The organism is Marinimicrobium agarilyticum DSM 16975, assembly GCF_000423345.1.
Classification (GTDB): Bacteria; Pseudomonadota; Gammaproteobacteria; order Pseudomonadales; family Cellvibrionaceae; genus Marinimicrobium; species Marinimicrobium agarilyticum.
Genome location: NZ_AUHU01000005.1, coordinates 287,711 through 345,381 on the forward strand (window position 1 = coordinate 287,711; position 57,671 = coordinate 345,381).

At 58.2% G+C, this 57,671-nt stretch carries 50 protein-coding genes and 1 pseudogene (2 of these 51 running past the window's edge); 45 read left to right on the forward strand and 6 right to left on the reverse strand.

From position 1 onward, the window contains the following. The 15 genes from rpsP to G547_RS0106565 form a co-directional block, all read left to right on the forward strand. On the forward strand, positions 1-177 hold the 3' portion of the coding sequence (gene rpsP, locus G547_RS0106495; RefSeq protein ID WP_027329149.1) for a 30S ribosomal protein S16. The gene continues 78 nt to the left of window position 1, outside the view; the window shows 177 of its 255 coding nt (coding positions 79-255); the start codon falls outside the window, past its left edge; the stop codon is at positions 175-177. Between the two features lie 19 nt (positions 178-196). Continuing rightward, the gene (rimM, locus tag G547_RS0106500) at positions 197-751 is read left to right on the forward strand and encodes a ribosome maturation factor RimM (RefSeq protein ID WP_036187525.1); all 555 of its coding nucleotides are present in this window, start codon (positions 197-199) and stop codon (positions 749-751) included. 40 nt (positions 752-791) lie between these two features. Beyond that, positions 792-1,598 (forward strand): tRNA (guanosine(37)-N1)-methyltransferase TrmD, encoded by an 807-nt coding sequence (gene trmD / locus G547_RS20420; protein ID WP_036187412.1) that lies wholly within the window; start codon positions 792-794, stop codon positions 1,596-1,598. Further along, positions 1,591-1,944, forward strand: a complete 354-nt coding sequence (gene rplS / locus G547_RS0106510; RefSeq protein WP_027329151.1) for a 50S ribosomal protein L19 — start codon at positions 1,591-1,593, stop codon at positions 1,942-1,944. The genes trmD and rplS overlap by 8 nt, the downstream gene beginning before the upstream one ends. Positions 1,945-2,569: 625 nt before the next feature. After that, entirely contained in the window at positions 2,570-3,478 is a 909-nt protein-coding gene (xerD, locus tag G547_RS0106515) for a site-specific tyrosine recombinase XerD (RefSeq protein WP_051234944.1), read from the forward strand. 63 nt (positions 3,479-3,541) lie between these two features. After that, a complete protein-coding gene (locus tag G547_RS20425) occupies positions 3,542-4,300 on the forward strand; it encodes a DsbC family protein (protein WP_051234946.1) in 759 nt (252 codons plus the stop codon). A 191-nt stretch (positions 4,301-4,491) separates the two neighbouring features. Then, a complete protein-coding gene (locus tag G547_RS0106525) occupies positions 4,492-5,799 on the forward strand; it encodes a homoserine dehydrogenase (RefSeq protein ID WP_027329153.1) in 1,308 nt (435 codons plus the stop codon). Between the two features lie 10 nt (positions 5,800-5,809). Continuing rightward, positions 5,810-7,207 carry a threonine synthase gene (gene thrC, locus G547_RS0106530; protein WP_027329154.1) on the forward strand — a complete coding sequence of 466 codons (1,398 nt, stop codon included), beginning with the start codon at positions 5,810-5,812 and terminating at the stop codon, positions 7,205-7,207. Then, the gene (gene recJ, locus G547_RS0106535) at positions 7,207-8,949 is read left to right on the forward strand and encodes a single-stranded-DNA-specific exonuclease RecJ (RefSeq protein WP_051234948.1); all 1,743 of its coding nucleotides are present in this window, start codon (positions 7,207-7,209) and stop codon (positions 8,947-8,949) included. The genes thrC and recJ overlap by 1 nt, the downstream gene beginning before the upstream one ends. Positions 8,950-9,135: 186 nt before the next feature. After that, a complete protein-coding gene (locus G547_RS0106540; protein ID WP_027329156.1) occupies positions 9,136-9,681 on the forward strand; it encodes a sigma-70 family RNA polymerase sigma factor in 546 nt (181 codons plus the stop codon). Beyond that, the gene (locus G547_RS0106545) at positions 9,678-10,409 is read left to right on the forward strand and encodes an anti-sigma factor (RefSeq protein WP_027329157.1); all 732 of its coding nucleotides are present in this window, start codon (positions 9,678-9,680) and stop codon (positions 10,407-10,409) included. Before G547_RS0106540 ends, G547_RS0106545 begins: the two co-directional genes overlap by 4 nt. A 224-nt stretch (positions 10,410-10,633) precedes the next feature. Beyond that, positions 10,634-12,223: a DUF4331 domain-containing protein gene (locus tag G547_RS0106550; protein WP_027329158.1), complete on the forward strand. Its 1,590-nt coding sequence runs from the start codon at positions 10,634-10,636 to the stop codon at positions 12,221-12,223. A gap of 10 nt (positions 12,224-12,233) precedes the next feature. Beyond that, on the forward strand, positions 12,234-12,740 hold the full coding sequence (locus G547_RS0106555; RefSeq protein ID WP_036187416.1) for an Ig-like domain-containing protein: 507 nt from the start codon (positions 12,234-12,236) through the stop codon (positions 12,738-12,740). Positions 12,741-12,929: 189 nt separating this feature from the next. Next, on the forward strand, positions 12,930-13,886 hold the full coding sequence (locus tag G547_RS0106560; RefSeq protein ID WP_157209806.1) for a tetratricopeptide repeat protein: 957 nt from the start codon (positions 12,930-12,932) through the stop codon (positions 13,884-13,886). After that, positions 13,883-14,998 carry a HupE/UreJ family protein gene (locus tag G547_RS0106565; RefSeq protein ID WP_027329161.1) on the forward strand — a complete coding sequence of 372 codons (1,116 nt, stop codon included), beginning with the start codon at positions 13,883-13,885 and terminating at the stop codon, positions 14,996-14,998. The genes G547_RS0106560 and G547_RS0106565 overlap by 4 nt, the downstream gene beginning before the upstream one ends. A gap of 5 nt (positions 14,999-15,003) precedes the next feature. On the opposite strand, the gene G547_RS0106570 is transcribed toward G547_RS0106565, so the two are convergent. Then, entirely contained in the window at positions 15,004-15,636 is a 633-nt protein-coding gene (locus G547_RS0106570; RefSeq protein WP_036187419.1) for an arylesterase, read from the reverse strand. A 166-nt stretch (positions 15,637-15,802) separates the two neighbouring features. Between G547_RS0106570 and G547_RS0106575 the strand changes: the two genes are divergently transcribed. The 4 genes from G547_RS0106575 (at position 15,803) to G547_RS20435 (ending at position 20,960) form a co-directional block, all read left to right on the forward strand. Then, complete coding sequence (locus tag G547_RS0106575) at positions 15,803-16,498, forward strand: ABC transporter ATP-binding protein (RefSeq protein ID WP_027329163.1); 696 nt, start codon at positions 15,803-15,805, stop codon at positions 16,496-16,498. A 3-nt stretch (positions 16,499-16,501) separates the two neighbouring features. Then, positions 16,502-18,967 (forward strand): ABC transporter permease, encoded by a 2,466-nt coding sequence (locus G547_RS0106580; RefSeq protein ID WP_027329164.1) that lies wholly within the window; start codon positions 16,502-16,504, stop codon positions 18,965-18,967. A 99-nt stretch (positions 18,968-19,066) separates the two neighbouring features. Next, positions 19,067-20,461, forward strand: a complete 1,395-nt coding sequence (locus G547_RS20430) for an MATE family efflux transporter (RefSeq protein ID WP_245573386.1) — start codon at positions 19,067-19,069, stop codon at positions 20,459-20,461. Positions 20,462-20,702: 241 nt separating this feature from the next. After that, positions 20,703-20,960, forward strand: coding sequence for a DUF4404 family protein (locus tag G547_RS20435; RefSeq protein WP_036187422.1), 258 nt, complete (start codon positions 20,703-20,705; stop codon positions 20,958-20,960). Positions 20,961-21,043: 83 nt separating this feature from the next. Here G547_RS20435 and G547_RS0106595 read toward each other — a convergent pair whose 3' ends face one another. After that, the gene (locus G547_RS0106595; protein WP_027329165.1) at positions 21,044-21,274 is read right to left on the reverse strand and encodes a hypothetical protein; all 231 of its coding nucleotides are present in this window, start codon (positions 21,272-21,274) and stop codon (positions 21,044-21,046) included. Between the two features lie 247 nt (positions 21,275-21,521). Between G547_RS0106595 and cueR the strand changes: the two genes are divergently transcribed. Then, positions 21,522-21,926, forward strand: a complete 405-nt coding sequence (gene cueR / locus G547_RS0106600; protein WP_027329166.1) for a Cu(I)-responsive transcriptional regulator — start codon at positions 21,522-21,524, stop codon at positions 21,924-21,926. Positions 21,927-22,263: 337 nt separating this feature from the next. Here the strand turns inward: cueR and G547_RS0106605 are convergent, their stop codons facing one another. Both G547_RS0106605 and G547_RS0106610 read right to left on the reverse strand, forming a co-directional pair. Beyond that, positions 22,264-22,638: a GtrA family protein gene (locus tag G547_RS0106605; RefSeq protein WP_036187425.1), complete on the reverse strand. Its 375-nt coding sequence runs from the start codon at positions 22,636-22,638 to the stop codon at positions 22,264-22,266. Further along, positions 22,628-23,581: a glycosyltransferase family 2 protein gene (locus G547_RS0106610; RefSeq protein ID WP_027329168.1), complete on the reverse strand. Its 954-nt coding sequence runs from the start codon at positions 23,579-23,581 to the stop codon at positions 22,628-22,630. The genes G547_RS0106605 and G547_RS0106610 overlap by 11 nt, the downstream gene beginning before the upstream one ends. A 290-nt stretch (positions 23,582-23,871) precedes the next feature. Here G547_RS0106610 and prfB point away from each other — a divergent pair. The 4 genes from prfB to G547_RS0106630 all read left to right on the forward strand — a co-directional run bounded on the left by prfB (position 23,872) and on the right by G547_RS0106630 (position 28,777). Beyond that, positions 23,872-24,967, forward strand: a protein-coding gene (prfB, locus tag G547_RS0106615; protein WP_157209807.1) for a peptide chain release factor 2 whose coding sequence is annotated in 2 segments (ribosomal slippage) — positions 23,872-23,943 and positions 23,945-24,967 — 1,095 coding nt in all. Because the reading frame shifts where the segments join, the coding sequence is not laid out codon by codon here. A gap of 40 nt (positions 24,968-25,007) precedes the next feature. Continuing rightward, a complete protein-coding gene (gene lysS, locus G547_RS0106620; RefSeq protein WP_027329170.1) occupies positions 25,008-26,495 on the forward strand; it encodes a lysine--tRNA ligase in 1,488 nt (495 codons plus the stop codon). 21 nt (positions 26,496-26,516) lie between these two features. Then, entirely contained in the window at positions 26,517-27,371 is an 855-nt protein-coding gene (trxA, locus tag G547_RS0106625) for a thioredoxin (protein WP_281167758.1), read from the forward strand. Positions 27,372-27,760: 389 nt separating this feature from the next. Beyond that, the gene (locus G547_RS0106630; protein WP_036187428.1) at positions 27,761-28,777 is read left to right on the forward strand and encodes a LacI family DNA-binding transcriptional regulator; all 1,017 of its coding nucleotides are present in this window, start codon (positions 27,761-27,763) and stop codon (positions 28,775-28,777) included. Here the strand turns inward: G547_RS0106630 and glk are convergent. Then, positions 28,754-29,770, reverse strand: a pseudogene (gene glk / locus G547_RS0106635) (glucokinase); the annotation flags it as partial. The gene G547_RS0106630 and the pseudogene glk overlap by 24 nt on opposite strands. A gap of 939 nt (positions 29,771-30,709) precedes the next feature. Here glk and G547_RS0106640 point away from each other — a divergent pair. The 21 genes from G547_RS0106640 to G547_RS0106740 all read left to right on the forward strand — a co-directional run bounded on the left by G547_RS0106640 (position 30,710) and on the right by G547_RS0106740 (position 57,161). Next, positions 30,710-31,822: a phosphoserine transaminase gene (locus G547_RS0106640; RefSeq protein WP_027329174.1), complete on the forward strand. Its 1,113-nt coding sequence runs from the start codon at positions 30,710-30,712 to the stop codon at positions 31,820-31,822. A gap of 71 nt (positions 31,823-31,893) precedes the next feature. Further along, entirely contained in the window at positions 31,894-33,069 is a 1,176-nt protein-coding gene (locus G547_RS0106645; RefSeq protein ID WP_027329175.1) for a phosphoglycerate dehydrogenase, read from the forward strand. Positions 33,070-33,329: 260 nt separating this feature from the next. Continuing rightward, positions 33,330-33,734, forward strand: coding sequence for a flagellar basal body rod protein FlgB (gene flgB, locus G547_RS0106650; RefSeq protein ID WP_027329176.1), 405 nt, complete (start codon positions 33,330-33,332; stop codon positions 33,732-33,734). A 54-nt stretch (positions 33,735-33,788) separates the two neighbouring features. Next, positions 33,789-34,241, forward strand: a complete 453-nt coding sequence (gene flgC, locus G547_RS0106655; protein ID WP_027329177.1) for a flagellar basal body rod protein FlgC — start codon at positions 33,789-33,791, stop codon at positions 34,239-34,241. A 26-nt stretch (positions 34,242-34,267) separates the two neighbouring features. Beyond that, positions 34,268-34,987 (forward strand): flagellar hook assembly protein FlgD, encoded by a 720-nt coding sequence (locus G547_RS0106660; RefSeq protein ID WP_027329178.1) that lies wholly within the window; start codon positions 34,268-34,270, stop codon positions 34,985-34,987. A gap of 32 nt (positions 34,988-35,019) precedes the next feature. Continuing rightward, complete coding sequence (locus tag G547_RS0106665) at positions 35,020-37,368, forward strand: flagellar hook-basal body complex protein (protein ID WP_027329179.1); 2,349 nt, start codon at positions 35,020-35,022, stop codon at positions 37,366-37,368. A gap of 270 nt (positions 37,369-37,638) precedes the next feature. Then, complete coding sequence (flgF, locus tag G547_RS0106670) at positions 37,639-38,382, forward strand: flagellar basal-body rod protein FlgF (protein ID WP_027329180.1); 744 nt, start codon at positions 37,639-37,641, stop codon at positions 38,380-38,382. A 108-nt stretch (positions 38,383-38,490) separates the two neighbouring features. Then, positions 38,491-39,276, forward strand: coding sequence for a flagellar basal-body rod protein FlgG (gene flgG / locus G547_RS0106675; RefSeq protein WP_027329181.1), 786 nt, complete (start codon positions 38,491-38,493; stop codon positions 39,274-39,276). 22 nt (positions 39,277-39,298) lie between these two features. Next, complete coding sequence (flgH, locus tag G547_RS0106680; protein WP_245573390.1) at positions 39,299-40,009, forward strand: flagellar basal body L-ring protein FlgH; 711 nt, start codon at positions 39,299-39,301, stop codon at positions 40,007-40,009. A gap of 23 nt (positions 40,010-40,032) precedes the next feature. Continuing rightward, positions 40,033-41,133: a flagellar basal body P-ring protein FlgI gene (locus G547_RS0106685; protein ID WP_027329183.1), complete on the forward strand. Its 1,101-nt coding sequence runs from the start codon at positions 40,033-40,035 to the stop codon at positions 41,131-41,133. Continuing rightward, the gene (gene flgJ, locus G547_RS20440) at positions 41,133-42,077 is read left to right on the forward strand and encodes a flagellar assembly peptidoglycan hydrolase FlgJ (protein WP_051234953.1); all 945 of its coding nucleotides are present in this window, start codon (positions 41,133-41,135) and stop codon (positions 42,075-42,077) included. Before G547_RS0106685 ends, flgJ begins: the two co-directional genes overlap by 1 nt. A gap of 13 nt (positions 42,078-42,090) precedes the next feature. Next, the gene (gene flgK / locus G547_RS0106695; protein ID WP_027329184.1) at positions 42,091-44,838 is read left to right on the forward strand and encodes a flagellar hook-associated protein FlgK; all 2,748 of its coding nucleotides are present in this window, start codon (positions 42,091-42,093) and stop codon (positions 44,836-44,838) included. A gap of 29 nt (positions 44,839-44,867) precedes the next feature. Continuing rightward, positions 44,868-46,481 (forward strand): flagellar hook-associated protein FlgL, encoded by a 1,614-nt coding sequence (flgL, locus tag G547_RS0106700; RefSeq protein WP_027329185.1) that lies wholly within the window; start codon positions 44,868-44,870, stop codon positions 46,479-46,481. Positions 46,482-46,568: 87 nt separating this feature from the next. Then, positions 46,569-46,901 carry a flagellar protein FliT gene (locus tag G547_RS0106705; protein WP_027329186.1) on the forward strand — a complete coding sequence of 111 codons (333 nt, stop codon included), beginning with the start codon at positions 46,569-46,571 and terminating at the stop codon, positions 46,899-46,901. Positions 46,902-47,181: 280 nt separating this feature from the next. Then, positions 47,182-48,918 carry a flagellin N-terminal helical domain-containing protein gene (locus G547_RS0106710; RefSeq protein ID WP_027329187.1) on the forward strand — a complete coding sequence of 579 codons (1,737 nt, stop codon included), beginning with the start codon at positions 47,182-47,184 and terminating at the stop codon, positions 48,916-48,918. Between the two features lie 50 nt (positions 48,919-48,968). Next, positions 48,969-49,382 (forward strand): flagellar protein FlaG, encoded by a 414-nt coding sequence (locus G547_RS22550; RefSeq protein ID WP_051234954.1) that lies wholly within the window; start codon positions 48,969-48,971, stop codon positions 49,380-49,382. Positions 49,383-49,571: 189 nt separating this feature from the next. After that, positions 49,572-51,602, forward strand: coding sequence for a flagellar filament capping protein FliD (gene fliD, locus G547_RS0106720; protein ID WP_027329188.1), 2,031 nt, complete (start codon positions 49,572-49,574; stop codon positions 51,600-51,602). A gap of 63 nt (positions 51,603-51,665) precedes the next feature. Next, positions 51,666-52,109, forward strand: a complete 444-nt coding sequence (gene fliS, locus G547_RS0106725) for a flagellar export chaperone FliS (RefSeq protein ID WP_245573396.1) — start codon at positions 51,666-51,668, stop codon at positions 52,107-52,109. A 2-nt stretch (positions 52,110-52,111) separates the two neighbouring features. Then, complete coding sequence (locus tag G547_RS20450) at positions 52,112-52,387, forward strand: hypothetical protein (protein WP_245573398.1); 276 nt, start codon at positions 52,112-52,114, stop codon at positions 52,385-52,387. A gap of 331 nt (positions 52,388-52,718) precedes the next feature. Continuing rightward, positions 52,719-54,170, forward strand: a complete 1,452-nt coding sequence (locus G547_RS0106735) for a sigma-54 dependent transcriptional regulator (RefSeq protein ID WP_027329190.1) — start codon at positions 52,719-52,721, stop codon at positions 54,168-54,170. Between the two features lie 264 nt (positions 54,171-54,434). Continuing rightward, a complete protein-coding gene (locus G547_RS0106740) occupies positions 54,435-57,161 on the forward strand; it encodes a di-heme oxidoredictase family protein (RefSeq protein WP_051234956.1) in 2,727 nt (908 codons plus the stop codon). Between the two features lie 68 nt (positions 57,162-57,229). On the opposite strand, the gene G547_RS20455 is transcribed toward G547_RS0106740, so the two are convergent. Further along, on the reverse strand, positions 57,230-57,671 hold the 3' end of the coding sequence (locus G547_RS20455) for a DEAD/DEAH box helicase (protein WP_036187431.1). 848 nt of this gene lie beyond the right edge of the window; 442 of the gene's 1,290 nt are visible here — the last part of the coding sequence; its start codon lies beyond the right edge, outside the window; the stop codon is at positions 57,230-57,232.

The window sequence follows — 57,671 nt, forward strand, 5'->3', positions numbered from 1 at the left end:
GCACGTAACGGTCATTACATCGAGCGTGTTGGCTTCTTCAACCCGATTGCCCGGGGTCAGGAAGAGCGTCTGCGCATCGACAATGAGCGCATCGAATACTGGGTAAGCCAGGGTGCTCAGATGAGCGATCGCGTTGCCGGCCTGCTGAAAGAGCAGAAGAAGCAAGCGGCGGCCTAAGCCGAGCCCTTTGCAGCATATGGCCGAGTCCGAGCCCCGCAATAAAGGGTCGAACCTGATTGATGTCGGGCGGATAACGGCCGTATTCGGAATTCAGGGGTGGGTGAAAATTCACTCCTTCACCGAACCGGCGTCGAATTTGTTCGACTACGGTCCCTGGTGGCTGAAAACAGCCCGCGGGGTGAAAACGGTGGAAATTGACGCGAGTCGTCCGCACGGCAAAGGGTTTGTCGCCCATATCAAGGGCGTCGACGACCGCGATCTGGCGGCCCATTACACGGGCATCACCATCGCGGTCGAAAAGCAGCAGTTGCCCGACCTGGAAGGGGACGACGTTTACTGGTTTCAGTTGCAGGGCCTGAGGGTCATCAGTCACTGGGACGGTAAGGCGTTGGATCTGGGGCGCGTGACGCGCCTGATGGAAACCGGGGCGAACGATGTTCTGGTGGTGCTGGGCGATGCCGACAGTATTGACCAGAATGAGCGCCTGATTCCCTATGTGCCGGAGCACTTTGTCCGGACGGTCGATCTCGAGGCAGGGCGCATCGAGGTGGAATGGGACCCGGAGTTCTAGTGGGATCCAACCCCATGGCACCGAAAGGTTCGGGGGCTCGATGAGCGACAGCCCGATCAAGTTGGCGGTCGTCAGCCTGTTTCCCGAAATGCTGGAAGCGGTGACTGCTTACGGTGTTACCGGCCGCGCGGTGAAGCAGGGGCTGATTGAGGTGCAGTGCTGGAATCCCCGGGATTTCGCCAAGGACAAGCACCGTACGGTAGACGACCGACCCTACGGGGGCGGGCCCGGCATGGTGATGATGGTGGAGCCGCTGCGTGACGCCATTGAAACCGCAAAGGGTTGGGTGGGTGCACAGGCTCCCGTTATTTATCTGTCGCCCCAGGGGCAACCCCTGAACCAGAAGGGCGTAGAGACACTGGCGGAGATGGGCCCCATGGTACTGGTGGCCGGCCGGTATGAAGGACTTGATGAGCGGTTGTTGGACACCGTGATTGACCAGGAGTGGTCCATTGGTGATTACGTATTGAGCGGCGGCGAGTTGCCGGCGATGGTGTTGATCGACGCGATCACACGATTGATTCCGGGTGCTCTCGGGCACGCTCAGTCAGCGGAGCAGGATTCCTTCGCCGAAGGGTTGCTGGACTGCCCGCACTACACCCGCCCGGAAGTGTTCGAGGGTCGGGAGGTTCCGGAGGTGTTGAAGTCCGGTGACCACGAAAGAATTCGGCGCTGGCGCCTGAAACAGGCGCTGGGGCGGACCTGGCAGAAACGGCCAGATTTACTGCAAGCAATAGACTTGAACGAGGAACAGCAATCGCTGTTGACGGACTTTCGTCGGGACCTTGAATCGAAACACTCTAGCTGTGAAGCTACAGAGTCTCATCAGGAGAAAAGGCATGACTAACAAGATCATTCAGGAGCTCGAAGCCGAGCAAATGAAAAAAGACGTACCCGACTTCGCCCCGGGCGATACCGTTGTGGTACAGGTTAAGGTCACCGAAGGCAACCGCGAGCGTCTGCAGGCCTTCGAGGGTGTGGTAATCGGTAAGCGCAACCGCGGCGTGAACTCGGCGTTCACCGTTCGTAAGGTTTCCCACGGTGTGGGCGTTGAGCGTACTTTCCAGACTCACAGTCGCCAGGTTGACAGCATTCAGGTCAAGCGTAAGGGTGATGTGCGTCAGGCCAAGCTGTACTACTTGCGCGACCTCACTGGTAAGGCGGCTCGTATTAAGGAAAAGCTGTCCTCCTAAGGGACACGCGAGTTCGTTGCGAAAAACCGGAGCCTTTGTGCTCCGGTTTTTTTATGTCTGTTTTAAAGTGGTGTTTTTTTTCAGAAGGGGCTTCGTAGTTGAGTGCTCCGGGTGGGTATACCACCGTGAGACACGCCGTAAATACATCCCTGTAGGCTCGAATCGCGGGTCCCCCGCTCCACGGTCTCGCAGTGGTATACCCTCCCTCCGCAGCAGTAGCGTAACCTCTGTGGAGATGGCGCCCTAAAAATACTCTCACGTAGGGTTGGTAAGGCGGTAGCCGCCACCTACCATTCCCCCGCAATCGGTTCTCCTTCACCTTTTTCCGTAGGTGGCGGCTACCGCCTTACCTACGCTACGCAAGAATGGAGTTACGAGGGAGTGTGACGATTGGCACTGAGGCGATGTGTGAGGTATACCCCTTCGAGACTCTCTGACGCCTACATGGATGTAGGTGCTAGTGCGACGCAGGAGCCAAAGCCGCGGTATGGATGCCGATGAGAAGCCTACACGGATGTATTCACGGCGGGTCTCGGAGGGGTATACCTCACACACCGCCGGACGAGATACAGCCCCGAAATAGATCTGTGCTATCCTCGTGCTCATTAAAGAGCGACAGCCCCTGATGCCCGTGACCTTACCCGCCCAAGAAATCCAGACCCTCGAACAATACCTCGACGCCATCTGGATGGAAAAAGGCCTGAGTGAAAACACCCTCAGCTCCTACCGGCGCGACCTCGAAACCTTTGCGCTGTGGCTGCACGAGAAAGCCGGGAAAAGCCTGCTCTCGGCCGACGCCATCTCCGTCTACGACTACCTGGCCCATCGTCACAAAAGCCATTCGAGTCGCTCCACCGCCCGGTTTCTCTCCTGCGCTCGTGGCTTCTACCAATACCAGGTCAGGGAAGGGCGCCTCAAAGAAAACCCCCTGGCCCTGGTCGACAACCCCAAGCTGCCCAAACCCCTGCCCAAATCCCTCACCGAAAGCGATGTCGAACGCCTGCTGGCCGCGCCGGACCTGGAAGACCCCGTGGGCTTTCGGGATCGAACCATGCTTGAGGTGCTCTACGCCTGCGGGCTTCGGGTCAGTGAGCTGGTGGGGTTGACCGTTAGCCAGATCAACCTGCGCCAGGGCGTGGTCAGAGTCACCGGCAAAGGCAGTAAGGAGCGGCTGGTGCCCCTGGGAGAGGAAGCCGTGGACTGGGTGAGCCGTTATCTGCGCGAAGCGAGACCTGTGCTCTTGCATAATGCGCCCATTGAAGTACTCTTCCCCAGTACGCGCGCCCGGGAGATGACGCGCCAGACGTTTTGGCACAGAATCAAACATTGGGCGCAGGTGGCGGGCATCGAAAAGCCGCTGTCTCCACACACTTTACGACACGCTTTCGCGACCCACCTATTGAACCATGGGGCCGATTTGCGGGTCGTACAGTTGTTGCTGGGGCATAGTGACTTGTCCACCACCCAGATTTACACCCACGTGGCCCGGGCACGTATGCAGGAGCAGCACGCGTTGCACCATCCCCGTGGCTAGCTGGGTGAGCCCGAGGCCATTGGCATACAATATCGAATAAACCAGAACGACAGGATTGATCCCATGTTGAAACAACTTGCAATCGGCATTTGCGCGCTTCTCGGCGCCGCGACGGTCAGTGCCCAGGAAATGAGCACCGAAGATAATATCATCAAGGCGCTTTCGGAGGCCCGCCCCGACTTTGAATTTACCGATGTGCGCCCATCGCCCATCGAAGGGCTGTACCAGGCACGCGTGGTGGGTGGTCCGGTGCTGTACGTCACACCGGAGGCGGATCTGATGATCGCCGGAGAGATTTTCTCCATCGAGCAGGGTGGCTTCGCCCGCTATGAAGACCCCGCCATGGTGGAGCAGCGCAAGCAGCTTGCCGCTTCCCTGGATGAGAAAGACAGCATTGCCTTCGCCCCCGAGGGTGAGACCAAGGCTGTCGTGTATGTCTTCACCGACGTCGATTGCGGCTTCTGCCGCCGTCTGCACAGTCAGATGACGGAATACCAGGACGGGGGCACCACCAAGCCCGGCTATAATGACCTGGGTATCGAAATTCGCTACCTGGCATATCCGCGCGCTGGCGTGGGCAGCCCTTCCGCCCAGAAGCTCGAAACCGCCTGGTGCTCCAAGGACCAGCAGAAAGCGCTGGATCGCCTGAAAAACCTCCAACCCGTGGACACCAAGTCCTGTGAGAACAACCCGGTGGCGGAGCACTACCGCCTGGGTGGTGAGTTTGGCGTCAACGGTACCCCCGCGCTGGTTCTGCCGGGCGGCAAGATGCAGGCTGGCTACGTTCCGCCGGAGCAGCTGGCCCAGATCCTCGGAATTTGATCCGGGGCGTCTATGACGCCAATTGACACCTCGCAAGCGGCCCAGTAAGGTTGCTTCCCCGCGCCTCGCTCCGGGGCGCGCGATCCAGTAGAATAGCCATTTTCGCCCGCCAGTGCCCCGCACTGGCGGGCGTCACGTTACTAGCAGGGCCCATTTCCAGCAGGGCTCATTCAAGGTAAGGGGAGAGAAGCTTGAAACCGGTCAAAATAGGCATCTGTGGCCTGGGCACCGTGGGTAGTGGCACGGTCAACGTCCTCCAGCGCAATACGAAAGTGATCAACGCCCGTGCCGGTTGCGATATCGTGATCGGGCAGGTGGCCACTCGGCGCGACGACGTCAACTGCGATATCGACGGCCTCAAAGTCACCCGCGATATCTTCGACGTCGCCACCAACCCGGACATCGACATTCTCGTCGAGCTGATTGGCGGTATCGACACGGCCCGCGAGCTGATCCTCAAGGCCATTGAAAACGGCAAACACGTGGTCACGGCCAACAAGGCCCTGATTGCGGAGCACGGTAACGAAATTTTCGAAGCGGCGAACAAGAAGGGCGTCACCGTGGCCTTCGAAGCCGCCGTGGCCGGTGGTATCCCCATCATCAAAGCCATCCGTGAAGGTCTGGCGGCCAACAAAATCGAGTGGCTGGCCGGCATCATCAACGGCACCGGCAACTTTATCCTGACTGAAATGCGCGATAAGGGTCGCGGCTTCTCGGAAGTGCTGGAAGAAGCTCAGGAGCTGGGTTACGCCGAAGCCGACCCGACTTTCGACGTGGAAGGTATCGATGCCGCGCATAAACTGGTGATCCTTGCCTCCATTGCGTTCGGTATCCCTCTGCAGTTCGATAAAGTCTTTACCGAGGGTATCAGCCGCATCGCTCCTCAGGACGTGCAGTACGCGCAGGAACTGGGCTACCGCATCAAGCATCTGGGTATCGCCCAGCGCGGTGCCAAAGGCATCGAGCTACGCGTGCATCCGACGCTGATTCCGCAGAAACGCCTGATCGCCAACGTCGACGGTGTCATGAACGCGGTCCTGGTCAAAGGTGATGCGGTCGGTCCGACCTTGTACTACGGCGCGGGCGCTGGTGCCGAACCCACAGCCTCCGCCGTGCTGGCGGACATCGTGGATGTCGCCCGTACCCTGACCGCCAACCCGGAACACCGCGTACCCTATCTGGGCTTCCAGCAGGAAAAGCTGCGGAGCGAACTGGAAATCGTCCCGATTGAAGAAATCGAGACGGCCTACTACCTGCGTATGTCTGCTTTGGACAAGCCGGGCGTATTGTCCCAGGTGGCCCAGATCCTGAGCGATTCGGGAATCAGTATCGAAGCGTTGATTCAGAAAGAAGCGGCGGATGAAGAGGAAATCGTTCCGCTGATTCTGCTGACCAACCGCGCGGTGGAAAAACAGTTGGTGGAGGCGATCATCAAGATCGAGTCCCTGAGTTCCATCACTGGTCCGATTACCCGGATTCGGGTCGAGCCGTTGAAGTAGGAATAATGTCGTGAAATACATTAGTACGCGGGGCCAGGCCCCGGCTCTCAACTTTGAAGAAGTGGTACTGACTGGCCTGGCGCCGGACGGTGGTTTGTACGTACCGGAAACCCTGCCCGAATTCAGTCAGGAAGAAATCGCCTCCTGGGCAGGTCTGAGCTACGAAGAGCTGGCCTTCAAAATCATGGCCCCGTTTGTCTCGGGCGCCGTGTCCGATGAAGAGCTCAAACAGATCATCACCGAAGCCTACAGCACCTTTCGTCACGACGCGATTGCACCGCTGGTGCAGACCGGTCACAACGAGTGGATTCTGGAACTGTTCCAGGGGCCGACGCTCGCCTTCAAGGATTTCGCGCTGCAGTTTCTGGGGCACCTGCTCGACCACCTGCTGAAAAAGCGCAACCAGAAAGTCGTCGTCATGGGCGCCACCTCCGGGGATACCGGTTCCGCCGCCATCGAAGGCTGTCGCCGTTGCGACAATATCGATATTTATATTCTGCATCCCTACCAGCGCGTGTCCGAAGTCCAGCGCCGGCAGATGACCACGGTGCTGGAAGATAATGTCCATAACATCGCTTTGAAGGGAAATTTCGACGATTGCCAGAACATGGTGAAAACCAGCTTTGGTGACCAGTCGTTCCTGCCCGAAGACCGGCAGTTGGTGGCGGTGAATTCGATCAACTGGGCGCGCATCATGGCCCAGATCGTTTACTACTTCTACGCCGGTTTGGCCCTGGGCGCTCCGGGACGGCCGGTCTCGTTTTCCGTGCCCACCGGTAATTTCGGGGATATTTTTGCGGGCTATCTGGCCAAGCGTATGGGGCTGCCCATCGACCAGCTGGTGATTGCCACCAACAGCAATGACATCCTGCACCGCTGCCTGAGTGACAACGATCACAGTAAACAGTCGTTGCAGCACACGCTCTCACCCAGTATGGACATCATGGTCTCCAGCAATTTCGAGCGCATGCTGTTCGATCTGTATGACCGTGACGGTGACAAGATTCGCGGCTTGATGGAAGACTTCAAGTCCGGTGCCATGCATCTGGACGAGTCGGCGCTGAGCAAAGCCAAAGAATTGTTCAGCAGCCACAAAGTCGACGACGAGACGATGTTGGATGTCATTCGAGATGTGTTTGCTCACACCGAGTACCTGCTCGACCCGCACACCGCGATCGGTCTGAAAGCCGCGCGCGAAACGCGCCGTCGGCAGGACATCCCCATGGTCTGCCTCGCCACCGCCCATCCGGCCAAGTTCCCCGAAGCGGTACGCAAGGCCGGACAGGAAAGCGACCCGGCATTGCCGACGCACATGGCGGACCTGTTTCAGCGTGAAGAACGCTACGATGTGTTGGACAATGACATCGGTACGGTGCAGTCCTTTATCGCGAAAAATCTGAAAGCCTGATGCACAAAACCATCCTCCGCCGCACGCCGCCCGAACACACTCCGGAGACGCCGCTGGCGGGGGATTTGCCCCCGCTGTTGGATCGCCTTTATCGCCTTCGGGGCGTGTCCCGTTCCGAGGAGTTGCAACACAAGCTTCAGCTTCTGCATAAACCCACGTTCAAAGGGCTTGATGAGGCAGTCGCCCTCTTGGCGGATGCTGTGGAAGCGCAAGCCAATGTGTTGATCGTGGGCGACTTTGATGCCGACGGTGCCACCAGTTCGGCGCTGGCGGTGTTGGCGTTGCAGGCCATGGGCCTGTCCTCCGTGGACTTTCTCGTTCCCAACCGTTTTGAATATGGTTACGGCCTGACCCCGGAAATTGTCGAGGTCGCGGCGGCCATGGCGCCGGATGTGATTGTGACGGTGGACAACGGGATATCCAGTGTCGAAGGCGTGAAGGCGGCGCAGGAGCTGGGCATTGCGGTGGTGGTCACCGACCATCACTTGCCGGGCAGCGAACTGCCTCCGGCGGAAGCCATCGTCAACCCCAATCAGCCCGGTTGCACCTTCCCCAGCAAAAACCTCGCGGGCGTGGGCGTGATTTTTTACGTCATGAACGCGCTCCGAACCGAGCTGCGCCAACGCAACTGGTTCCGGGAAGGCCGGGTCGAGCCCAATATGGCCAGCTACCTCGATCTGGTGGCGCTGGGCACAGTGGCCGATGTGGTGCCTCTGGATCACAACAATCGGATCCTGGTGTCTCAGGGGCTGCAGCGTATTCGCGCCGGGGTGGCGCGTCCCGGCATCATCGCTTTGTTGGACGTGGCCGGTCGGCAAATGCACCGGCTGGTGGCGAGCGACCTGGGGTTTGCCATTGGCCCGCGCCTGAATGCGGCGGGCCGCCTGGATGATATTTCCCTGGGCATTCAGTGCCTGATGTGCGATAGCGACTCCCTGGCCCGGGAAATGGCGCTGGCGCTCGATGAGCTCAACCGCGATCGCAAGGCGATTGAGAGCGGCATGCAGAAAGAGGCCCTGACGATGCTGGGCCGGCTGCAATTGCGGGAAGAGGAAGAAGAACTCCCTTGGGGCCTTTGCCTGTATGACGGCAATTGGCACCAGGGGGTGATCGGTATCCTCGCCTCGCGCATCAAAGATCGTCTGCACCGGCCGGTCATCGTCTTTGCCGACTCTGGCGAAGGCGAAATCAAAGGGTCGGCGCGCTCTATCCCCGGGCTGCATATTCGCGACGCGCTGGACGCGGTGGCAGCGCGTCACCCTCACTTGCTGAACAAATTCGGTGGCCATGCCATGGCGGCCGGAATGACCCTGGCCCGGGAAAATTTCGACGATTTCCAGAAGGCGTTTGATCAGGAGGTCCGGCGCCAGCTGCAGCCTGAAGACCTTCAGCCGGTATTGATCAGCGACGGCCATCTTAGCCCGCAAGACGTCAACCTTGAGCTCGCCGCGCTGCTGCGCCAGGCGGGCCCCTGGGGCCAGCATTTCCCCGAGCCATTGTTCGATGGTGAATTTGGCCTGGTTCAGCAGCGGTTGGTGGGTGAAAAGCACCTGAAGATGACATTGGCACTGGACGCTCAGGGCCAACACCTGGTGGATGCCATCGCCTTCAATATCGACCCGGAGCTCTGGCCCAACGACAGCGCACAGCGCGCCCGATTGGCCTACCGGCTCGACGTCAATGAGTTTCGAGGGCGGCAATCGGTCCAATTGATCGTCGAATATCTAGAGGCGATTACCTAGCAGAAAAAGGGTTGGCATAAGTGCTAACCCTTTTTTTCAACCTTCCGGGGCGAGCCCACAGTAGGCCAAGCTCGCCCTTTCTCGTATGTGTTCAAAATTCTGTGGTTACGCTGCATCCAAAGTGGGACTTCAACCGTTAGGTGTATAGTTGTCCCATCAATCCAATAACGAAAGAGATCAAATATTATGGATGAGCCTTCCAACCCTTATTTGCCCCTGCTGAGCCGAACCGCACAGGGCGATGAAGGCGCGTTTGCGCAGCTCTACAGAGCGACCTCCGGCAAGCTCTATGCCGTCAGCCTGCAAATGCTCCATCGTCAGGACTGGGCGGAAGACGTCGTTCAGGAGGCGTTTGTGCGCATTTGGCACAATGCCGGGGAATACCAGTCCGAAAAGGGCACGGTCCTTTCCTGGATGATCAGTATTGCTCGCTATCGTGCTCTGGACATGTTGCGCGCCGCGAAAAGCCGGCGGGAGACCAGCGAGGAGGAGGGCCCCACTCAAGAGGACCCTCACTCCCCGGAGGTGGCGCTCTATCAAAAGCGCGAAAGGGCGGACATTGACGATTGTATGGACCTCCTGGAGGGCTCTCAGCGCCATGCCATTCATTTGGCGTACTTCCTGGGATTGACGCACTTTGAGGTGTGTAATCGGTTGGCCTCGCCCCTGGGGTCGGTGAAGAGCTGGATTCGCCGAGGCCTGGAACGTTTGAAAAGGTGCCTTGAACCATGAATTATCTGACACAAGAGCGTCGCAATGCGCTGGCAGCCGAATACGCGCTCGGGACCCTTCAGGGGCCGGCGAGGGTACGTTTTCAACAACTGATGATGGAACACAGAGCACTACGCAAAACCGTCTGGCACTGGGAGCGCGGACTCAACGGTTTGGGGGAAGCTCTGCCGGAACAGTCGCTTCGCCCCGAAGTGTGGGAGCGTATCAAGTCCCGCTTGGGGATGGAGGGCCGGAACGATGGTTCAGGCAACACTTCTGATAATATCGTGCCGATATCCAGCGGGGCGTCGCGACAACCAAGCCGTTCCTGGCAGTGGCTTGCGGGCCTTTCCACGGCGGCGGCGATTATTCTCGCCGTACTGTTGGTCTGGCAACCCGGCGGCATTACAGAACCCGAAAGTGCGCAACAGTTGGCCGTGGTCCAAAATGAAGAGGCGGAGCCGCTGTGGTTTATTGAGGTGGTCGAATCGGCGATTCGAGTTCGAGCGACAAGCCAGTTGGATCCGCGCGCCAATCGCGATTACGAGCTTTGGTTGGTGGCTGCCGACGGCCGCGACCCGGTGTCTCTGGGGCTGTTGCCCAAGCGGGGGACCGGTGAGCTCCCTCGCAGTGATCTGTTAGATCAGGTTGAGGTGGCCGCGTTGGCCGTTAGTCTGGAACCGTTGGGTGGCTCCCCCACGGGGCAACCGACAACGGTGCTCTATACGGCGAAACCTGTGACGCTGTAGTCGTTACGTTGTTGATCAAAGCCCGCCTCGGCGGGCTTTTTTTATGGCTTTAAAAATCCCTTATTTCAAAACGGGATAGAAAGTCGCGATCGGCGTGCAAAGAATTATCAAAAAAACACATTTTTTTGAATCCAAAAGCTCATTCGAGCCGTTTGCTTCAGTGAATATGAGCCTTTTTCGGCTTGTGTGCTTATTCATACCACCAAAACAGGAAGCGAACGGTTATGAAGATCAACACTCTATCCATTGTTATCGGCACGCTATGCACTGGCATGGTAGCCGCTAATGCGCTGGCCTCCAGCCATCGGGAAGCGCCGAACATTACCCGCATGCCCGCCGTCGACTCTACGGACTTTTACGCCTTCAACAGCTATGAAGAAGGGCGCGGTGATTACGTAACATTGATCGCCAACTACCTACCCTTGCAAGATGCCTACGGCGGTCCCAACTACTTTGCGCTGGACCCGTCTGCTGTATACAGCATCCATATCGACAACGATGGCGATGCCGTAGAAGACATCACCTACCAATTTCGTTTCAATCAGTCTCTGCCTGGAGAAACCGGTGTTGCGCTGACGATTGGCCCGGAAGGCAATACCCGCGAGGTGGCTATACCTCTGAAAAACGTGGGCGGAATTTCCGCTGCTGACCAAGCGAATGCCAATTTCATAGAAACCTATGAGCTGACCGTTGTGGAGGGTGACCGACGCACCGGTACGGCAATGAATGTTCAGAATGCGCAGATGGGCGGCACGACCTTTGAAAAGCCGCTGGACTTCATCGGCACCAAGACCTTCAGCTCCCGCGAGGGCTATGCCGAGTACGCCAATAGCTTCATTCATGAAGTGGCGTTGCCCAACTGTGAAACGAATGGTCGAGTGTTTGTGGGCCAGCGTAAAGATCCCTTTGCCGTCAACCTGGGCAATACCTTCGATCTGGTGAACTATGTGCCCATTGAAGGCGACAGCGCTCGTGGTGCGGGCGATGGAGAAGGCTTCCCGGGTGGTATTACGCAGAACATGAATAATGACGATCTGCGTCATAAAAACGTGACTGCTTTGTCTCTGGAAATCCCGAAAAGCTGTGTGACTGGCGATGGCAATGGCACCATCGGCGCCTGGACCACCGCGAGTCTACCGCAAGCTCGTATTCTCAATCCGGATGCCAGTTTCAACAACACCGAAGTGAATGGTGGTGCGCTGACTCAGGTGTCCCGTCTCGGGAACCCGTTGGTCAATGAGTTGGTGATCGGCCTGAAAGACAAAGACCGCTTCTCCAGCGCTGAGCCCAAAGACGACATTCAGTTCGCGGATTACGTGACTCATCCGAGTCTGCCCGAGCTGCTGAATATCCTCTTCAAGGATGCCGTCAATCAGACTCTGGGCACCAATATGGACACCCTCGCGCCCACCAACTTCCCGCGCAATGACCTGTTGACTGCGTTCCTGACCGGCTTTGAAGGTGTCAACCAACTGGCCGCAGTGACCCCCTCGGAAATGCTGCGTCTGAACACCGGTATTGCGGCGAAACCGGCGGCCGAGCAGTCTGCCTTCGGTGTGGCCGGTGATGACCTGGCCGGGTTTCCGAACGGGCGCCGTCCCGGTGACGACGTGGTCGACATCGCGCTGCGCGTTGTGATGGGACGTCTGTGCTACCCGATTCCGGTCAATGGAGAAGCAACGGATCTGGGTCTGTGTCAGCCGGAAGACGCCAATGTGGGCGAGGTGGCCTTTACCGACGGCGCCCCGGTGGATGCCGGAATGATGAACGTGGCCTTCCCCTACCTGGCTGAGCCGGTCCCCGGTTCTGAATAAGGAGAGCATCATGAAATCGATGAATCTTTTGATAACGGCAACGTGTGGGTTGCTGGTGATTGGTTGCGGAAGCGATGACAACTATCCGGACATAAAAGATCCGGGTGGTAATGCGGCTCCCACGGCCAGTGACGCCAGCTTTACCACTCAGACAGACACCGAGCTGACGGGCGAGTTGATGGCAATGGACGACGATGGCGATGATTTGACCTTCGCCCTGGTCGATCAGGCAACCAACGGTACCGTGACAGTGGAAGATGGCGGTATGTTCTTCTATCAGCCCAATGCCACGGTGACAGGGAGTGACAGCTTTACCTTTGAAGTGTCTGACGGAGAAGCCACGTCCAGTGTCGCCGTGGTCGATATTACGGTCGAGGCGTTGGAAGTGTCGTTCAGCACCTACAGTCGGCAGGCATTCGAACAGCAGCCGACGGATGAGCCGTTGCCGGTCAATGGTCGGGCGTTTGAGCAGGATGTGACGCAGCCGGATGCTTACGACGACCTGCTGATGCAGTAAAGATGCGCGCGCGGTAGGCCAGGGAGGCCTATCGCGCTTTTCGGTTCTGGTGAATGGGTAATGTGAATGAAAGTCAGCATTATAGTGAGTGTATTGGTCACACTGAGCTGTTCCGTCAATGCGAGCCCTGAAACTCCTCAGTCGCGAGACGATGTGGTGGCCCGTTGGGAGCCTCGCCAAGATCAAACAATGAGCGTGCTCCAAAGCCGGTGGGCGGAGCAGCCCGGGGCAATGCTGGAGCAGGTTCAGAGAATGCTCGACCGGGCATCGCGTCCCGGCTATGCCCACTTGTATGGACAGGCAGAGAAGCAGTTATCCGTCCCGGTACATAATGACAGTGAGCGCATGCTCGTATGGTTGCTCTGGGCGGAGGTTGAGCAACATCAACACAATTTTGATTCGGCTCTGTCGGCATTGGGTCGGGTGTTTGAGAGCGACTCCACCCATGTGGAGGCCAGACTGATGGCGGCCCGTATTCGTTTGATACAGGGTGAGTACGAACAGGCGCGTCAGCATTGCCTGGCTCTGATCGGGAACACCGATCTGTTGACGGCCAGTATCTGCGCGTTGGAGGTGGCCAGCTACCGGGGCTCGCTCAAGAGCAGCTATCAACAGCTCACGGCGCTGGTGGCGCGCCAAGGGGTTCCCGAAGACGCGCGCGGCGCCTGGGTGGTTCAGATGCTGGCGGATATGGCCCTTCGCCTGGAGCAAGCTGAAGAGGCGGCGCACTGGCTGGATCAGCGCTTTTCCAATGCCAATGTCAGCTACTTGCTACAGTGGGCCGATGCGCAACTCGCACTGGCTCAATTCGAGGTCGTCATGCGGCGGTTGGAACCTATTGTGGACGCAGCACCGGCTGTGGATGACAGTTTGGCACTGCGGCTGGCGCTAGCGGAAAAGGCGCTGGAGGGGCGTAAGTGGCAGGATTACATTGCCTCCAGAATGACGTTGCGGGTGCAGCGTGAAGATACCGAACACGCCGCGGATTTGGCCCGATACTATCTTCATTTGGAGCCAAACCCCGAAAAAGCGTTGCACTGGGCGGAGGTTAACTGGGAGTCCGCGCGCGAGCATGCAGATCGCCAATTGTTATTGCAAGCACGAAATGGGGTAAAGAAACCATCCCCGGACGGGGAGAGTGAATGATGCGCTACCTCTGTTTGCTTGTTCTTGTCAGTTTGGCCAGCACCGCGCAAGCGCATCAACTCAGTACCGCATATCTGGATGCGACGGTGGATTCCACCGGTCAGGTTGAGTTGCAGTGGCAAGCGCGCTTTTACGATTGGGAGCGAGCGGTGGGGCTCGACCAGGATCGTAATGGTGAACTCCAGTGGGGAGAAGTGCTCAATGGTGCCGAGCGCTTGGAGCAATACGCCCAACAGAACCTGATAGTGGCGCGAGGCGACCACAAGTGCCAACTGGCGTTTAGCGGTCCCTGGAAAACGGAACAACACTTTCGTGAGGGTTACCTGGTTTTACCGATGCGGGCGCAGTGCCCACTGGCCGGTGAGCTCACGCTTCGCTACCATGCCTTTTTTGAACAGCAACGGGATCACAAACTGATCGTGACGGTTGATCATGAGGGCGCTGAAAGGCCAGGCTCAGCCCACACCCGGCTGATACATGAAGACCAACCGTTGATCGCCGTGTCCGACGCCGGTGGCAGTTTACTAAAAACGGTCGTGGAGTTTGTGAAAGAAGGCGTCATTCACATATGGATTGGCCTCGATCATATTCTTTTTTTGCTGTCGTTATTGTTGACCTGCGTTCTGGTTCGTCGCCGTGGAGCGTGGCAATCCGAAAGCAATACACGACGTGTGGTCTCTAACACATTCTGGGTGGTAACGGCTTTTACCCTGGCGCACTCGGTGACTTTGACTGCCACGGCGCTGGGATGGGTAACCCCGAGTAGTCAATGGGTTGAAGTTGTGATCGCGGTCTCTGTCGCGCTTGCCGCGTTGAATAACCTTTATCCGATCATTCGGCGGCTCTCTTGGATGACTTTCGTGTTCGGACTGATTCACGGTTTCGGGTTTGCCGGTGTGCTCGGTGAGCTTGGCGTGCCGGCGGATCAGGCTGTGCCTTCAGTTCTGGCCTTCAACCTCGGCGTGGAAATCGGGCAACTGTCCATTGTGTTGTTGATTCTGCCTCTGCTGATGGCCGCACGAAACTATCGGTGGTATTCCAAAGTGGTAATGCCGGCACTGTCTTTGATAGTTGCGCTAGTGGCCATCCTGTGGGTGATTGAGCGAGTGTAAACCCCTTAAGGCGATGGCCTGAGCAATGGTTTTAGCACGGGCCAGACGTTATCCAGAATGAGCGGTTGCGCGTCCGCGTTGGGGTGAATGCCGTCTCGCTGCATCAGGCTCTGTCTGGTGGCGATGCCCTCCAGCATAAAGGGAACCAAGGGCAGAGCCTTTTCCTCGGCCAAGGCGGGATAGACGGCGGTGAACTGGTCCGTATAGCGGCGTCCATAATTCGGTGGAATCTGTATTCCGAGTACCAGCACTTTGGCACCTGCCTCCCGACTGAGAGCGACGGCGTCCTCAAGGTTGCTGCGCATCTCATCAACGGGGTAACCGCGCAGGCCGTCGTTGCCGCCCAGCTCCAGAATCACCCACTCCGGCTGGTGCGCCTCCAGTAGTCGGGGCAGGCGCTTCAGTCCGCCCTCGGTGGTTTCCCCGCTGACACTGGCATTGACCACCTGGTGAGGAAAACCCTCGCGCTCCAGGCGACGCTCCAGCAGCTCGACCCAACCGTCTTCAACATCGATGCCGTAGCCGGCGCTGAGGCTGTCTCCCAATACCAGGATTTTCGGCGCTGTCTGGGCCGACGCGAAAGCGCTGGCGCTCAAAAGAAGCCACAGACAAAACCATCCCAAAAGCCGTTGCCGCATAATCAGTTACCTTTTCAGTCAGCGTTCAATGATAAAGTGCCGCTGATCGCGCGGACAGGGTATACCGTAAAGAATTGTGAACCGTTTTGACAGCCTCGGCCGTTGAAGGTGCAATAGCAGGCTTGATTCCTATTACTTGACTCGTATGAGTGGGCCGGAGATCCCGATGGATGCAAAATTGTTGGTAGAAGCGAGCGATGTTGGCAAGGTGGTTCCCACAGCAGAGGGCGATCTGACCATCCTGCAGCGCATTTCTCTGGCGGTGGCGGCGGGGGAGAGCCTGGCGATTACCGGCCCGTCCGGCTCGGGAAAATCCACCTTGCTGGGGATCCTGGCCGGATTGGACCTGCCCAGCTCTGGTGAGGTACGCCTCTGTGGGCAGACCTTGACGCGCCTGGACGAAGAGGGGCGGGCAAAGGTCAGGGCCGCCTCGGTCGGTTTTGTCTTTCAGTCCTTTCAATTGCTGCCGGGGCTTTCCGCCCTGGAAAACGTGATGTTGCCCCTGGAGCTTCACGGCAACCGCAACGCCCGCGCCGCCGCCAAGGAGTACCTCACCCGGGTCGGTCTGGCTGAACGCCTCAATCATTACCCTCAGCAGCTCTCCGGGGGCGAGCAGCAGCGAGTGGCCATCGCCCGCGCTTTTGCCAGCCAGCCAGAGGTGTTGTTTGCCGACGAACCTACCGGCAACCTCGATATCCACACCGGCGCCACCATTATTGATCTGCTCTTTGACCTCAATCGGGAGCAGGGTACCACGCTTATCCTGATTACCCACGAAGAGCGTCTGGCCCAGCGCTGCGGCCGGCGCATCCATCTGGTGGCGGGTGCCCTGGAAGACCAGCCGATGCCGGAAGAGGTCTGATTCATGCTCTCAGCACGATTATTGTGGCGCAACTGGCGCAGTGGAGAAGTGCGGCTTCTGAGTGTCGCGTTGGTGATGGCGGTCATGGTGGTGAGTGCCATCGCCATCTTCACCGACCGACTCGATGCCACTCTGGTGCAGCAGAGCAACAACCTGCTGGGCGCCGATCGGGTGGTTCGGGGCTCCGACCCTCATGACCCGGCCTGGGAGCAAGAGGCCGCTGATCAGGACTTGCGACAGAGCCGCCTGGTCGAGTTCTCCTCCATGGTCTACAAGGGTGATGCCATGCACCTGGCATCCATCAAGGCGGTCGATGAGGGGTATCCGCTTCGGGGCGTGGTGGAAACGACAGACAGGCCCTGGACGGCGGAGCCCCCTCAGGTCGCTCAGGGCATTCCCGCACCCGGGGAGGCCTGGGTCGATGCCCGGTTGTTGCCGCTGCTTGATATCGAGCTGGGGGATACCTTCGGTGTCGGCGATTATCAGTTGACCGCTTCCCGCGTGATGGTGCGCCAGCCTGACGGTGCCAGCTCCATTTTTATGACCGGTGGCCGTGTTCTGATGAACCTCTCCGACCTGGAGAAAACCGGTGTGGTGCAGCCGGGCAGCCGGGTAAGTTATCAATGGTTGCTGGCGGCAGACCGTCCCGCGCAGCTTGACGATTTTATGGCCTGGCTCGAGCCCAAGATGAGCGAGCACTACCGGGTCGTGGACATTGAATCCTCTCAGCGCCGGCTGGCTCAGACACTCGATCGAGGCAAACAGTTTCTGTTGCTGGCCGCCGTGGTGGGCGTGCTGCTCTCCGGTGTTGCGATAGGGCTGGCGGCGCGGCAGTTTGCCGACCGCCATGTGGATCAGGTCGCCCTGATGAAAAGTCTGGGCGCCGGTGCCGGGCGCATTCGCCGGTTATATTTCGGGCAGTTGATCATTCTCTCCGCCGTGGCGTCGGTTATCGGAATTGTGCTGGGGGAGGGCTTTCAGCGACTGGTGGCTTACGGTTTGTCTTCTTTTTTCGATTTGACTCTGGCGCCGCCCGGGTGGCTGGCCTATGTGCTGAGTCTGTTCAGCGGCCTGGTGTGCCTGATGTTTTTCGCGCTACCGGCGCTGTGGTTTCTGCCGGGCGTACCGCCTCTGAAAATTCTGCGGCGAGAGTTGACGGTCGATCGCGTGCAGGTCTGGACCCAGGTGGTACTGGCGCTATCGGCCGTAACCTTGCTGGTGGTGCTGTTCAGCCGGGACTGGGAGCTGGCCCTCAGCGTCGTGGCGGCGCTTCTGGTCGTCGTGGTACTGACTGCGGTACTCGGCCTGGCATTACTGCTGTTGAGCCGTCGACTGACCACCGGTGCGAGCAGTGTCTGGCGGTTGGCGGTGGCCAACCTGCAGCGCCGCCGTGGCCACAGCCTGGTGCAGATGGTGATTTTCTCGATCGCCATCATGTTGCTGATTACCCTGACGGTCGTGCGGACCTCGTTGGTGGAAGACTGGCGTCTGCAACTGCCGGAAGAAGCGCCCAACCACTTTCTGGTAAACGTCGCACCGGATGAGGTGGAAGACGTGCAGACCTTGCTCGATAGCAATCAGGTGGATCGACAGCCCCTGTATCCGATGGTGCGCGGTCGTCTGACCCACATTAACGATGAAGAGAAAAGCCGGGACCGGCTCAACCGGGAGGCCAACCTGACCTGGAGTGAGGCGCTGGGCGAGGATAACGAGATCGTCGCCGGCCAGTGGTGGGACCAGTGGCAGGGCAATGAGTTGCCCGGTGTATCCGTGGAGGCGGAATTGGCAGGCGAATTGGGCATCGAGCTTGGTGACCGTCTGCGGTTCTCGATCGGCGGTTTGACCGAGGAGGCCGTGGTGGCGAGCCTGCGTTCGCTGGACTGGCAATCGATGAACCCCAACTTCTTTTTTATCTTTGAGCCCGGAACGCTGGAGGATTACGCCGCCACTTACATTACCAGTGCCTATATTCCGGCGGAGCAGAAATCCCTGGTGAACGAGCTGATGCGCGAGCACCCGACCATTTTATTGATTGAGCTGGACCGGGTGTTTGACCAGATCCGCAGCGTCGTCACCCAGGTGACCAAGGGGATTCAGTTGGTCCTGGTGTTGACGGTCATCGGTGGGGCGCTGGTGCTTCTGGCGGCAGTCACCACCAGCCTGGACTCCCGTAAACAGGAAGCCGGTCTGTTGCGCGCTCTGGGCAGCCCCCGCCGATTGGTGGTGGGGAGTGTCTGGGCAGAGTTCTCCATCTTGGGTGGCTTGTCAGGGGTCATTGCCGTTATCGGTTCCGAAGCACTGCTGCTCAGCCTTCAACACTTTGTGCTCGAAATACCGATTCGCCCGCATTATCTGTTTTGGGTGTTGGGGCCCGTGCTCGGGGCGATTTTTGTCGGACTGCTCGGGGCTATTAGTTGCCGAAGTGCCGTCACCACGCCGCCGGCCGTGGTCTTGCGCGAAGCCACATAGAACCGAGCCTCTGTGCTCAGCTGGTCTATCAGACTATAATATAGTGATTGATCGTGCGGAGAGCCCAGGCTCTCCGTTTTTTATGGGATGGAGAAGCGTTTGAGTAATCAGCCAAAAAGCCGGGTGCTGGATAAGGGCCTCTGGGGGATGAGTGCCCCCATGCTGATAGACCAGGCGGTCACCTTCACCATCCCCTTGACCGATATGTTTTTCCTCAGCCGCATATCCGACAGTGCGGCGGCGGCCGTGGGCGCGGTGTCGCCGTTGGTGTTTGCTGGCAACACGCTGCTGATGGTGACCGCTTTTGCCGGTTCCAGCATCGCCAGCCAGCGCATTGGCGCCAACAGATACGATACCGCCAACGCCACCATCATGGCCTACGTGCTGCTGATCATCGGCCTGGCGGTGTTGACGGCACTGGCGATCAATACCGGCGGTGCTTTTGTCGCCGGTTGGATGCCTCTGTCCGACGCTATCGAAACCCATGCGGTGACCTACCTGGGAATCATCGGGTGGATGGTCGCCATCTGGGGCCTGCGGGCCTCTTACCAGACCATTCTGAACGTCTATGGTGACCCCAAGTGGAACACTGTCAGCAACTTCATCTTCTTCGGTGCGAACATTCTGGGAAACAGCATCGTGGTGTTCGGCCTGTTCGGGATCGAACCCATGGGCGTCGACGGCGTGGCCATGGCCAGCGTCGCCGCCATCGCCTGCAGCTTCCTGTTTACGGCGACCATCGTGCACTGGAAACTCAAGTTGCGGCTGCCGCTGAAGCAGGGCATCCGCGAATTCCGATCGCTGATCAAGCCCGTGCTTCGTATCGCCGCCCCGGCCAGCCTTGAGCCGGTTTCCTTCAACATGTACATGATCGTGCTCAACTGGATTGTGGCTGGAGTCGGGGACCTGGCGCTGAAGGTCAAAGTCTACGCGTTCAACACCTTCCTGTTCTGCCTGATGATCTCGGTGGCGCTGAGCATGGCCACGGAAGTGATCATCGCTCAGCGGGTCGGCCGCAACGAGTTTGATGAGGCCGACCGGCAAATGCGCCGAAGCGTCAAGATCGCTATCTGGGGCACCGGGTTGCTGGCACTGTTCTGGGTGATGTTTAACCAGCCGGTGTTGGGTATCTATACGGACGACCCGGCGATTCTGGCCTTTGGTTTCTGGGTCTTTGTGTTGGCATTCCTCTCGGAGCCGGCCCGTACGGTGAATATCGTGATGGGCGGCGCGTTGCGCTCCACCGGTGATGCGGCTTTTATTTCTTACACGACGATTGGGGTTATCTGGCTGTTCTCGGTTCCCCTGGCTTACATTCTGACGATTACGCTGGGGTGGGGAATCTATGGTGTAATGGTAGCGGCGATTGTGGATGAGTCGGTAAGAGCGGCCATCAAGTGGTGGCGCTGGCGTCAGGGCCACTGGAAGGAGTACGGTGTAGCGGCGCGGGAGGCCCGGGAGGTAAAAAGGCGCGCGATGAAGCAAACGTCCTAGCGCCTTTATTGTCTATACTGACAGAAGCAAAGTGGAATGAAGAATTTTAAGTGTTGGCACTGAGGGGCTCTGCACGGTGTAGCCTTCCGGGACCGTGGAGCGGGGGACCCGCGATTCGAGCCCCCAGGGACGGGTTTACGGCGTGTCCCGGAAGGCTACACCGTGCAGAGCCCCGGACCTCACTAATGCTCCAAACGCTACGTCAAGACACTAGCGATTTAACCAAACCAAAGAGGTGACTATGCCCCAGGAAAAAGTACGGAATCTGATTACCCAGATGCATGAGATGTATGGGAGTGAAGAGCCCAGTGAGCCGCAGAAGCGCCTCATGGAGCAGCTGGAGCTGCATACTCACCCCAAGGGGACCAAAGATCAGTATGGAGAGCCAGTGCCGCTGGATACGCTGGAGATGCTGGTGGAGGAGATGGCCGCCGAGCATCCCCGTACGGCTGGGGTGATGAGAGAGATTCTGGAAACACTGAAGAATATCGGGGTGTAGCTAGCCCGGTTGAAAGCGGATTGGAAAAGGCCCGCTACGGCGGGCCTTTTTTATTGTATAGGTGTTTGTGGCGGTTAGGCGGGCTAGCCGACCCAGGCGAAAGCGACGCCCGCCCGCTCTATGTAGAGGTATTCGACCTTCTCTGTCGCCGGGTGACAGGCGTGGCGGAAGTGGTGATGGTTCTGAGTAGACCCCATGTATTCCCAGGCCTGACCGGAAAATTCACAGATCGGGTCGCCGCTGTTCAAGCGCTCGTCGGCGAGTTGATCCCACATGGTTTCCCACTCGGGATCGGTCATGCTGAGGTATTCCATGGCTGACACTCCGGTCATTTCGTTAATGACACTTTAATATCCTCACCTTTAATGTCAAATGTTATTTGTAAGTATTTGATATACCTATCAAAAAACAGACTTTGTTGTGCGGTCTATCACACTAATACCGGGGGCAGATTTTGCCGCTTTTGGTTAAGTGTTGGTCTTTATGCCAGAACAACGTTATAGTGATTGGAATGTTTGGGTGTGTGTTTTGAGGTGCTGAGCACGGGAGGCTAGAAAGCGTATGAACATTGGAGAGGCGGCTGAGCGTAGTGGTCTGAACAGTAAGACGATTCGTTATTATGAGAGTCTCGGTCTGGTGGAGCCGGATCGGGCGGAGAATGGTTATCGGGATTACAGTGAGCGGGATGTGGTTCAGCTTCGGTTCCTTCAGCATTGCCGGGCAGTGGGTTTTAATCTGGATGAGTGTCGGGAGTTGTTGGCGCTTTATCGGGATCCGAACCGTCGCAGTGCGGAGGTGAAGGCGTTGGTGTTGTCGCATGTGGCGCAGGTAGAGGCTCAGTTGGAGCAGCTTGAGACGATGCGTAGCACGTTGCTTTCCATGGCGGAGCAGTGCCCCGGGGATGATCACGCCGATTGCGCGATTATCGATAATCTGGCTCAGCCGATGCCTTTTAAGTTGGTCTAGGGGTTTCGGGGTTTCGGTGGAGGGTCAGTGGTGGGGTATACCGGTTGGAGACCCGCCGTGAATACATCCCTGTAGGCTTCTCATCGGCATCCATGCCTCAGAGAGTCTCCAACCGGTATACCCCACCACTGACCGGCACGTGTAGAGGTGCCTGCAAGCTTTACTAAAACACTTGGCGAAGGTGGTAGTCGAAACCACTGAGGCCGTAGGCGGGAGAACCTTCATACAAGACCGTTAATCGCGGGACACGTATTATCGAGCTACAGGGGTGTGCTTGCAGCGTGTCTTGTATGAAGGTTCTCCCGCCTACGGCCGGTCTCGATGCCACTAAAAACTTCTAACGAATCTGATAAACCCAGAATTTATTGAGTACGAAGGAGAATACCGGGACGGAAACCACCACGATGGAAAGCGTCACTCGAGAAGAAAGGGTTGTCCCACTTTCCAGTGCCCATAGCAGTGCCTCGCTGAATAGAAATGTCGATACTGATGCGACCACGAAGCGTTGCAGGGTCGCGCGGGTCAGCGTTACCCGGAAGGTCAATAGGCCGTGGCCGAAGTAGGAGACCGCCATCGCCGTTACGTAACCCATCAGGTTTGAGATATACACACTGATGCCCGCCACCTCGTGGGCCGACAGGGCGATCAGGTAATGGGTCAGCGTGGCGGCAGCGCCCACCACGCCGAAACAGAAGAGCTGTCTAAGAAGCATCCGATTCCTCAAAGCCCCACTTGGACGCTACCAGATAGATCGGGCGGTTTTTCACTTCTTTGTAGATCCGGCCCACATACTCTCCGAGCAAGCCCAGGAAAAACAACTGAATGCCGCCGAGGAACAGGATCACCACCATCGTCGAGGCGTAACCCGGAACGTCCACGCCCGTGGTCAAGGTTTTGATCACCACGATCACCGCATAAATGAAAGCGAAGAACGAGACCGTAATCCCCAGGTAGGTGCCGATTCGGATCGGGAAAGTGCTGAACGACGTGATGCCGCTCAAGGCGAAGTTCCACAGCTTCCAGTAGTTGAACTTGGTCTCCCCCTGGGCCCGTTCCTGACGGTCGAATTCGATTACCGTGTGGCGGAAGCCCGGCCAGCAGAACAGGCCTTTCATAAAGCGGTCTTTTTCCGGCAGCTGTTTGATCGCCTCCACGGCCCGACGATCCATCAGGCGGAAGTCGCCCACGTTTTCCGGGATGTGGATTTCGCTCATCTTGTTAAACAGCCGGTAGAACCAATGGGCGGTTTTGCGCTTCATCAGGCTGTCTGTGTCGCGAGAGGCGCGCTTGGCATAGACGACTTCGTACTCGCCGGTGCGCCACTTCTCCACCATCTCACCGATCAGCTCCGGCGGGTCCTGCAGGTCGGCGTCGATGGGCAACACCGCGTCGCCCCGGGCGTGGTCCAGGGCCGCGGTCATGGCCGCTTCCTTGCCGAAATTGCGGGTGAGGGAAATGACCCGGATTCGCGGGTTGCGTTCGGCGTGCCGCCTCAGGCGCTCGAGGGTGTCATCGGCAGAACCGTCGTTGACACAGATGATTTCATAGTCAATCGGCACCGCCTGCATGCAGTGCTCCAGAGTGTCGAAGAAGTGGTCGACCCCGTCGGATTCGTTGTACATCGGTGTCAGGATCGATAACAACTGAGTGTGCATACCATTGCTCCGGGTTGGGCGTTATTCGTTATTGGTGTCTCTGTCCGTGGCGGCTTTTTTATCCCTGAGGGAAAAGCCGCCCGCATTTTCCACCGTTTGGTGCCGATTTTACAGGGCCAGTTTGCCAGTTTGTGCAGTAGATCGCCATTTCCGGCTTCGTCGCAAGCCGCGTCGGCGCTGGCGGGAACGCCGGTATCTGCGTTAGAATGCGCGCCCTTGACCGAATTCATTTCATCGCCGGGACGGGCCCGGAACGGGCGCCGGACCTGGCGGAGCATTAGTGAGACTTTATGGAAATCAATCCGCTGCTGAATCAATTGAAAGACCTGGCTGAGCGCACCGATGTGCTTAGGGGGTATCTTTGACTACGCTCAGAAGAAAGAGCGTTTAACCGAAGTCGAACTGGAACTGGGCGAGCCCCAGGTCTGGGAAGATCCGGAGCGAGCACAGGCCCTGGGGAAAGAGCGCTCCTCTCTGGAGCTGGTGGTCAGTACCATCGAAGACCTGGACGTCGGTGTCAGTGACTGCCGCGAGCTGCTCGATATGGCGGCCGAGGAGGAGGACGACGATGCGGCCGGGGATGTCGCACGCGAAATCGACCGACTCGACGAGCAGCTCCAGGTGCTGGAATTCCGCCGCATGTTCTCTGGCGAAATGGATGAAAACAACGCCTACCTGGATATCCAGTCGGGCTCCGGCGGTACCGAAGCCCAGGACTGGGCGGAAATGGTGCTGCGCATGTACCTGCGCTGGGGCGAACACAAGGGCTTCAAGACCACGCTGGAAGAAGTGTCCGCGGGCGAAGTCGCGGGCATCAAAAGTGCCACCATCCGGTTTGAAGGCGAATACGCCTTCGGTTGGCTGAGAACCGAAACCGGCGTCCACCGGCTGGTGCGGAAGTCGCCGTTTGACTCGGGCAACCGCCGGCACACCTCTTTCTGCTCAGTGTTTGTCTCGCCGGAAATCGATGAAAACATCGAGATTGATATCAACCCGTCCGACCTGCGCACCGATACCTATCGCGCCAGCGGGGCCGGTGGTCAGCACGTGAACAAAACCGACTCGGCGGTGCGCATCACCCACGTGCCCACCGGCATCGTGGTGAGCTGCCAGAGCGAGCGCTCCCAGCACCAGAACCGGGACCGGGCCATGAATATGCTCCGGGCCAAGATGTACGAGCAGGAAATCCTCAAGCGCAGTGCCGAAAAGCAGGCCATGGAAGATAACAAGGCCGACATCGGCTGGGGCAGCCAGATTCGCTCCTATGTGCTTGATGACCAACGCATCAAGGACCTGCGCACCAGCGTGCAGACCAGCAACTGTCAGAACGTGCTGGACGGTTCGCTGGACCAGTTCATCGTCGCCAGTTTGAAAGCGGGCCTGTGATCCAGGCCCTTTCCAATCACCCGCAACCGTTAGAGATGCCATGAGCAAGCCCAACGCCCCCCAGGACGAAAACAGCCTGATTGCCGAGCGCCGCGCCAAACTGTCGGCCATTCGCGAGAAAGGTAATCCCTTTCCCAACGATTTCCGCCGGGAAAACACCTGCGCCGCGCTGCAGGCCGAACACCGCGACCAGTCCAAAGAGGACCTGGAAACCGCCGGTTTTGTCGCCAGCGTGGCCGGCCGCATCATGGCCAAACGCGGGCCCTTCATGGTACTGCAGGACGCCTCCGGCACCGTGCAGCTTTATGCGGACAAGGATACCCAGAAAACCATCAAGGAGACCTGGGGCCAGTGGGATATCGGCGATATCGTCGGCGCCCGTGGCACTCTGCATCGCTCCGGTCGGGGTGATCTCTACGTGAAAATGGAGCAGTACAAGCTGCTGACCAAATCCTTGCGGCCGTTGCCGGAGAAATACCACGGCCTGCACGATCAGGAACAGCGCTATCGCCAGCGCTATGTGGACCTGATCGTGAACCCCGAGGTGCGCGACACTTTCCGTCTGCGCTCCCAGTGCATCGACTATATCCGGCGCTACCTCAATGGCCGGGAGTTCATGGAAGTCGAAACGCCCATGTTGCAGGTCATTCCCGGTGGCGCCACGGCCCGGCCCTTCATTACCCATCACAATGCGCTGGATATTGATATGTACCTGCGCATCGCGCCGGAACTGTACCTCAAGCGGCTGGTGGTGGGCGGTTTTGAGCGGGTTTACGAGATCAACCGCAACTTCCGCAACGAAGGGCTCTCCACCCGGCACAACCCCGAATTCACCATGCTCGAGTTCTACCAGGCCTACGCCGACTTCAACGACCTGATGGATTTGACTGAAGACATGTTGCGCGGCCTTTGTCAGCAGGTCATGGGCTCTACCATGGTCCCGTATCAGGACAGCGAATACGACTTCGGCAAACCGTTTCGTCGCGTGACGGTCTTCGACAGTATTCTCGAATACAACCCGGCCCTGAAGGCCGAGCAGATCAGTACTCTGGAAGAGGCCCGCCGGGTCGCCGAAGGGCTCAAGATTCCGCTGAAGGATTCCTGGGGCCTGGGCAAAGTCCAGATCGAGATTTTTGAGGAAACGGTGGAGCACAAGCTGGATCAGCCCACCTTCATCACTGAATACCCCACGGAAGTCTCACCGCTGGCACGTCGTCTTGACGCCAAGCCGGACGTGACCGAACGGTTTGAATTCTTTGTCGGCGGGCGTGAGCTGGCCAACGGTTTCTCGGAGTTGAATGATGCCGAGGACCAGGCCGAACGTTTCCTTGAGCAGGTGCGCGAGAAGGACGCTGGCGACAACGAAGCCATGCACTACGATGCCGACTACATCCGGGCACTGGAATACGGCCTGCCGCCCACGGCCGGGGAGGGCATAGGTATCGATCGGCTGGTCATGCTGTTCGCCAACGCCGCCTCCATTCGCGATGTGCTGTTGTTCCCGCACATGCGCCCGGAACATTCGTAATCACCAGGCCCTGAGAGAGCGATCGCTATGAATACCATTGACGTCACGATGGATAACGCCCAGCAGTACGTTATCGACGAATCTTTCAAGCGCCCCGTGCTGGTGGACTTCTGGGCCGACTGGTGTGGCCCCTGCAAGACCCTGATGCCCATTCTTGAGAAACTGGCTGAAGAGTACAACGGCCAGATCCTCCTGGCGCGTATTAATGCCGATGACCAGCAGATGCTTGCGAGTCAGTTCGGCGTGCGCAGCCTGCCCACGGTGATGCTGATCAAGGACGGCCAGCCGCTCGATGGTTTCACCGGCGCCCAATCGGAAGTGCAGGTACGCCAGATGCTGGAGCAGCATCTGCCCAAAGCGTGGGAGCAGGAACTGAGCCAGGCCCAGGCACTGCTGGAGTCCGGGGACTACAGCGCCGCTCTGCCGTTGCTGCAACGCGTCTATGAAGAGTCCGGACGACAGCCCCAGGTCGCCTGCCTGGTCGCCAGCGCCCAACTGGAGCTCAATCGGGTGGATGACGCCCAGGCGATGCTCGATACCGTGAAGTTGGCGGATCAGGACACTCTATATCAGCAGGTCAAAGCCAAACTGGAGCTGAAGCAGCAGGCGGCGAAAACGCCTGAAATCGAATCCCTCGAGCGGGAGCTGGAAGGCCAGCCCGACAGCCTGGAGCTGAGTTACAAGCTCGCGGTTCAGTATAACCAGGAAGGGTATCAGGGGCAGGCGTTGGAGCTGTTGATCAAAATTCTGCAGAAAGACCTGGGTTACGCCGAGGGCGCCGCCCGTAAAACCCTGACTGATATTCTTGCCGCCCTGGGCAAAGGGGACCCGCTCGCCATTGAGTATCAGCGCAAGCTGTTTACGTTGTTGTATTGAGTGAGGTGAGGGGCGCGGAAAGGGACTTAGCTTGCCCACCCAGCCGACCCGACTGGGTGGGCACAAGCCGTACTGCTTTTGTGTGTACTGCCTTGTGTCTCTATGAACTGCCTTGTGTTGGTATCTTTTGTTGTTTTAACTTCTCAATAGACCGAAAAATTGCCGATTTTTCAGGCCCCGGGGCGTGGGATTCGCCCTCAAGGTTCAATTACTATAGAATAAATTGACAGCGCTGTCACCCGGTTTGAGCGAAAATTTTGGCGGTTTTTTCCAGATCCGCGCCACGCAAGGGCTGGAAGCAGGAAGGGGCGTCTCTGACGGCCTCCGGCTTGCGTTTCCGGCCGCTTTTTCGGATAGTGCGCACACCAATAACAGCAGCGGAGCACGCCGTGACCAAAGCCACCATCGATAATGTCGCCGCTCTGGCTGGCGTCTCCATCAAAACCGTATCCCGGGTGGTCAACAAGGAACCGAACGTTCGCCAAAGCACGCGCGACAAGGTCCTCAAGGCCATTACCGAGCTTGATTACCGCCCCAATCTTTCCGCCCGTAGCCTGGCGGGGAATCGTTCGTTCGTCATTGGGTTGCTGTATGACAACCCCAGCGCCAACTACGTGATCGATGTTCAGGATGGCGTGCTGTCGACCTGCCGCTCTCAGGGCTACGATGTGCTGATTCACCCCTGCAACCACCAGGACCCGGATGTGGCCCGCGAAGTCTGGGATTTGATCCGCCAGACCCGTATCGACGGGGTGATTCTGACGCCGCCGCTCTCGGATGTTGAGCCCATACTGGATATTCTGATGGAGCGCCAATTGCCGTTCGTGCGGATCGCCCCCACCGTCAGAAAAGGGTTGTCTCCCTATGTGGAAACCAACGATGCCGAGGCGGCGTATGACATGACCTGTGAGCTTATCGCCCTTGGTCACCAGCGGATCGGGTTTATCGCCGGCCACCCGGACCACAAGGCGGTGACGCACCGGTTCGAGGGGTACCGGGCGGCACTGGTGGAGAATGATATTGCGTTGGATGAGTCGCTGCTGGTACAGGGGTACAACTCGTTTGAATCGGGGGAGGAGGCGGCTCGGGCATTGTTGGCCCTGGAGTCGAAACCCTCTGCCATTTTTGCGGCCAACGATGACATGGCTGCCGGCGTCATGATGGTGGCCCACCAGGCGGGTCTGGAAATTCCCGGAGACCTTTCCGTGGCTGGGTTTGACGACACGCCCGTCGCCCACCAGATCTGGCCCTCCCTGACCACCGTCCGCCAGCCCATTCAGGCCATGGCTCAAAAGGCGACTGACCTGCTGCTTAAGCAGTTGAAGGGCAAAGACGTACAGCTGCCAGCGAGTATGCTCAGCTCAAGCCTGATTCGTCGGGATTCAACCGGCCCGGCGCTCCGCTGACAGAGAAGGGGTGTTATCCATCAGCCAGGCGGCGGTGCCGATCAGGGCGGCCTTGTCGTGCATAATGATATTCAGGGGGATGCGGCCGACGTAGTCGGACATCGGGCCCTTGTCGCGGTAGCGGTTCACCAGCTCGGTGCCTTCGATGTAGTCGGCAATTTTGGGGGCGATGCCACCACCCAGGAACACGCCACCCTGGGCTCCCAGGCACAACGTCCGGTCTCCGACCGCGCTGCCGAGCATGGCACAGAACATGTCCAGACTTTCCTTGCAGAGCGGGTCCGCGCCACTTTGCCCCTTTTCGTTGATATCCGCTGGTTCGTAGTCCTCCGGTGCGACGCCGTCGATCTCCGCCAGGGCCCGATAGATTCTTACCAGGCCCTTGCCACAGATCAGTGTTTCCACTGAGACATGCGCCTGCTGTTTCAGCAGGGACTGAAGAACGGCGATTTCACGCTCGTTACCGGGGGCGAAATTGGTGTGGCCGCCCTCGGTGGCGAGAATCTTCCAGCGGCCGTTGCAGGGCACCAGGGCCGCCATACCGAAGCCGGTTCCCGGGCCGAGAATCAGCATGGCGGCGTCCGGGTTGACCGTTCCCTTGACGAGGGGACGCAGCATCTCCGGCTTCAGGTGCGGCGTTGCGTAGGCGAGGGCGGCAAAATCGTTGATCACATCCAGGGCCTTCATGCCCAGCGTCTCGCGCAACTCCTCAATGCCGAACTCCCAGGCGAGGTTGGTCATGCGAACGCGCCCGTCGTGAATCGGACCGGCAATGGCCAGGCAAGCGTAGTCGGGGAGGGGGATCCCGGCTTTGTCAGCGTAGGCTCGGATCATTTGATCAATGCCGGGGTAATCGGCGCACCGTAAGCTGTGCTGTTCCGTGGCGGTAAAGTCGGGCGGCGTTGTGCGAGCCGAGTCAATGCCCACCAGACCGAAGCGGGCGTTGGTACCACCGATATCCGCAACCAGAATAAAGCTCATAGAGTTCCCCGCTTGTTTTGCTGTGTTCTGTTGTACGCCAGACCGGCTTTATCAGTATCGCACCGGTTCTTCAGAGTAAAAAGTCGGGTGAGTCTACGGTCGGTTGACAGCGCTGTCAATGTGGCTGGCGTGAATGTCAACAGTGGTGGCGGTTAAATAAGCGGTTTGGTGGATAAATAGGCATTTTCTGAGGGTAAGCGTCTCGGCGATAACCCCCTTGGTGTGGGCCTCTGAAGAGGTGTAACCGGTAACATTTTGTTTTTTTGAAAAGTGTGCTATTGTTTGTTTTAAGACGTAATACAAGGAGCGGAAAAGATCTGTAAGTGCCGGTAGCACCCGCCTCCGAGAAGAGGTGTTCAGGAATAATGGGGTGTAAACGGTTACATCGTCTTTTCAGGAAGAATGCATTTGGCCCGGAGGGCAAATGTCGCGCCGGGGTGTTGACAGCGCTGTCACCAATTAGTAAAGTTTACGCACATTGCGAAAACAAAAATCAGTAGTAGGCAAAGCCGGTCACCAGCAGTGCTTTAGGTGGCGGTAGACGCAAAATCAGTTTGGTAGAGCGGGCAGGGTGGTCCGCTCAGGGGCAAGTCGGCAGGCTGGATAATCGATCCGCTCTGCGACCTCTGTTCCACGATCTCTCACCCTCGATGTCTGGTTGATGCATCGAGGTCTCCCTCTTGCCCTTTACGTCTGTAAAGGGCTTTTTTTTGTCCGTAATTTCTCCAGCTCCAGCGTTTCAGGTGCCCCTGCGGCAGTCGAGACCGTTTTTGCGCCCTTCGCTAGTGCCGTGCCGGATTAACTGGCATAATCGGCGGCTTTCTGAAATGACACCGCCGTAGCGTCCATGCGGGCCGACCCTTTCGTGCGGCCTGATCGGCAGAATCGTCGGTCGCCGCCGATGCATCCGCGGCGCCGGTCCTGTTTACCGTCAACCGTTTGAGGAATCTCATGCAACCACAGGTTAAGCCCAGCAACCCCAATTTTTCTTCTGGCCCCTGCAGCAAACGTCCGGGTTACGACGTGGGGCAACTGGATCTCTCCACCCTGGGCCGTTCTCACCGCTCCGGGCTGGGTAAGGCGGCGCTAAAGCGCGCCTGCGAGGACACTGCTCGCCTGTTGGGACTTCCCGAAGGCTACCGCGTGGGCGTGGTACCGGCCTCGGATACCGGGGCGGTGGAAATGGCGATGTGGTCAATGCTGGGACAGCGTCCCGTCGATGTGATGCAATGGGAATCTTTCGGTAAAGGCTGGCTGACCGATGTGATCAAGCAGCTGAAACTCAAGGATGTCACGCCGCTGGAGGCGGACTACGGTTTCCTGCCAGATCTGAACAAGGTCAATTTTGATCACGACGTGATTTTCACCTGGAACGGTACTACCTCGGGCGTCAAGGTGCCCAACGGTGACTGGATTCCGGACGACCGTGCCGGTCTGACGATCTGTGACGCCACCTCCGCCGTTTTCGCCATGGAGCTGCCCTGGGAAAAGTTGGACGTGGTGACCTTTAGCTGGCAGAAAGTCCTGGGGGGTGAAGGCGCCCACGGTATGCTGATTCTGGGGCCGCGGGCCGTAGAGCGGCTTGAAACCTACACGCCGGAATGGCCTCTGCCCAAGATCTTCCGGATGACCAAAGATGGCAAGTTGATTGAGGGTATTTTCCGCGGCGAGACCATCAACACCCCCTCCATGCTGTGTGTGGCGGATTACCTGGATGCTCTGGACTGGATTGATCGTATCGGGGGGCTGCCGGAAGCGATTCGCCGCTCGGAAGCCAATCTGGCGGTACTCAGTCAATTCGTCAAAGACAACGATTGGATCGAGTTTCTGGCCAAGGAACCCGGTACGGTTTCCAACACCAGCGTGTGTTTCACCCTGGACGCGGAGCCGGACCGGGTCAAAGCGATGGTGAAACTGTTGGAGCAGGAAGGCGTCGCCTATGACATCGGCGCCTACCGCGATGCGCCGCCGGGGCTGCGTATCTGGTGTGGTGCGACCGTCGAAACGGCGGACATCGAGGCTCTGCTGCCCTGGTTGAGCTGGGCCTTTCAGAAAACGGCGTGAGTGGGCCGGGTGCCTTCATGGGCGCTCTCCATTTGACCCATCGACCCAGACAAGCACTGAATGGATGACTTATGTATAAAATCAAAACCTACAACAAAATTTCCGTAAAAGGACTGGACCGTTTCGGGCGGGATCAGTATGAAGTGGCCAGCGACATCAATGAGCCCGATGCCTTTATTCTGCGCAGCCATAAGCTGCACGAAGAAACTCTGCCGGAAAGCGTGAAAGCCGTCGCTCGCGCCGGGGCCGGCGTCAACAACGTGCCGGTGGAGGAGTACACCAGGCAGGGCGTGGTGGTGTTCAATACCCCTGGGGCCAACGCCAACGCCGTCAAGGAGCTGGTACTCGCCGGTATGCTGCTTGCCTCGCGCGGCATTCTTCCCGGTATGGAATACGTGCAGACCCTGACTGACATGACCGACGCCGATGCCATGAGCAAACTGTTGGAAAAGCAGAAATCCAACTTTGCCGGCTCGGAACTCAAAGGGAAAACCCTCGGTGTGGTCGGCCTGGGAGCCATCGGCTCCATGGTGGCGGAAACCGCTCTGGCGCTCGGAATGGACGTGGTGGGCTATGACCCGGCGTTGTCGGTGGAAGCGGCGTGGCGCCTGCCCAGTCAGGTGGGCCGTATGGGCAACCTGCAATCGCTGCTCGGGCGGGCGGACTACATCAGCCTTCACGTGCCGGCGATCGAGGCCACCAAGCACCTGATTAACGATGAGTCGCTAAAATCGGTCAAGAAGGGGGCGGTGTTGCTCAACTTTGCCCGGGATGCCATTGTGGACCCCGAGGCGATCGTTCGCAGTCTGGATAAGGAGCAGCTCGGCCGTTACGTCTGCGACTTCCCGGAGCCCTGTCTGCTGTCCCGTCCGGACGTCTATGCCATGCCGCACATTGGCGCCAGCACCCTGGAGGCGGAAGAGAACTGTGCGGTCATGGCGGCCGACCAGCTCAAGGCCTACCTGGAGCACGGCAATATTCGCAATTCCGTGAACTTTCCGGCCGTGGGTATGGAGCGCAACGGGGACCTGGGCGCCCGCATCACCTTCTGCAACGATAACGTCTCAGGAGTGTTGGGTCATGTGCTCTCGGTATTGGCCGAGCACGATATCAACGTGATTGACATGGTCAACAAGAGCCGGGGCGATATCGCCTATAACATCATTGACCTGGAACAGCCGCCCACCGAAGCGGTGATTGCGGCGGTGGCGCATGTCGACCACGTGATTTCCGTTCGGGTCGTCTAACCGGTCCGTCGACACGCTCGATTGCTCTGCGGCTTGCCGCGGAGCGGCCGGCAGAAGCGGTAAACCCTTGCCGCTTTTGGCCGGCCAGCTTTCCTCCTTTCCTTTCCGGTCTTTGCCGCTGCCGCCCTCCGGCGGTTCTTCAAACACTCTTCTCCCCTGAAAAGTCTTTTTAAATCAGTTGCTTGAGTTGGTTTTCAACGGTTGGCACAGCGATTGCTGTATACATTTCAGATTATGTGTTGCCGCTTTGGAGTTTACCGATGGCTATTTCATTTGAATCCGCTCTGGGAATCCACGAGTCCGCCTTCAAGATGCGCGCCCAGCGTGCCGAGCTGCTGGCCGACAATATGGCGAATGTGGATACCCCCGGGTACAAGGCGAAAGATCTGGACTTCCGCCAGGCTCTGGCCCGCCAGTCCGGTGAAACCTCGGGCGTGAACCTGGCGGCAACCAACGCCCGGCACATGCAGGGGGGTAACAGCAGTGAGCTGGGCAACCCGGATGTCATGTACCGCGTGCCACAGCAGCCTTCCATTGATGGCAATACCGTGGAAGAGCACATTGAGCATGCCGAGTACATGAAGAATGCTCTGGATTTTCAGGCCAGCTTCCAATTTCTGAACGGCAAATTCAAAGGCCTCACCAGCGCCTTGCGCGGTGAATAGGTCAAGCCCCACTCAAACTGATTGATGTAAACGCCACGGCGCGGGAGTAAGAAAATGTCACTGGTCAATATTTTTGATGTCGCCGGCTCCGGTATGAATGCCCAGACCGTTCGGCTGAATACCACAGCAAGTAACCTGGCGAATGCCCAGACCGCCAGCTCTAGTGCGGATCAGGTCTATCGCAACCGCCAGCCGGTGTTCGCCGAGATGCAGCGCGACGCCATGCTCGGAATGCAGGGTAGCGACGGCATGAGTTTTGGTGGCGAAGCCCCGGCGGGACGCGGTGTGCAGGTCATGGGTATTGTGGAAAGCGATGCACCACTGCAGCGCCGATACGAGCCACACCACCCGCAGGCGGACGAAGAGGGTTACGTGTTCTACCCCAACGTCAACCCGGTGGAGGAGATGACCAATATGATTTCCGCCTCGCGCTCGTTTCAGATGAATGTGGAAGTCATGAATTCGGCCAAACAGATGGTCCAGCGCGCCCTGACCCTGGGCCAATAAGCGCGAGCCGTATAGGAGATTGAGCAATGAGCCAGGTGAACAACGATACGGCCAACAGTATTCTGAGCAATTTGAATATTGCCAACAAAAACAAAGAAAGCGAAGAAGCAAAGAGCAATGAGTTGGGGCAATCGGCCTTTCTGGAACTGATGATCACCCAGATGAACAATCAGGACCCGCTCTCGCCCCAGGACAACACCGAATTCATTGCACAGTTGGCCCAGTTCAGTTCGGTCGAAGGACTGGAGCGCCTGAACAGCAACTTTGAAGATTTCAGCGGCTCGTTCATGTCCAATCAGGCACTGCAGGCTTCGTCTCTGGTCGGGCGCTCCGTGACGGTTCCGTCAGAGACCAGCCAGCTGTTGGAAGGCGGCATCATCAATGGCAGCGTTGACCTCGAAGAGTCGGCCTCGGACATGAAACTCAATGTCTACAACGAAGCGGGGGAGTTGGTCTCGAATATTCCTCTGGGTTCCCGGCCCGCCGGGCAACTGGCGTTCCGTTGGGATGGCCAGAATATGGAAGTCAATGGTGAATTGCTGGACTGGCAGGGCGGGGAAGAGCCTCTGCCGGCCGGAGAATACCGCTTTGAAGCCCTGGCCAAACAGGGGGGTGAAAGCGTTCAGCTCGACACCGCACTCAGCGCTAACGTCAATAGCGTAACACTGGGGGATGATGGGCAGTTGACCCTGAACCTGGCGGGCATGGGCGCCGTGAACATCGGCGACATCAAACAATTTAATTAATCGCTCCACCGCGTTGAAACGAGGAGACTCACATGCCTTTTAATACTGCTCTTAGCGGCATTCGCGCCGCCAGCGCTGACCTGGACGTGACCGGTAACAATATCGCCAACGCCAGCACCACCGGTTTCAAATCGTCCCGGGTGGAGTTTGGTGATATTTACGCCGGCAGCATTCTGGGGACCACCGCCAACACCCCGGGTAGCGGTGTCAACCTGCAGAACATCCGCCAACAGTTCAGTCAGGGCAACCGGAACTTCACCGACAACTCCCTGGATCTGGCCATCAATGGCGCCGGCTTTTTTGTGACCAGCAATGGCGGTGATCGTCAGTACACTCGAGCCGGGGCGTTTGGTCTGAGTGACGAAGGTTTTATCGTCGCCAATACCGGCGCTCGTCTACAGGGCTTTGCCGCCGATGAAAACGGCAATATCAACGGCAGTCTGGGTGACTTGCAGGTAGATGTCAGTGTGCAGGCGCCCCGGCAGACCACGCTGGTGGAAGGGCGTTTTAACCTGGACTCCAACCAGCCGGTTCTGGAAACCGTGGGCACTGAGTTCGAAACCGATGGCGCGGCCGTGGGCGTTGCCCAGCAAGGTTTGAAGGACGCGACCTCCACCACCATGGACCTGGGGGCCATCGCCACCCCGATCAACTTTGCGGCCAACCCCACCACCTTTGATATTCAGCTGACCGGCTCAAACCCGGCCTCGGGCAACGGCACCGTGTCGGTCACCCTTGACGGTTCTACGGCAAACTCCGTGCAGGACATTGCCAACCTGATCAACAGTGAAATTTTTGGTGCGCCGTCTCCCATTAACGTACAGGCGGTCGCCAGCGGTGGTCAGTTGCGTTTTCAGGATTTGACCGAAGGCGTCAGCTCCACCATCACACTGGGCGCCGTTACTGGCGGTAACGCCTTGTCCACCGCTCTGAATGGGGCTCCGGCCTCGGTGGCGGGGATTCCCGCCGTCGACAATGGTTATGTGGCTCAGAATCTGGAATTTCAGGGCCCCGATGGCAACGTGTTCAACTTCACCAGTGAAAGCGGTGCGTCTGCTGCAAAAACTGCCTCTGAACTCAACGCGTTGGCGGGAGTAACGGCCTCCGCCACCACAAACGCTCGTATTCTCGCGGGCAGCTTTGACAACAGTAACAACAACATGACGTTGAACGGTGTTCAACTGAATGCAACGACACTGGATGGCCTGGAAGATGAGATCAACAGTCTCAGCTCCTCGCAGCTCGCGGGTATTCGTGCGGAAATCAACAATACCGGGGATCTGGAAATTACCTCCGCTGTGGGGGCCGACCTTCGCTTCGGTTTTGGGGGCGCACAACCGCCGGGGACGTTTGACATGATCGGACGCACCGGCACTGGTGTGCAAACCGTGAACACCAATACCCAGGACACTGTTGTCGGTGGCGGCCTGACGATTCTGATGGAGGAGGGGTATAGCCTGCAGACGGCCACCCCGAGCGTTGGCAACCTGTTTTCCCCGTTGACCGAGGATAGCTTCGCGGAAGTTTCCATCAACGCTTTTGATCCCGATGATCAGGGCACCTTCAACCACTCCACGACGTCTGTGGTGTATGACAGCCTGGGGAATCCCCATACGCTGGAGCAGTACTTTGTACGCGAGCCCTATGACCCGAACAACCCTTCGACGTCTCCTAACCACTGGATGATGCACGTCCAGGTGGATGGGCAGAATGTGGGGGACCCGGATCCGACCCTGCCGCCCCCCCAGAATACCGAACCGACCATGGCCTCGTTCAACGTGCATTTCAACAGCGATGGCTCGCTGAACGAGGAGTTGACCGATGAAATGCTGATTTCCAACTGGACGCCGCGCAATGATGACGGTTCCGTCGCTGGTGCCCTGCCACCCTTGAATGTCCTGCAGGGCGGACAGTTGCCGGTGACTGATCCACCCACCAGCTCGAACTTCGAAATTGACCTGGATGGTACGACTCAGTTCGGCGCGAATTTCGGGGTAGAGAGTCAGGATCAGAACGGTTTTACAACGGGTCGGCTCTCTGGCGTGGACATCGGTGATGACGGGACCATTTTTGCCCGGTTCACTAATGGTGAAGCACAGGTATTGGGGCAGGTCGCACTGGCCGACTTCAATAATGTGGAAGGGCTGAAGCCGGTGGGGGACACCGCGTGGGTTCAGTCGTCGGACTCCGGGGAGCCGGTGATCGGTGCGCCTGGTTCGGCGTCTCTTGGGGCGATCAATGCCGGTGCCCTGGAAGAGTCCAACGTGGATTTGTCCACGCAGTTGGTGAATCTGATTATTGCCCAGCGCAATTTCCAGGCGAGCTCAAAGACCATTGAGACTGCCAACCAGATTACCCAGACCATCATCAACCTCCGTTAATTGAGAAGGGCGGCTCGAACGGACGTAATGAGTTAGAGTTACGCTCGGGCCGTAGTGGGGTAAACCATTGCAAGACCGTGGAGCGGGGGACCCGCGATTCGAGCCCCCAGGGATGGGTTCACGGCGTGTCTTGCAATGGTTTACCCCACTACGGCCCCCTTACTAGAATGCACATCACTCCCACCTTATTTTTGCACCACGTCCCCATCTTGGCACCACTCTTGCAATACCTCTCCAAAGCGACATTTTTCCGTTCTTTCGGGAGGCACCATGGACAAAGCGCTCTACATTGCCATGACCGGCGCCAAGCACAATATGCTGGCTCAGGCCAATCATTCCAACAATATGGCCAACCTCAACACCACGGGGTTTCGGGCGGACTTTGCCCAGGCGCGCAGCATGCCGGTGTACTACGGAGACGGCCACCCCACACGGGCCTACGCTCTCACGGAAAGTCCGGCCTCCGATTTCGAATCCGGTCCAATGAACGAAACCGGGCGGGATCTGGACATCGCGATCGAGGGGGAGGGCTTCATAGCAGTCCAGGCGCCCGATGGCACTGAAGCTTATACCCGGGCGGGCGACCTCCATATTGATCCGCTGGGTATCTTGCGCAATGGCAGCGGCTTGCCGGTTATCGGCAACGAAGGGCCTATTGCCTTGCCGCCGCTGGATAAGCTTGAGATAGGCGCTGACGGCACGCTCTCTATTGTCGCTCAGGGCCTCGGTCCAGAGGCGATGGTGGAGGTTGACCGGATCAAGCTGGTCAACCCGGACCTGCAACAGGTCAGTAAAGGCGAGGACGGCCTGTTTCGTCTGGACGGCGGTGTGCCCGCCGAGGCCGATGCGAATGTCTCGGTCGTCACCGGTTTTCTGGAGGGCAGCAACGTGAACGCGGTGAATGAGTTTACCCAGATATTGAGCCTTTCCCGTCAGTACGAGATGCAGCTCAAGCTGATGCAGACCGCGAAGCAGAATTCCGAAACCTCGGCACGGCTATTGCAAAACTCCTGATAACGAACGGCTCCCGCTCAAGGCAGTGGGGTAAGCGGTAAAAGCTTGCCGCAAAGCGGCAAGCATCGACACCGACGATTCAGCAGCGATCATTAAGAGAGAACGACCATGCACGCAGCACTCTATATCAGCAAGACCGGTCTGGGGGCTCAGGACAAGCAGCTGGCCACCATTTCCAACAACCTGGCTAACGTCAGTACCGTGGGTTTCAAACGCGATCGTGCGGTGTTTGAGGATCTGCTGTATCAAACCCAACGCCAGCCCGGCGGCCTGGCGAACCAGAATAACGAACTGCCTTCCGGTCTGCAGATCGGCACTGGGGTGCGCATTGTCGCGACCCAGAAGGAGTTCACGACCGGCAGTCTGGAGGTGACCGACCAGGCATTGGATGTGGCTATCGATGGCCGCGGCTTTCTTCAGGTGCTTCAACCCGACGGCAACCTGGCCTATACCCGCAACGGTCAGCTGCAAGTCAATGGGGAAGGGGAGCTGGTTACCAATGATGGCTTATTGATTGAGCCTGGAATCGTGATCCCCGAAAACACCAGCCAGATCAATATCAGTGAAGACGGCATTATCAGTGCGCACTTCGATGGAGACCCGCAACCGCAGGAAATTGGACAGATTCAGCTGGCGGATTTTATTAACCCCTCCGGTCTGCAGTCCGTTGGCGGCAACCTGTATGTCGAAACCGTCGCCAGCGGTAACCCGGTGGTGGGCGCGCCCTCACAGCAGGGTATGGGCAGTCTGGAGCAGGGCATGCTGGAAAGTTCCAACGTGGACATCGTGCAGGAAATGGTGGACATGATCTCCACCCAGCGCGCCTACGAGCTGAACTCCAAAGTGGTGTCCAGCGCCGACCAGATGCTGCAGTACATCAACCAGACGTTGTAAGAGAATGAGTGAGGCCGTGGCCATGATGATTCAAACCGGATTCGCCAACACAGTGGGTCGACTCGCCCGGTTATTGCCGGTGCTGGGCGCCGTGGCGCTGTCCGCCTGCGTCACCTATGAGCGCCCGGTCCCTGGCGACCCCTATTACGCGCCTACTGTGTCTCCGGCGGCCAGCCTGCCACAGCGCACCGAAGGCTCCCTGTACCAGGGCAATTACGGCATGGCGTTGTATACCGACCGCAAGGCGTTGAACGTGGGCGACATTATCACTGTAACGCTGGCAGAACGGACCGTATCGAGCAAAAGCTCCGGGGTTTCCGTGGAAAAAGAGAGCGAGTTGGAATTCAACGCCGGTCCGCTACTGGGCACCGTTCCCAGTTTCCGGGGCAATACCCTGGAAACCAATCTGGAACAGAACCGTGGCTTCAATGGCGATGCCGGCGCGGATCAGAGCAATAGCCTCCAGGGCAATATTACCGTAACCGTGGCCGAGGTATTGCCCAATGGCGCCCTGGTCGTGCGCGGCGAAAAGTGGATCACCATCAACCGCGGCGATGAATTTATCCGCATCAGTGGCATCGTCCGTCCCGACGATGTATCGCCGAACAATACGGTACCGTCCACACGCCTGGCCAATGCCCAGATCTCCTACAGTGGCACCGGTACCCTGGCGGACTCCCAAACCATGGGGTGGATGTCCCGTTTCTTTAACAGTGGTTACTGGCCGTTTTAATGCGCCCTATTGAGGTACACCCGATGAGCTTTCGACTTTTTCTGGCTTTGACCCTTTTGCTGAGCAGCACTTTTGTCGCGGCGGAGCGCATCAAAGATATTACGTCGGTGGGCGGCGTTCGCTCCAACAAGCTGGTGGGTTATGGCCTGGTAGTCGGCCTGGACGGTACTGGTGACCAGACCAACCAGTCGCCATTTACCGTGCAGTCATTCAACAATATGCTGCAACAGTTCGGCATCACCGTGCCGCCGGGTACCCGCGTCCAGACAAAAAACGTGGCGGCGGTTATGGTCCAAGCGGAATTGCCCGCTTTTGCCAAGCCGGGACAGACGTTGGATGTCACCGTTTCTTCAGTGAGCAACGCCACCAGCCTGCGCGGGGGCAGCCTGCTGATGACCCAGTTGAAGGGGCCCGATGGCCAGGTCTACGCGCTGGCGCAGGGTAACCTGGTCGTGGGTGGTTTCGGTGCCGAGGGTCGCGATGGTTCAAGCATTACCGTCAACATTCCCAGCGTGGGGCGCATACCCGACGGCGGGAGCGTCGAGCGCGAAGTCAAAACCAATTTCGCCTCGGGCCAGCCGATCATGCTCAATCTGAATCGTGCTGACTTCACCACGGCCAATCGCGTGGCCGAAAGTATCAACAAAATGCTCGGCCCTCAGGTCGCCCAGGCTCAGGATGCGGTGACGGTGGCCGTCAGTGCCCCGCAGGACCCATCCCAGCGGGTGGATTTTATTTCTTTGCTGGAGAACATCGAAGTCGAACCCGGTGAAGCGGCCGCGAAAGTGGTGATCAACTCCCGTACCGGCACCATCGTGGTGGGCCAACACGTGCGGGTCTCTCCGGTGGCGGTTACCCACGGCAATCTTACCGTGTCGATTTCGGAAGATTATACCGCCGTGCAACCCAACCCGTTGGGCGAGGGACAGACTGTGGTGGTGCCGGGCAGCGATGTGGAAATCACCGAAGAAACCAACCCGATGTTCAAGTTCGCCCCCGGCAATACGCTGGAGGACCTCGTCCGGTCCGTGAACAACGTGGGAGCGTCTCCCGGTGACCTGATGGCTATTCTGGAAGCACTGAAACAGTCCGGTGCGCTCAATGCGCAGATAATGGTGATCTGATGATTCCTGTCGATACGTCAATGGCCCGCCAACAGATTCAGGACAGCCACCTGAACAATGACGGCTTGCAGCAGCTGCGTGAGCAGGGCCGCAACGGTGACCCTCAAGCCCTGCGGGAAGTGGCCCGTCAGTTTGAGTCGATGTTTGTGCATCAGATGCTCAAACAGATGCGCTCGACGAACGAGGTGTTCGGTAAAGACAATATGTTCAGTAGCGAGCAAACCAAATTCCATCAGGAAATGCTGGACCAGCAGATGTCCCTTGAGCTGACGCAGGGTCGCGGTCTGGGCCTGGCGGAAATGATGTACCAACAAATGCAGAAAGCTTACGGGGACCACCTGAAACCGGAAGCAGGGCAGGCCCTCGACGCGACGAGCGTTGAGCGTACTTCTGGCGCATCGACCGCTGAACCGATTCAGACACTGGGTGGCAAGGCGGCAATGACCACCAATCCGGCCGCGTTTGTGGCGCAGATTCAGGACCAGGCACAGCGGGCCGCCGAAGCGCTGGGGGTATCGCCCCAGGCCCTGGTGGCTCAGGCCGCGCTGGAAACCGGTTGGGGCCAGCACGTGATCCATACCCGCGAAGGGCAGAACAGCCACAACCTCTTCAACATCAAAGCGGATTCGCGTTGGGAGGGGGCGCGGATCAATGTCTCCACCATCGAGTATCGCGACGGCATGCCCCGGGTGGAGCAGGCGAACTTCCGCCAGTACGACAGCTACGAAGAGAGCTTCTCGGATTATGTGAGCTTCCTGCAGGATAACCCCCGCTACCGCGAAGCGCTCATGTCCGGTGCGGACGCCGAAGCTTATGTGGAAGAGCTGCAGGCCGCCGGTTACGCCACGGACCCGGCCTACGCCGATAAGCTGAAAACCCTGATGCGTACCGAGCCCTTGGCTTCGCTCGAAGACGGTCAACCGTCAACGCTTAATGATGCCTGATAGGTAAACACCCATGTCCGGATTACTGTCCAATGCTATCTCGGGTTTGCGCGTCAGCCAGAATGCGATGCGCGTTACCGGGCACAACATCAGCAACGCCAACACCGAGGGCTACAGTCGCCAGCGTACGGAGGATATTGCCCGTCCGGCGCAGCAGCTCGGTAGCGCCGGTTATGTAGGCAGCGGGGCGATTACCCAATCCATCACCCGGATTGTCGATCAGTTCGTCACGAGCCAGCTGCGCACCGATACCACCAACTTTCATGCGCTGGACAAGTACAACACCAACCTGAAGGAAATTGACAAGCTGTTCGCCGATGAAACCACGGGGCTGACCGGTGGGCTCAAACAGTTTTTCGCCGCCGTTCAGAACGGCGCGGACAACCCCTCATCTTCTCCCGCCCGGCAGTTGATCATTACCGAGTCTGAAAGCCTCAGTAATCGCATGAACACCCTGTATGACCGGCTGGTGTCAATCGAGAACAATAACCGTCAGGAGATGAACTCAATTGCCGATCAGGTGAACGGCCTCGCGCGCAATATCGCCGAGCTCAATCAGGCCATTGTCGATAAAACCGTGCCGAACACCGGCAACCAACCCAACGACCTGCTGGACCGCCGGGATCAGAAGCTTCAGGAGCTCTCGGAGCTGGTTGGCATCAGCGTGGTGAACCAGGGGGATGGCAGCGTCAATGTGTTCATGGGGCAGGGGCAGGCCATCGTAGTGGGTACCGACTCGAACAGTTTTACTATCTCCAACCGGGGTGAAGTCATTCTCGGAAGGGGCACCCGGTCCTACAATGTGACGGAGCAATTGAACGGCGGCCAGTTGGGCGCACTGGTGGATTTCAATAACGGTATCCTGCAGACCGCCAAGAACGAGCTGGGGCGCATTTCACTGGTGCTGTCCGATACGTTCAACGAGCAGCAACTGCGCGGGCTGGATCTCGATGGCGACTACGGCCAACGCCTGTTCAAAGACATCAACTCCGAAGACCTGATCAGCCAGCGGGTGGTGCCGGGCGATAACGCCGGTCCTGACGATCGTCAAATGTCGCTGCGTATTGACAATGTCAACCAGTTGAGCACGAGCAACTACCGCTTTCAGATTCTCGACAACTCCAACAACTACGTGATCACCCGCCTGAATGACAACGAAGTGGTTCAGCAGGGGCTGGTCACCGGCGGCTATCCGCAAACCATGGAGTTTGACGGCCTGTCTCTGACATTGGATGGGGGGTCCTTTCAGGGAGGCGACTCCTTTACCCTGAAACCGACCACTGACGCCGCTCGCTATATCGAGACCACACTGAGTCGCCCCGAAGACCTGGCGTTCGCCTCACCGGTTCGTACCGGCACCGACAGCGGTAATGTGGGCGCCGGCATTATCAGCCAGGGTGAAGTGTTGAGCAAAGTCGGCGCCAACGGCGAAGTCCTTCCCACCTTTTCAAAGGAAGGCCAACTCTCGCCCCCGGTGATTGTCCGCTTTACCTCGGAAACCACCTACGAGATTCTGGACAATTCCGATCCGTCGAATCCCAAGCCGCTGGAACCGCCGATCCGGGAGCAGATTTTCATTCCAGGACAGGAAAACGCCCTGTTCCCGGCCGATCCGGGCGAGACCCGCATCACCGGCGATGGTGCCCGCCTGGGGCTGCCGGAGGGGCGCAATCCGCAAGTGATCGTGGCGGGCGGAGCGGCCCAGGGCAACGGCTACCCGGTCGAGCAGATGCGCTTTGGCATTGTTGACCCGGAGACCGGTGCTATCAGTACCCAGAACGTCGTGAGCCGACCCAATGGCTCGGCCGCCGCGCTGGCCGACCAGCTCAGTCGCGTACCGGGGGTGTCGGCCAACGCGTTTACCAGCGCGACCATCACTGACATGAGCTTTGAAGATTTTAGCTCGCCGGTACAGATTACCGTGAACGGTGAAGCGCTGGTGGAATACCAGGGCGGCGTGATTGCGCCTACTGTCCCCAACGCCCAGACCGATCCGGCGGCCTTCCAGGAATACCTGGCCGAGCGGATCAATGGCAACGAGAATCTGCAGGCGCTCGGCTTTCGGGCCGAGAGCGGCGCTCACCCCGTTACCGGAAACCCTGAGCTGAACCTGGTGGCTTCCTCCGGCGTGGACATGGATATTCGCCTCCAGGCGGATAACGCCACCCAGAACCAGTTCAGCGTCAATGACAGCACCGGCAACCCGGATGTGCGCTTGTCGGGGCAGGGAGCGGGCAACGAGTCCACGGTTACCGTCGGTGGCCGGGTCGACCTGACCCTCTCTGATGGCGTGACCCTGGAAACCGCCCCCTCAGACAGCCAGCTCTTCGGTGACAGCGATGCCGCCGATTTTGCCCAGTCGTCCTACCTGGGATATCAGGCCACCATTAAAGGTCAGCCCAAAGCGGGCGATACCTTTACCCTGGGCTTCAACGAGGACGCCACCAACGACAACCGCAACGCCTTGGCCATGGCGGCGCTGGAAACCGCCAAGGTCATGGGCGATGGCCAGTTGGGCCTGAGCGATGCCTACGGACGTCTGGTGGAGCAGGTGGGCACCGAAAGCGCCTCTGCCCGCACCAACACCGAGGCGGCTCGCAGCCTCATGGAGCAGAGCCAGAGCACCCGCGACAGCATCAGCGGCGTCAACCTGGATGAAGAGGCGGCGAACCTGATCAAGTTTGAGCAGGCTTACAACGCTAACTCCCGGGTGATTTCAGTCGCCCGTGAAATGTTTGACACCTTGTTGAACTCGATCTGAGTTGAACTCGATTTAACCGAGGCACAGCCATGCGTGTTTCCACATCACAAATTTACAACATCGCCGACATCGGCATGCGCAACGCCCAGTCGGCGGTCAATAAGACCAGCGAGCAGATCAGCTCTGGCAAGCGTGTTCTCAGCCCGGCGGATGACCCGGTGGCGGCCACCAGCATCTTGCGTCTCACTCAGAACATGGGGCGTCTGGAGCAGTACGAGAAGAATGTGAATGAGGCGGAGGGCAAGCTGGATCGGGAAGAAATCGCCATCCAGTCGGTGGTGAACCTGCTGCAGCGTATGAAGGAGCTCGCCGTCAATGCCGGTAACACGGGCGTTCTGACGGCTACCGACTATCAATCCCTGGCCTCGGAAGTGGACAGTCGTCTCAGTGAACTGCTGGACCTGCAGAACACCCGTGACTCGGCCGGGCAGTACATTTTTGCGGGACATCAGGGTGATACCAAGCCGTTCACCGCCGATGGCGGTGGCAACTTCAGTTACCACGGTGATGAAGGCCAGCAACGTATTCAGGTCTCCGAAAGCGTGTCGGTGGCGGTGAGCGACTCGGGCAAAGACCTGTTTGTGGATATTCCCAGCGGCCACAATACCTTCAACACCAGTGCCAGCCCCGCCAACAAAGGGGTACCGCCGGCGAAGATCAGCATCGGGGAAGTGGTCGATCAGGAAGCGTACGACAAGTTCTATCCCCTGGATATGACAGTCACCTTCAACGCGCCCGAGACGCTGTCGCCGCCCGCCACCAACTATACGGTGACCGACGACCGTGGCCGGGTTCTGGTGGCCAACGCTCCCTACACCGAAGGTGACCCCATCGAGGTAAATGGCGCCAGCTTTTACATCACCGGGCAGCCCTACAGCGGGGAAGCTGCGACGCCGGGCACCCTGGATTTTGGCGCCGTGACGGCGGTGGATTTCTCCGGTGCTCCTGAAACCGTCACCCTCACCGTGGGCGGGCGTTCGGAAACGCTGGTGTTGGATCGTCCAGTCAATAACGCTGCGGACCTGGCGGCTGCTCTAAGCAGCTCCGCCGACGTTACGCCCGGTAGCGGTGCGGCCCGCAATGCCGAGCGCCTGGCCAACCTGGGCATTACAGTGGATGCGACCGGGCTGAGCGTTCCCTCCGGGCAGAATCTCTCGGTCAGTAACGGTACCGCCAATACCGACGCCGTGTTCGGTTTCGCCACCCAGAATGCAGGGACCACGTCCACCGACGGGGAACTGGCCGAGCCGGGGGACAGCTTCCAGGTGAATGCCAGCAACAAACAGGGGCTACTGACCACTCTGTCCCGGTTGAGTGAGGCGATGAAGAATGTCGAGGACAACCCGGACAGTAAGGCCGATCTCAACACCGTTGTCGGGCAGACCCTGACCAACCTGGAAAATGCCATGACCCATCTGACCGCTGCTCAGGGGGATCTGGGGGCACGCCAGAACACGTTGGAATCCACCCAGGACCTGCTGGCGGAAACCAAATTGCACAATGAAGAAGTTCTTGCGGATATTCAGGCTCTTGATTACGCTGAGGCTTCCACCCGGCTGAAGATGGAGAGCATGGTACTGAGTGCCGCCCAGCAGACGTTTGTGAAAGTCAGTGGCTTGTCCCTGTTCAATTATCTATCCTGATAAAGCCGCTCCGCGGATATTGTTAGACTCTTAAGGCCGCTTTCCCGACCGGGACGCGGCCTTCTCACACTTTGAGGCATTCCAGCCATGAACGAACCCGACCTGCTCGACGCCGTATACCGCTTTCGCGACTATACCCGGGAGCTGTTGGCCCTGGCCCGAGAGGATGAATGGCAGGCCTTCGAGGACAAGGCATCGGAGCGGGAGGCGTTGATCGCCGCTCTCAACGACAGTGAGTTTCTGGTGGCGGTCGCCAAGGCCGACAGGGCAGAGGAGCTGAAGCGGGAAATCGCGGCGATTCAGTCCCTGAACGACGAGATTACCGCTCTCGCCGAGCGTACCAAAGCGGACATCGCGGGCCAACTCAAACAGAAAAACCACCAGGACCGGGCGATCAAAGCCTACAAACCTTCCAAATAGTAGGTCAGGTAAGCGCGAAGCGCGCCACCTGACAATGCTCGTCATCCCTATATAGAAGCAACGACTCAGACCCCGCCTGATGTCTAAGGCTTTGATTTTTAAAGAATAATTTAGGGTTTTAACCCTCTGTCACAAAAAAACCAAAAATCCCCTAAAGCTCCTACCACTCTCGTCGATAACCTTTACAGAAGACCTGGTGCACTGTGTTCCCGGGCTTCACTGTCCGACGAAGATCCACGGCTGGTAAAGCCTGTGAACCAAAAACTTTAGGAGATCCATCATGGCTCTAGTAATCAATACCAATGTGGCCTCACTGAACACTCAGCGTCAGCTGATGCAGTCAAGCCAAACTCTGGACCAAGCTACCGAACGTCTGGCGTCCGGTCAGCGTATCAACTCCGCCAAAGACGACGCCGCCGGCCTCGCCATTTCCAACCGCATGACCTCTCAGATCCGCGGTCTGGACCAGGCAGTGCGTAACGCCAACGACGGTATCTCCATGATTCAGACCGCCGAAGGTGCTCTGCAGGAAGGCACCAACATTCTGCAGCGTATGCGGGAACTGGCGGTACAGTCTGCCAACGGTATTTACTCCGATGGCGATCGCGGTACCTTGAACGCGGAAGTGGAACAGCTCAAAACCGAGCTGAACCGCATCGCGGAAGAGACCACCTTTAACGGCCAGGCGCTGCTGGATGGTAGCCTGAACAACACGCTGTTGCAGGTGGGTTCCCAGCAAAATCAGACCATCAGCGTCTCCGTTGGCTCCTTTTCTGTAGCTGATTTGGGTGGTGGTGCTGGCGGTGACATCGTTGGTGGCGCCATCGGTGCTGCAACGGCCACTACTGGTAATGGGACTAATGCTGTCCTAACTGGTGACCTCTTGACCGCCACTGAGAACGTTACGATAAATGGCCAAGCGGTTGCTAATGATGATTTGAACGCCGCCACCACCATGAATGAGTTTTTGGGTGTTATTGAAGACGCCGTGGCGAATGTCGATGCATCGGCAGTAACTGAAGTAACGGCTCAAGATGATGGCGAAGGTGTCTTGCGTGATGGCGATAGTGTCACGCTGGCCGTTGTTAATGGTGATGGGTCTACTTCATCTTTTGAAATTACCGACACCGGCAGTTTGGAAGAGCTTGCTGAAAAGATTAACTCTGAAACAGGTGGTAAAATTGAGGCCAGTATTAATGATGAAGGCCGTATAGTTCTGGCTAACGAGGGCGGCGCCTCAATCACTGTTACGGACGCTACTGGGGCAACAGGTCTCAACACAGCTGCAACCACCTACGGTGCAAGCTTGTCGTTGGAGTCTACTGACGATACTGGCATAACAGTAGAATATGATACCGCTGCCGACGCAACAGTACTGGGTATCGATGCTCGAGACCAGGCGGGTGATATTACCGGGCAGGCGGTTACGGCATTTGGTGACATCGGAGAGGGAGACATCACGATCAATGGGGTCTCCGTTGGTGCGATCACAGACGGTACAGATGCTGCTACTCAAGGCGTCGCTTTGACAACCGCCATTAACAAAATTTCCGATCAAACCGGTGTGGTTGCCTCTGATGATGGCGCTGGTGGGTTGACCTTGAATTCTGTGGATGGCGATGAGATGTCCATTGAACTGAGTGGTACTGCGACCTTGGCAAATACCGGCTTGCAAGAAGTCAACAACGCCACCACCGTCGGGGATAGTGTTGCGAATGTCGACATCTCCACTCAGGCTGGTGCGCAAAAGGCGATTGGTATCGTTGACGCGGCGATTGAGGAAGTGGGGGCTACCCGTGCGGAACTGGGTGCCGTCAACAACCGTCTGGACTTCACCGTCTCCAACCTGAGCAACGTGTCTGAGAAGACCTCCGCTGCCCGGTCACGGATTGTGGATGCCGACTTTGCCGCCGAGACTGCCAAGTTGAGTAAGGCGCAGGTTCTGCAGCAGGCCGCTCAGGCCATGCTGGCCCAGGCCAACGCCCGTCCTCAGCAGGTACTGTCACTGCTGCAGTAAGCTGAACTTCTCCCCCGGGCCACCGGGGGAGCCCTTGAGAGGGTAGTAACATGAGTGAAGTGACGACCTTAAACAGTTATATCAGCCCCAGCTATCACAGCGCTGGTGTTGACCGGCAAACTTCACCTGATACCACCCGTCAAGCAGCGAAAGAGGGCGGCAAATCTTTGCCGCCCTCTGTTTCGTTGGAACCTGTGAAGCCGCGTGAAACCACCCCGATAGAGAAAGCTGAAGCCCGTGCGGACAATGTCCAGCAGGCTGTTGCTCAGATGAACGAGTATATTCAGACCACTCAGCGGGATTTACGCTTCAGTATTGATAAGGATTCCGGCGAAACCGTTGTCAAAGTGCTTGATCGACAGACCGAAGAGGTAATCCGTCAGATTCCTGACGAGATATTCCTCCGGTTGGCTCGAAACTTGAATGTTGATGAGCCGGTGCACTTTTTCAGTGAGCAGGCCTAACGGTTGTTGTCAGTCTTGATGAAGGGGTGCCCGGTGGGCACCCCTTTTTTCGTTGTGCCGGGCGCTTTGTGCCCGTTAGCTGAATAGGCTAAAGTTTGAGCAAAAGCGGCCGATACCCTGTCATACACAGGAGCGGGACTGCCGCTTCGGTTTGTCGTTCTTTCACGAGGCATTTTGAGAGACAGTTTTATGGTCGACAATATTGGCAGCAATATCATCAGTTCTCTGGGCGGGGGCTCCGGCCTGAACAGCCAGAGCATTGTGGACCAGTTGGTGGAGCTGGAGCGTCTGCCGACAGAGCAGCGGCTGGACCGGCGTGAGACCAGGGTAGAAGCCCAGATCTCCGGCTTCGGCATGCTTCGAAGCGCCGTCGGTGAGTTTGAAAGCGCCCTGGAGCCGCTGGCCAATGCCGATACCTTTGACGCCAAACGAGCCTCGATTTCTGACACCACCCTGATGGCGGTCAACTCCCTCAACCCCGAGGCGGTTCCCGGTAACTATCGGATCAAGATCGAACAGGTGGCCCAGTCCCAGTCGCTCAGTTCGGGCGCCTATGCCAGCAAGGATTCGGCCGTGGGCGAGGGGAGCCTGACCATACGCCTGGGTGACTGGTCGGCTGATCTGGCGACCTTCACAGCCGATACCAATGCGACCGGTGCTACCATTGAAATTGACTCAAGCAATAACAGCCTGACCGGGCTGCGCGATGCCATCAACGATTCCGACATTGGTGTGCAGGCCAGTATCGTTGGGGAAGAGGGCAGTTATCAGTTGTTGCTGACAGGCCCGACCGGCGCCAGCCGCGAGATGGAAATCACCGCCAACGAAGGCGCCACCGCGGGTCTGTCCAACTTCAATTTCAACGAGACCACTCAGAACTTTACCCAGCAGCAAGAAGGCCTGGACGCGATTCTGCGGGTCAACGGCCTGCAGGTCACCCGCAACAGCAACGTTATTAACGATGTAATCCAGGGCGTTGAATTCGAAGTGTTCAACAGCAACGCGTCGGAAGAAATCAGCATCAATGTGACCGAGGATAAGAGCCTCGCCGAGGAGTCTATTCGCAATTTTGTCGACGCTTACAACACCTTTTACAAAGAGGTGCAACGCCTGACCTCGAATGATGAAGGTGAAGACGGTAAGGGCAGCCTCAATGATGACCCGCTGGCGGGCAATGTCCTGAGGTCCGTCCGCAGCATGCTTGGCAACGTCGTGCCTGGCATTGAAAGTGATTTCAGTTCTCTGGCGACCATTGGTATTCGCACCAAGATCGATGGCACGCTGGAGTTCGCTGACGATGGCGAAGTGACGGATTTTTCCAACGCGATCAGTAACCGCTTTGAGGAGGTCCGGAACCTGTTCGTTCCCAATACCTCCTCGGACAACGCCAGTATTGATGTGACCAACTTCGGGAGCCGCACACAACCGGGCAGCTACGATGTAGCGATCACCCAGGAGGCCACCAAAGGTTACCTCAATGCCGACCCGTTGGCGGTGACATTTCCGCTCGATACCACGGGGAAAGATTACAGTTTCGCGCTCAAGGTGGATGGAGATCAGTCGGCCACCATTACTTTGCCGGAAGGAAAAACCTATAACTCGGGTGCGGAGCTTGCCGAAGACCTCGAAACATTGATCAACGCCGACTCGACCCTGAAAGAAAATTTTTCCGGGGTAAATGTCAGTTACAACACCACCTCCGGTGCACTGGAATTTCAGTCCAAAGCCTATGGAGCGCAAAGCAGCATTGAGTTTACCAGTACCGGTGCGGATATGGCGGAGCTGGGTATCAATGTGGGGGCTGGCACTGCTGGCCAGAACGTGGCCGGTACCATCAATGGTGAAGCAGGCTTCGGCTTCGGCAATGTTCTGCGCGGTGCGATCGGCTCGCCCGCTGAGGGCCTCAGTATGACGGTGGCGCCTGGGGCGACTTCCGCTACCCTCAACTTCTCACGCGGTCTCGGTGGCACTCTGGCGGGTATGGTGGATTCCTATGTCCGTAACTCCGGTTTGATTTCCGAGCGCGAGAGTAACCTCCAGGAAGATATGGGTGAGATCGAAGAGGACCGCCGAGACCTGGACCGCCGCAGTGAAGCCTTCCGAGCGCGGCAGGAAGCCCAGTTCCGGGCCATGGAGCAGATCGTCCGCAGCCTGAACAGCACCGGCGACTTCCTGGAGGGCATTAACGATCGCCTGCCGTTTACCGCGCCGCCGCGTTAAGTTTTAGGCACCCCAAAATCGGCTAAAGTTTCCCCCTCTACAGCCGTAATAAAGGTTAGTCCGATGGTAAATACCACCGATAATGAAGACGACCAACAACGGGGAACCGGTATGAACGCCTACGCTCGCGCGGCTCAGAATTACTCTTCCATGAAAGTCCAGTCCAGCGCCATGGACGCTTCTCCCCATCGCCTGATTCAGATGTTGTTCGAGGGTGCCCTTGAGCGTATCGCTCAAGCCAAGGGCGCAATGCAACAGGGTCAGATTGCCCGCAAGGGCGAGCTGATTCAGAAGGCCATCAATATCGTCGACGGTCTTCAGGGCAGCCTGAAAGACAAGAAAGAAGATGGCGAGCTGGCGGATGAGCTGAACGAGCTTTACGACTACATCATTCGCGCCCTCACCGAAGCCAACTACAAAAACAGCACCGAGCGGCTGGACGAATGCGGCCGTCTCCTGGGTGAGCTGAAAAGTGCCTGGGACAGCATCGCCGCCGAGGCTCGCTGATCATGGCTCTGCAGGCAGTCCCCAGGCCTGACTATCGGGGCGATGCCGGGTTGGATCAAATCGCGGAACTGCGTCGGGAACTGATCCAGGCACTGCGCGCCGAAGATTGGCTGCGCGTGCGCGAGCTGGACCGCGCCTGCGCCGCTCTGGTCGATCGGGTCATCTCGGCCAATCGTGATGACGGCTCCGCGCTGGTTCGCGCCCTGAGTGAACTCAAAGGTGTCTACGCCAACCTGATTGATCGCTGTCACCGGGAAGTGCTGGAGATGGCGCTGTAGAGAGACCGGACCACGGTGAGGTCGGCGATGTTTCGTCGACCAACCCGTTCTCGGCATCCAATCTCTCGCGTTATTGACACTCAAATCGTCATTTTTCCGTCATTTGGGATTGCTCAAGGCGCATAACCCTGCCAAAATCCCTCGTATTGTGATTCAGGTCACAAAATCTTGGGGTCATCAAACCCGCCCAATTCAGAATATCGTCGCAGGTGCTGAAAGCGCCGGTTATTTGACTGGTGCGATCTGGTCGACTATTAGTTGATAACAGGTCCGGCCCGCGAGCGGGGGCTCTCGGTGTCGATGACAAGAAAGTACAGAAGGGCCTAGTCGAATGTGGCGAAACACCCGTGTTTTGGTTGTAGACGATAACGAAAAACGACGCAGGGAGCTGGCGGTTATCCTGGAATTCTTGGGGAGAACGGTCGTCGAGACCGGCTGGAGCGGCTGGCAAGATGCCCACGAGGAGGGGGGCGAGGAGGACGAGCGGGGCGTGATGGCCCTGTTTCTCGGGCAGACCCCCAAACCCGCCGAGTTGGAAGCCCAACTGAAAGAGGTTCGCCAGTGGCAGGATGACGTGCCGGTGATCCTGCTGGATGAACGAAGCCTCCCCGACGGTGCCCCCGGAGAACTCTCCCGGATGGTGATCGCCACCATGAGTGTTCCGCCAGCCTACAATCAGTTGCTGGACACGCTTCACCGCGCGCAACTGTATCGCCAGGCTCAGCAGGCCAACCGCCGGCAGCCCACCCGACGCCCCGTGCACCTGTTTCGCAGTCTGGTCGGCACCAGTCGGGAAATCCAGCACGTTCGCGACATGATGGCCCAGGTGGCCGATAAGGACGTGTCGGTACTGATTACCGGCGAGTCCGGGACCGGCAAAGAAGTGGTGGCGCGCAATCTGCACTACAACTCCCCCCGGCGTGAGAAACCCTTTGTACCCGTCAACTGTGGTGCGATTCCCGCTGAACTGTTGGAAAGCGAATTGTTTGGCCATGAGAAGGGGGCGTTTACCGGCGCCATCAACGCTCGGGCCGGGCGTTTCGAGCTGGCGGAAGGTGGCACCCTGTTTCTGGATGAAATCGGCGACATGCCTCTGAACATGCAGGTCAAAATTCTGCGCGTGCTTCAAGAGCGCAGCTTCGAACGGGTAGGCAGCAACAAGACCACCACGGTCGATGTGCGTATCATCGCCGCCACCCACCGGGATCTGGAAGGCATGATTTCCGAAGATCGCTTCCGGGAAGACCTTTTCTATCGCCTGAATGTATTCCCGATTGAGCTGCCGGCATTGAAGGAGCGAGCCGAGGACATTCCTCTGCTGATTAACGAGTTGATTTCCCGACTCGAAAGCGAGGACCGGGGCTCCATCCGTTTCAACTCCGCCGCCATTCTGTCGCTGTGTCGTCACCCCTGGAGCGGAAACGTGCGTGAGCTCGCCAACCTGGTAGAGCGGATGGCGATCATGCAGCCTTATGGCGTGGTCGGTGTACAGGATCTGCCCGGTAAGTATCGCCACGTGGATGTCGCTGAAGAGGATTTCGGTGTCGAAAAGGACCCCGACTCTGCCGTCACAAACCAGGCGGGTTATGTCAGCATGACCGATACTCCGCTGTTACCCGAACAGGGAATCGATCTGCGCGAATACATCAGTAGCCTGGAAAAGGAATTGATCCAGCAGGCGTTGAATGACTGTGGTGGCGTGGTGGCCCGCGCCGCCGATCGTCTGAGTGTACGCCGCACCACGTTGGTGGAAAAAATGCGCAAGTACGACCTGCAGCGTTAGACGACAGAGGCCCCGCTTTCTCGCGGGGCCCACTTCCCCTCCCGAATAAATCGGCACAAGTGCCGTTGGTTCACTTTTCTCCGTTTTCCAAAGTGGGACGACGCCAGCAACCGGCTTCTCTAGTCTCGGTGCTGCTGTCAGTCGGTCAGCAACCGTGGGAAAGGAAAACCTAGCCAGGTACCAGCAAGAAAGCTCGCAGCTTGGATATCCGGTGCCGATATCCAAAATCGATAACCAATAATAGTGACTTGCGAGGAACCACCAATGCGTTTATTCAGACGTCACAGTGTGCTTGGCGCACTGCTTCTCTGTGTACTCTCCGTGCCTGCCGTGGCACAAACGACCAACGTCGCGCTCAACCAGTCGGCCTCGGCCAGCACAGCGGACCTGTCAGCCTCCTACGCCGTGGATGGCGATGGCAACACCCGTTGGGCGTCCGCCGCCCAGACCGACCCTTCGTTTCTGACCGTGGATCTCGGTCAGGCCTATGATCTTTCTCAGGTGGTGATTGACTGGGAAGCGGCCAACGCGGACACCTATGAAATTCGTGCCTCCAACGACGGTAGCCGCTGGGATACGCTCGTCAGTCGCAGTGGCGGCGCTTTTGGTAACCGCACTGATACGGTCGATGTCAGTGGCACATACCGATATGTTCGCATGTTTGGTATCAGCCGGAGTGCGGGTAACTATTGGGGATACTCCATCTGGGAATTCAAGGTCTTCGGCGCCGAGCCTATGCAGAACGTCGATTGCGAGACTGGTTGTCTGCAGGAGCTCGACAGCGACACGGCCCGGGCGCGAGTGACCGAGGGCGATATCGTGGATATCCACTACAGCGTCAACGGTGGCGCCCAACAGAACCTGCGCATGGGCCAGGACGCTTCCGGTTGGTATTACGATATCAACGGTCTGGGCATGGGGGATGTGCTCACCTATCACTTCACGATTATTGCCGGTGGAGTGGGGCAAAGCACCAGCGTCCAGAGCCATATTTTTGCGGGCACCGGTTCCAGCAGTTCATCGCAGAGCAGCAGTTCAAGCAGCAGCTCCTCCAGTAGTGACAGCTCGCAAAGCAGCAGTTCAAACAGTTCGGCGGACCTGGGTGAAATTGTGCCGCTGTATGACGGCGCAACGGCTCGGGAACCGGTGGTTCAGTATGAGACCGATACCGCATTGGTGACCCGCTTCGCCGACCGCGCTCGCGATCGTCATGCGAAAGAAGATCACTTCCAGGCGTACGATCATTACCTGAGTTTTTACTGGGAAGATCGCACCGCCAGCATCGAGATCATCGATGAGGTGGCCAAAGGCGGAGACACCGTTCGTATGAACGTTCGTACGCAATTCAAACTGAGCGACACGGAAGCGGAAAACCGTTGGTTCTATCGCGGCGTCGGTACCGTGGCGGAGTATTGTGATAACGGCACCATGGTCGTCGAGGATAACCTGAACTACTACAAGGAGCGCAGCTATAACTGCCGGGAAGGGCGACCGATTCAGGTGGGCGATAAACTGGAGTTTGAAATCAGTCAGTTTCTTGATCCCGGTGTTCCCAATGGTCGGGCGAATTACTATGGCACGACCTACCTGTACATCGTCGGTGAAGGTCTGGTTCCCTGGGATGTGGGCGGCTCTACGCCGGCCGGTGGGGTGAAAGACTCGGTCAAAATTCCCGAAAGTGCCTGGCTCGGGGGCGACACCACCATCCACGCGGCCACCTCTGGAGAAACCGACAACCACTTTATGCAGATGGCCACCAACCTGAGTTATGACAACGGCCAGCCATTCGTGCTGGGCCGGCGGGTGCTGCACTCGTCTTTCGTGGATGGCCGTCACGATGAGAAGCCTATCGAAAACCCGGTCTTCGATGAGTTGGTGGGGCAGGCCGGCCCGCACTATACCAATGACAGTTGTGCCAGTTGCCACAATCGAAATGGTCGCGCCGCGCCCGCAGCGGTGGGTGAGCCGCTGGACAAATGGTCCTTCCTGGTAGCCGATGCGGCCGGTAACCCGCATCCGGATCTGGGCCGGGTGCTGCAACCGCTTGCCCGTGACGGGGCGCAGAGTGAAGGCGAGGTCAGTATCGGTAGCTGGAGTGAGCAGAATGGCCTGCGTTCTCCCAATTTCCAGTTTGAGGGCGTCACGCCCGAGCGTTTCTCGGCGCGCCTTGCCCCGAACCTGGTGGGGATAGGTTTGCTCGAGGCGATTCCCGAATCCGCCATTCTGGCTGATGCCGATCCCAGCGACGTTGATGGCAATGGGATTTCCGGTCGTGCCAACCGTATTCCAGACCCGCAAACCGGTGAAACCCGACTGGGCCGGTTTGGCTGGAAGGCGGGCACCGTCAGCGTCAAACATCAACTGGCAAGCGCGCTCAATAAAGACATTGGCGTGATGACCTCAATACTGCCTCAACCCGATTGTGGGGCCAACCAGAGCGATTGTGGCAGCAGTGGCTTGGAACTCGCAGACCATCATCTTGAGGATCTGGTGAAGTACACCTCGCTGTTGGGCGTTCGGCCTCAGCGTGACTACAACGACCCGGCCGTACAGCAGGGCGAGCAGTTGTTTGCCAGTGCCGGTTGCGCCGGTTGCCACACACCGACTCATCAGACCAGTCAGCACCACCCGCTGGCGGAGTTGCGCGACCAGACCATTCATCCCTACACGGATATGTTGCTGCATGACATGGGACCGGGGCTTGCCGATAACCTCGGTGAAGGCCAGGCGTCCGGCGCCGAGTGGCGAACCGCTCCGTTGTGGGGGCTGGGCCTGTCCGCGTGCGTCACCGGTGGCGTGACCAATCCGACCGGTCAGCAGGGCGATGAAGTCTGCACGCCCGAGGCGAGCTATTTGCACGACGGTCGTGCCCGTACCATTGAAGAGGCGATTCTCTGGCACGGTGGTGAAGGTCTGGCGGCGAAGAACAATTATGAAGCCTTGTCCGGAACCGATAAGCAGAACCTGCTTCGTTTCCTGAAGTCGCTGTAATAAAAAAAGGGGTTGCCGAAGCAACCCCTTTTTTCCTACCAGCCGTTTCTCAACGACGGACCTGAACCTCAGGCGCGTTTCTGACGACGGCTACGGTTCGAACGGCCGCCTTCATTCTGGCGGGCCTTGGCGTTCGGGTTGCCACCTCTGGGCTTGGCTGGACGGCTCTGACCGCCCGGCCTTTTTTGGCCCAGTTGAATCGGCTCCGGCTTGATATTCGGGTCCGGTTCAAAACCGGGCACCACCACCTTTTCCACCTGGCTTTTGATCAGCCGTTCGATGTTGCGCATGAAGCTGTTCTCATCCACACACACCAGTGACACGGCCACGCCTTCGCGTTCCGCACGACCGGTGCGCCCGATGCGGTGAACGTAATCTTCCGGCACGTTGGGCAGCTCGTAGTTCACAACATAGGGCAGCTCACTGATGTCGATGCCGCGGGCGGCGATATCGGTGGCCACCAGGGTGCGAACCTTGCCGCTTTTGAAATCGCTCAGGGCACGAGTACGG

Coding starts and splice junctions, on each gene's coding strand:
- rimM (WP_036187525.1), top strand. CDS start 197: ATGGCCGAGTCCGAGCCCCGCAATAAAGGGTCGAACCTGATTGATGTC.
- trmD (WP_036187412.1), top strand. CDS start 792: ATGAGCGACAGCCCGATCAAGTTGGCGGTCGTCAGCCTGTTTCCCGAA.
- rplS (WP_027329151.1), top strand. CDS start 1,591: ATGACTAACAAGATCATTCAGGAGCTCGAAGCCGAGCAAATGAAAAAA.
- xerD (WP_051234944.1), top strand. CDS start 2,570: ATGCCCGTGACCTTACCCGCCCAAGAAATCCAGACCCTCGAACAATAC.
- G547_RS20425 (WP_051234946.1), top strand. CDS start 3,542: ATGTTGAAACAACTTGCAATCGGCATTTGCGCGCTTCTCGGCGCCGCG.
- recJ (WP_051234948.1), top strand. CDS start 7,207: ATGCACAAAACCATCCTCCGCCGCACGCCGCCCGAACACACTCCGGAG.
- G547_RS0106540 (WP_027329156.1), top strand. CDS start 9,136: ATGGATGAGCCTTCCAACCCTTATTTGCCCCTGCTGAGCCGAACCGCA.
- G547_RS0106545 (WP_027329157.1), top strand. CDS start 9,678: ATGAATTATCTGACACAAGAGCGTCGCAATGCGCTGGCAGCCGAATAC.
- G547_RS0106550 (WP_027329158.1), top strand. CDS start 10,634: ATGAAGATCAACACTCTATCCATTGTTATCGGCACGCTATGCACTGGC.
- G547_RS0106555 (WP_036187416.1), top strand. CDS start 12,234: ATGAAATCGATGAATCTTTTGATAACGGCAACGTGTGGGTTGCTGGTG.
- G547_RS0106560 (WP_157209806.1), top strand. CDS start 12,930: ATGAGCGTGCTCCAAAGCCGGTGGGCGGAGCAGCCCGGGGCAATGCTG.
- G547_RS0106565 (WP_027329161.1), top strand. CDS start 13,883: ATGATGCGCTACCTCTGTTTGCTTGTTCTTGTCAGTTTGGCCAGCACC.
- G547_RS0106570 (WP_036187419.1), bottom strand. CDS start 15,636: ATGCGGCAACGGCTTTTGGGATGGTTTTGTCTGTGGCTTCTTTTGAGC.
- G547_RS0106575 (WP_027329163.1), top strand. CDS start 15,803: ATGGATGCAAAATTGTTGGTAGAAGCGAGCGATGTTGGCAAGGTGGTT.
- G547_RS0106580 (WP_027329164.1), top strand. CDS start 16,502: ATGCTCTCAGCACGATTATTGTGGCGCAACTGGCGCAGTGGAGAAGTG.
- G547_RS20435 (WP_036187422.1), top strand. CDS start 20,703: ATGCCCCAGGAAAAAGTACGGAATCTGATTACCCAGATGCATGAGATG.
- G547_RS0106595 (WP_027329165.1), bottom strand. CDS start 21,274: ATGGAATACCTCAGCATGACCGATCCCGAGTGGGAAACCATGTGGGAT.
- cueR (WP_027329166.1), top strand. CDS start 21,522: ATGAACATTGGAGAGGCGGCTGAGCGTAGTGGTCTGAACAGTAAGACG.
- G547_RS0106605 (WP_036187425.1), bottom strand. CDS start 22,638: ATGCTTCTTAGACAGCTCTTCTGTTTCGGCGTGGTGGGCGCTGCCGCC.
- G547_RS0106610 (WP_027329168.1), bottom strand. CDS start 23,581: ATGCACACTCAGTTGTTATCGATCCTGACACCGATGTACAACGAATCC.
- lysS (WP_027329170.1), top strand. CDS start 25,008: ATGAGCAAGCCCAACGCCCCCCAGGACGAAAACAGCCTGATTGCCGAG.
- G547_RS0106640 (WP_027329174.1), top strand. CDS start 30,710: ATGCAACCACAGGTTAAGCCCAGCAACCCCAATTTTTCTTCTGGCCCC.
- G547_RS0106645 (WP_027329175.1), top strand. CDS start 31,894: ATGTATAAAATCAAAACCTACAACAAAATTTCCGTAAAAGGACTGGAC.
- flgB (WP_027329176.1), top strand. CDS start 33,330: ATGGCTATTTCATTTGAATCCGCTCTGGGAATCCACGAGTCCGCCTTC.
- flgC (WP_027329177.1), top strand. CDS start 33,789: ATGTCACTGGTCAATATTTTTGATGTCGCCGGCTCCGGTATGAATGCC.
- G547_RS0106660 (WP_027329178.1), top strand. CDS start 34,268: ATGAGCCAGGTGAACAACGATACGGCCAACAGTATTCTGAGCAATTTG.
- G547_RS0106665 (WP_027329179.1), top strand. CDS start 35,020: ATGCCTTTTAATACTGCTCTTAGCGGCATTCGCGCCGCCAGCGCTGAC.
- flgF (WP_027329180.1), top strand. CDS start 37,639: ATGGACAAAGCGCTCTACATTGCCATGACCGGCGCCAAGCACAATATG.
- flgG (WP_027329181.1), top strand. CDS start 38,491: ATGCACGCAGCACTCTATATCAGCAAGACCGGTCTGGGGGCTCAGGAC.
- flgH (WP_245573390.1), top strand. CDS start 39,299: ATGATGATTCAAACCGGATTCGCCAACACAGTGGGTCGACTCGCCCGG.
- G547_RS0106685 (WP_027329183.1), top strand. CDS start 40,033: ATGAGCTTTCGACTTTTTCTGGCTTTGACCCTTTTGCTGAGCAGCACT.
- flgJ (WP_051234953.1), top strand. CDS start 41,133: ATGATTCCTGTCGATACGTCAATGGCCCGCCAACAGATTCAGGACAGC.
- flgK (WP_027329184.1), top strand. CDS start 42,091: ATGTCCGGATTACTGTCCAATGCTATCTCGGGTTTGCGCGTCAGCCAG.
- flgL (WP_027329185.1), top strand. CDS start 44,868: ATGCGTGTTTCCACATCACAAATTTACAACATCGCCGACATCGGCATG.
- G547_RS0106705 (WP_027329186.1), top strand. CDS start 46,569: ATGAACGAACCCGACCTGCTCGACGCCGTATACCGCTTTCGCGACTAT.
- G547_RS0106710 (WP_027329187.1), top strand. CDS start 47,182: ATGGCTCTAGTAATCAATACCAATGTGGCCTCACTGAACACTCAGCGT.
- G547_RS22550 (WP_051234954.1), top strand. CDS start 48,969: ATGAGTGAAGTGACGACCTTAAACAGTTATATCAGCCCCAGCTATCAC.
- fliD (WP_027329188.1), top strand. CDS start 49,572: ATGGTCGACAATATTGGCAGCAATATCATCAGTTCTCTGGGCGGGGGC.
- fliS (WP_245573396.1), top strand. CDS start 51,666: ATGGTAAATACCACCGATAATGAAGACGACCAACAACGGGGAACCGGT.
- G547_RS20450 (WP_245573398.1), top strand. CDS start 52,112: ATGGCTCTGCAGGCAGTCCCCAGGCCTGACTATCGGGGCGATGCCGGG.
- G547_RS0106735 (WP_027329190.1), top strand. CDS start 52,719: ATGTGGCGAAACACCCGTGTTTTGGTTGTAGACGATAACGAAAAACGA.
- G547_RS0106740 (WP_051234956.1), top strand. CDS start 54,435: ATGCGTTTATTCAGACGTCACAGTGTGCTTGGCGCACTGCTTCTCTGT.